General features: G+C 57.4%; 56 protein-coding genes and 4 tRNA genes (1 of these 60 cut by a window edge). 18 read left to right on the top strand and 42 right to left on the bottom strand.

The features are described from left to right. Nucleotides 1-76: 76 nt before the first annotated feature. The 17 genes from GH659_RS03600 to ndk form a co-directional block, all read right to left on the bottom strand. Entirely contained in the window at nt 77-1117 is a 1041-nt protein-coding gene (locus GH659_RS03600) for a hypothetical protein (protein WP_153109372.1), read from the bottom strand. Between the two features lie 175 nt (nt 1118-1292). After that, nucleotides 1293-2600, bottom strand: a complete 1308-nt coding sequence (locus GH659_RS03595) for an adenylosuccinate synthase (protein ID WP_153109371.1) — start codon at nt 2598-2600, stop codon at nt 1293-1295. A 5-nt stretch (nt 2601-2605) separates the two neighbouring features. Further along, on the bottom strand, nt 2606-3760 hold the full coding sequence (locus GH659_RS03590) for an ATP phosphoribosyltransferase regulatory subunit (protein WP_153109370.1): 1155 nt from the start codon (nt 3758-3760) through the stop codon (nt 2606-2608). Next, nucleotides 3757-3942 (bottom strand): DUF2065 domain-containing protein, encoded by a 186-nt coding sequence (locus tag GH659_RS03585; RefSeq protein ID WP_153109369.1) that lies wholly within the window; start codon nt 3940-3942, stop codon nt 3757-3759. The genes GH659_RS03590 and GH659_RS03585 overlap by 4 nt, the downstream gene beginning before the upstream one ends. After that, a complete protein-coding gene (gene hflC, locus GH659_RS03580; RefSeq protein ID WP_153109368.1) occupies nt 3939-4829 on the bottom strand; it encodes a protease modulator HflC in 891 nt (296 codons plus the stop codon). Before hflC ends, GH659_RS03585 begins: the two co-directional genes overlap by 4 nt. After that, on the bottom strand, nt 4829-6058 hold the full coding sequence (hflK, locus tag GH659_RS03575) for an FtsH protease activity modulator HflK (protein WP_153109367.1): 1230 nt from the start codon (nt 6056-6058) through the stop codon (nt 4829-4831). The genes hflC and hflK overlap by 1 nt, the downstream gene beginning before the upstream one ends. Before the next feature lie 68 nt (nt 6059-6126). Further along, the gene (gene hflX, locus GH659_RS03570) at nt 6127-7248 is read right to left on the bottom strand and encodes a GTPase HflX (RefSeq protein WP_153109366.1); all 1122 of its coding nucleotides are present in this window, start codon (nt 7246-7248) and stop codon (nt 6127-6129) included. Between the two features lie 112 nt (nt 7249-7360). Further along, nucleotides 7361-7603 carry an RNA chaperone Hfq gene (gene hfq, locus GH659_RS03565; protein ID WP_153109365.1) on the bottom strand — a complete coding sequence of 81 codons (243 nt, stop codon included), beginning with the start codon at nt 7601-7603 and terminating at the stop codon, nt 7361-7363. Between the two features lie 136 nt (nt 7604-7739). Then, nucleotides 7740-9245, bottom strand: a complete 1506-nt coding sequence (gene der / locus GH659_RS03560; protein WP_153109364.1) for a ribosome biogenesis GTPase Der — start codon at nt 9243-9245, stop codon at nt 7740-7742. Continuing rightward, a complete protein-coding gene (gene bamB / locus GH659_RS03555) occupies nt 9242-10384 on the bottom strand; it encodes an outer membrane protein assembly factor BamB (protein ID WP_153109363.1) in 1143 nt (380 codons plus the stop codon). The genes der and bamB overlap by 4 nt, the downstream gene beginning before the upstream one ends. Further along, the gene (locus GH659_RS03550; RefSeq protein ID WP_153109362.1) at nt 10381-11073 is read right to left on the bottom strand and encodes a YfgM family protein; all 693 of its coding nucleotides are present in this window, start codon (nt 11071-11073) and stop codon (nt 10381-10383) included. The genes bamB and GH659_RS03550 overlap by 4 nt, the downstream gene beginning before the upstream one ends. Further along, nucleotides 11073-12359, bottom strand: coding sequence for a histidine--tRNA ligase (gene hisS / locus GH659_RS03545; RefSeq protein ID WP_153109361.1), 1287 nt, complete (start codon nt 12357-12359; stop codon nt 11073-11075). Before hisS ends, GH659_RS03550 begins: the two co-directional genes overlap by 1 nt. 2 nt (nt 12360-12361) lie before the next feature. Further along, nucleotides 12362-13597 carry a flavodoxin-dependent (E)-4-hydroxy-3-methylbut-2-enyl-diphosphate synthase gene (gene ispG, locus GH659_RS03540; RefSeq protein WP_425499975.1) on the bottom strand — a complete coding sequence of 412 codons (1236 nt, stop codon included), beginning with the start codon at nt 13595-13597 and terminating at the stop codon, nt 12362-12364. Nucleotides 13598-13599: 2 nt separating this feature from the next. Further along, nucleotides 13600-14568 carry a helix-turn-helix domain-containing protein gene (locus GH659_RS03535; protein WP_153109359.1) on the bottom strand — a complete coding sequence of 323 codons (969 nt, stop codon included), beginning with the start codon at nt 14566-14568 and terminating at the stop codon, nt 13600-13602. Next, entirely contained in the window at nt 14565-15362 is a 798-nt protein-coding gene (gene pilW / locus GH659_RS03530; protein ID WP_153109358.1) for a type IV pilus biogenesis/stability protein PilW, read from the bottom strand. The genes GH659_RS03535 and pilW overlap by 4 nt, the downstream gene beginning before the upstream one ends. Beyond that, on the bottom strand, nt 15359-16456 hold the full coding sequence (gene rlmN / locus GH659_RS03525) for a dual-specificity RNA methyltransferase RlmN (protein WP_153109357.1): 1098 nt from the start codon (nt 16454-16456) through the stop codon (nt 15359-15361). The genes pilW and rlmN overlap by 4 nt, the downstream gene beginning before the upstream one ends. A gap of 32 nt (nt 16457-16488) precedes the next feature. Continuing rightward, entirely contained in the window at nt 16489-16932 is a 444-nt protein-coding gene (ndk, locus tag GH659_RS03520; RefSeq protein WP_153109356.1) for a nucleoside-diphosphate kinase, read from the bottom strand. Between the two features lie 264 nt (nt 16933-17196). Here ndk and GH659_RS03515 point away from each other — a divergent pair, with 264 nt between their 5' ends. The 4 genes from GH659_RS03515 to GH659_RS03500 all read left to right on the top strand — a co-directional run bounded on the left by GH659_RS03515 (nt 17197) and on the right by GH659_RS03500 (nt 20583). Beyond that, nucleotides 17197-18057, top strand: a complete 861-nt coding sequence (locus tag GH659_RS03515) for an HDOD domain-containing protein (protein ID WP_153109355.1) — start codon at nt 17197-17199, stop codon at nt 18055-18057. 70 nt (nt 18058-18127) lie between these two features. Next, on the top strand, nt 18128-18700 hold the full coding sequence (locus GH659_RS03510) for a LemA family protein (protein ID WP_153109354.1): 573 nt from the start codon (nt 18128-18130) through the stop codon (nt 18698-18700). A 9-nt stretch (nt 18701-18709) separates the two neighbouring features. Further along, nucleotides 18710-19612: a hypothetical protein gene (locus GH659_RS03505; protein ID WP_153109353.1), complete on the top strand. Its 903-nt coding sequence runs from the start codon at nt 18710-18712 to the stop codon at nt 19610-19612. Nucleotides 19613-19650: 38 nt separating this feature from the next. Next, nucleotides 19651-20583 carry a patatin-like phospholipase family protein gene (locus tag GH659_RS03500; RefSeq protein ID WP_153109352.1) on the top strand — a complete coding sequence of 311 codons (933 nt, stop codon included), beginning with the start codon at nt 19651-19653 and terminating at the stop codon, nt 20581-20583. Between the two features lie 40 nt (nt 20584-20623). Here GH659_RS03500 and GH659_RS03495 read toward each other — a convergent pair whose 3' ends face one another. After that, nucleotides 20624-22534, bottom strand: a complete 1911-nt coding sequence (locus GH659_RS03495) for an ATP-binding cassette domain-containing protein (protein ID WP_153109351.1) — start codon at nt 22532-22534, stop codon at nt 20624-20626. A 142-nt stretch (nt 22535-22676) separates the two neighbouring features. Between GH659_RS03495 and GH659_RS03490 the strand changes: the two genes are divergently transcribed. Continuing rightward, nucleotides 22677-22751 (top strand) — tRNA-Arg (locus GH659_RS03490). Between the two features lie 325 nt (nt 22752-23076). Here the strand turns inward: GH659_RS03490 and GH659_RS03485 are convergent. The 6 genes from GH659_RS03485 to GH659_RS03460 all read right to left on the bottom strand — a co-directional run bounded on the left by GH659_RS03485 (nt 23077) and on the right by GH659_RS03460 (nt 28219). Further along, the gene (locus tag GH659_RS03485; RefSeq protein WP_153109350.1) at nt 23077-23790 is read right to left on the bottom strand and encodes a hypothetical protein; all 714 of its coding nucleotides are present in this window, start codon (nt 23788-23790) and stop codon (nt 23077-23079) included. Between the two features lie 8 nt (nt 23791-23798). Then, nucleotides 23799-25070, bottom strand: coding sequence for a hypothetical protein (locus GH659_RS03480; RefSeq protein ID WP_153109349.1), 1272 nt, complete (start codon nt 25068-25070; stop codon nt 23799-23801). Then, on the bottom strand, nt 25067-25522 hold the full coding sequence (locus GH659_RS03475) for a hypothetical protein (RefSeq protein WP_153109348.1): 456 nt from the start codon (nt 25520-25522) through the stop codon (nt 25067-25069). The genes GH659_RS03480 and GH659_RS03475 overlap by 4 nt, the downstream gene beginning before the upstream one ends. Further along, nucleotides 25519-25845 carry a hypothetical protein gene (locus tag GH659_RS03470; RefSeq protein WP_153109347.1) on the bottom strand — a complete coding sequence of 109 codons (327 nt, stop codon included), beginning with the start codon at nt 25843-25845 and terminating at the stop codon, nt 25519-25521. Before GH659_RS03470 ends, GH659_RS03475 begins: the two co-directional genes overlap by 4 nt. After that, nucleotides 25842-26141 (bottom strand): hypothetical protein, encoded by a 300-nt coding sequence (locus tag GH659_RS03465; RefSeq protein WP_153109346.1) that lies wholly within the window; start codon nt 26139-26141, stop codon nt 25842-25844. The genes GH659_RS03470 and GH659_RS03465 overlap by 4 nt, the downstream gene beginning before the upstream one ends. Nucleotides 26142-26236: 95 nt before the next feature. Continuing rightward, the gene (locus GH659_RS03460) at nt 26237-28219 is read right to left on the bottom strand and encodes an AAA family ATPase (RefSeq protein WP_153109345.1); all 1983 of its coding nucleotides are present in this window, start codon (nt 28217-28219) and stop codon (nt 26237-26239) included. Between GH659_RS03460 and GH659_RS03455 the strand changes: the two genes are divergently transcribed. The 3 genes from GH659_RS03455 (at nt 28194) to GH659_RS03445 (ending at nt 30462) form a co-directional block, all read left to right on the top strand. After that, nucleotides 28194-28940 carry an AAA family ATPase gene (locus GH659_RS03455; protein WP_170285813.1) on the top strand — a complete coding sequence of 249 codons (747 nt, stop codon included), beginning with the start codon at nt 28194-28196 and terminating at the stop codon, nt 28938-28940. The two genes, GH659_RS03460 and GH659_RS03455, sit on opposite strands and share 26 nt — an antisense overlap. Before the next feature lie 142 nt (nt 28941-29082). Beyond that, entirely contained in the window at nt 29083-29547 is a 465-nt protein-coding gene (locus GH659_RS03450; protein WP_153109343.1) for a hypothetical protein, read from the top strand. 204 nt (nt 29548-29751) lie between these two features. Beyond that, nucleotides 29752-30462: a hypothetical protein gene (locus GH659_RS03445; RefSeq protein WP_153109342.1), complete on the top strand. Its 711-nt coding sequence runs from the start codon at nt 29752-29754 to the stop codon at nt 30460-30462. On the opposite strand, the gene GH659_RS03440 is transcribed toward GH659_RS03445, so the two are convergent. The 7 genes from GH659_RS03440 to GH659_RS03415 all read right to left on the bottom strand — a co-directional run bounded on the left by GH659_RS03440 (nt 30448) and on the right by GH659_RS03415 (nt 34465). Further along, complete coding sequence (locus GH659_RS03440) at nt 30448-31362, bottom strand: hypothetical protein (protein ID WP_153109341.1); 915 nt, start codon at nt 31360-31362, stop codon at nt 30448-30450. The two genes, GH659_RS03445 and GH659_RS03440, sit on opposite strands and share 15 nt — an antisense overlap. A 77-nt stretch (nt 31363-31439) precedes the next feature. Beyond that, on the bottom strand, nt 31440-31913 hold the full coding sequence (locus GH659_RS03435) for a sigma-70 family RNA polymerase sigma factor (protein WP_153109340.1): 474 nt from the start codon (nt 31911-31913) through the stop codon (nt 31440-31442). Next, complete coding sequence (locus GH659_RS14770; protein ID WP_170285812.1) at nt 31910-32233, bottom strand: hypothetical protein; 324 nt, start codon at nt 32231-32233, stop codon at nt 31910-31912. Before GH659_RS14770 ends, GH659_RS03435 begins: the two co-directional genes overlap by 4 nt. A 68-nt stretch (nt 32234-32301) precedes the next feature. Continuing rightward, nucleotides 32302-32745 (bottom strand): hypothetical protein, encoded by a 444-nt coding sequence (locus GH659_RS03430; protein WP_153109339.1) that lies wholly within the window; start codon nt 32743-32745, stop codon nt 32302-32304. A gap of 96 nt (nt 32746-32841) precedes the next feature. Next, nucleotides 32842-33126: a HigA family addiction module antitoxin gene (locus GH659_RS03425; protein WP_153109338.1), complete on the bottom strand. Its 285-nt coding sequence runs from the start codon at nt 33124-33126 to the stop codon at nt 32842-32844. Nucleotides 33127-33136: 10 nt separating this feature from the next. After that, nucleotides 33137-33415, bottom strand: a complete 279-nt coding sequence (locus tag GH659_RS03420; RefSeq protein ID WP_153109337.1) for a type II toxin-antitoxin system RelE/ParE family toxin — start codon at nt 33413-33415, stop codon at nt 33137-33139. 30 nt (nt 33416-33445) lie between these two features. Continuing rightward, on the bottom strand, nt 33446-34465 hold the full coding sequence (locus tag GH659_RS03415) for a site-specific integrase (protein ID WP_153109336.1): 1020 nt from the start codon (nt 34463-34465) through the stop codon (nt 33446-33448). Between the two features lie 267 nt (nt 34466-34732). Here GH659_RS03415 and GH659_RS03410 point away from each other — a divergent pair. The 4 genes from GH659_RS03410 (at nt 34733) to GH659_RS03395 (ending at nt 37702) form a co-directional block, all read left to right on the top strand. After that, nucleotides 34733-34809: transfer RNA gene (locus GH659_RS03410), tRNA-Arg, on the top strand. A 57-nt stretch (nt 34810-34866) separates the two neighbouring features. Further along, nucleotides 34867-34943, top strand: a tRNA-Arg gene (locus tag GH659_RS03405). A 523-nt stretch (nt 34944-35466) separates the two neighbouring features. Further along, entirely contained in the window at nt 35467-36729 is a 1263-nt protein-coding gene (locus GH659_RS03400) for a DUF3300 domain-containing protein (protein WP_170285811.1), read from the top strand. A gap of 34 nt (nt 36730-36763) precedes the next feature. Then, nucleotides 36764-37702, top strand: coding sequence for a DUF2950 domain-containing protein (locus tag GH659_RS03395; protein ID WP_153109334.1), 939 nt, complete (start codon nt 36764-36766; stop codon nt 37700-37702). Here the strand turns inward: GH659_RS03395 and GH659_RS03390 are convergent. The 9 genes from GH659_RS03390 to GH659_RS03350 all read right to left on the bottom strand — a co-directional run bounded on the left by GH659_RS03390 (nt 37674) and on the right by GH659_RS03350 (nt 49225). Further along, nucleotides 37674-41348, bottom strand: a complete 3675-nt coding sequence (locus GH659_RS03390) for a translocation/assembly module TamB domain-containing protein (RefSeq protein ID WP_153109333.1) — start codon at nt 41346-41348, stop codon at nt 37674-37676. The genes GH659_RS03395 and GH659_RS03390 overlap by 29 nt on opposite strands. Nucleotides 41349-41350: 2 nt before the next feature. Then, entirely contained in the window at nt 41351-42979 is a 1629-nt protein-coding gene (locus tag GH659_RS03385) for an autotransporter assembly complex protein TamA (RefSeq protein ID WP_246167684.1), read from the bottom strand. A 187-nt stretch (nt 42980-43166) separates the two neighbouring features. Further along, on the bottom strand, nt 43167-45227 hold the full coding sequence (locus GH659_RS03380; protein WP_153109331.1) for a sodium-translocating pyrophosphatase: 2061 nt from the start codon (nt 45225-45227) through the stop codon (nt 43167-43169). Between the two features lie 196 nt (nt 45228-45423). Further along, complete coding sequence (gene adk / locus GH659_RS03375) at nt 45424-46083, bottom strand: adenylate kinase (RefSeq protein WP_153109330.1); 660 nt, start codon at nt 46081-46083, stop codon at nt 45424-45426. 84 nt (nt 46084-46167) lie between these two features. After that, on the bottom strand, nt 46168-46944 hold the full coding sequence (gene kdsB / locus GH659_RS03370; RefSeq protein ID WP_246167678.1) for a 3-deoxy-manno-octulosonate cytidylyltransferase: 777 nt from the start codon (nt 46942-46944) through the stop codon (nt 46168-46170). A gap of 14 nt (nt 46945-46958) precedes the next feature. Further along, nucleotides 46959-47135 (bottom strand): Trm112 family protein, encoded by a 177-nt coding sequence (locus GH659_RS03365; RefSeq protein ID WP_153109328.1) that lies wholly within the window; start codon nt 47133-47135, stop codon nt 46959-46961. Further along, nucleotides 47116-48108, bottom strand: a complete 993-nt coding sequence (gene lpxK / locus GH659_RS03360; RefSeq protein WP_246167675.1) for a tetraacyldisaccharide 4'-kinase — start codon at nt 48106-48108, stop codon at nt 47116-47118. The genes GH659_RS03365 and lpxK overlap by 20 nt, the downstream gene beginning before the upstream one ends. Nucleotides 48109-48184: 76 nt before the next feature. Continuing rightward, entirely contained in the window at nt 48185-48601 is a 417-nt protein-coding gene (locus GH659_RS03355) for an ExbD/TolR family protein (protein WP_153109452.1), read from the bottom strand. Nucleotides 48602-48616: 15 nt separating this feature from the next. Further along, a complete protein-coding gene (locus GH659_RS03350; RefSeq protein WP_153109326.1) occupies nt 48617-49225 on the bottom strand; it encodes a MotA/TolQ/ExbB proton channel family protein in 609 nt (202 codons plus the stop codon). Nucleotides 49226-49599: 374 nt separating this feature from the next. On the opposite strand from GH659_RS03350, the gene xseA reads away from it, so the two are divergent. Next, nucleotides 49600-50910, top strand: a complete 1311-nt coding sequence (xseA, locus tag GH659_RS03345; RefSeq protein WP_246167674.1) for an exodeoxyribonuclease VII large subunit — start codon at nt 49600-49602, stop codon at nt 50908-50910. A 56-nt stretch (nt 50911-50966) separates the two neighbouring features. Then, on the top strand, nt 50967-51554 hold the full coding sequence (locus GH659_RS03340) for a superoxide dismutase (protein ID WP_153109324.1): 588 nt from the start codon (nt 50967-50969) through the stop codon (nt 51552-51554). An 88-nt stretch (nt 51555-51642) separates the two neighbouring features. Here the strand turns inward: GH659_RS03340 and GH659_RS03335 are convergent, their stop codons facing one another. Together GH659_RS03335 and GH659_RS03330 are read right to left on the bottom strand one after the other, a co-directional pair. Beyond that, nucleotides 51643-52083 (bottom strand): hypothetical protein, encoded by a 441-nt coding sequence (locus GH659_RS03335; protein WP_153109323.1) that lies wholly within the window; start codon nt 52081-52083, stop codon nt 51643-51645. 203 nt (nt 52084-52286) lie between these two features. After that, nucleotides 52287-52371: transfer RNA gene (locus GH659_RS03330), tRNA-Leu, on the bottom strand. Nucleotides 52372-52459: 88 nt separating this feature from the next. On the opposite strand from GH659_RS03330, the gene queA reads away from it, so the two are divergent. From queA to secD, 4 genes are all read left to right on the top strand, one after another. After that, the gene (gene queA / locus GH659_RS03325) at nt 52460-53521 is read left to right on the top strand and encodes a tRNA preQ1(34) S-adenosylmethionine ribosyltransferase-isomerase QueA (RefSeq protein WP_153109322.1); all 1062 of its coding nucleotides are present in this window, start codon (nt 52460-52462) and stop codon (nt 53519-53521) included. After that, nucleotides 53511-54635 carry a tRNA guanosine(34) transglycosylase Tgt gene (tgt, locus tag GH659_RS03320; RefSeq protein ID WP_153109321.1) on the top strand — a complete coding sequence of 375 codons (1125 nt, stop codon included), beginning with the start codon at nt 53511-53513 and terminating at the stop codon, nt 54633-54635. Before queA ends, tgt begins: the two co-directional genes overlap by 11 nt. Nucleotides 54636-54696: 61 nt before the next feature. Further along, nucleotides 54697-55026, top strand: coding sequence for a preprotein translocase subunit YajC (gene yajC, locus GH659_RS03315; protein ID WP_153109320.1), 330 nt, complete (start codon nt 54697-54699; stop codon nt 55024-55026). 106 nt (nt 55027-55132) lie between these two features. After that, a protein-coding gene (gene secD, locus GH659_RS03310; protein ID WP_153109319.1) for a protein translocase subunit SecD crosses the window boundary here: on the top strand, nt 55133-56145 show its 5' portion. It continues 859 nt past the right edge of the window; 1013 of the gene's 1872 nt are visible here — the first part of the coding sequence; it begins with the start codon at nt 55133-55135; the stop codon falls past the right edge of the window.

Here is a 56145-nt window from a genome sequence, read left to right as displayed (position 1 = left end):
CGTCCAGCGAAATGGCCTCTATTACGATTTTTCATACAGAGGCCAACACTCCCTGCTTCCAGCACTCTTGCCAGCCTCACAAGTAGCGCACCGCATTCTCGAAATTCATCTTCGTAACCGGCACGTCGGAGCGAGCTACGCGCCCAACAATGAACGCCCGTTGCAAAACCGGCACGCCCATCAGCCGGGCTTCAGAAAAAGCGATTCGTGAAGCACCGCCCCCCAATCCGGCTGTTTTCTCATCAAGGACAATATTCATCGAGTCGACGAGAAACTGGCGCCGCTCAACTTGGAAATACTTTTCCGGATGCTCTAGCACGCCGCGCAACATTTCGAGTTCGGTTTCCAGAACATCCTTTGGGCTTCCCAACTCTTCGAGTTGCCGTTCATTTTCCAGAAGAGCCGCCTCAAGCTTTGACTGCTCTCCCACGCTCGAAGGAGGACTACCCAACACGCTACCCAATCCAGGCCCCTGCTGGCGAAGAAGACGCAGACGCGCTCGAATCAGCGACCGGTTGTCCTCCAACTCACGTCGCTCGGTACGCTCCTCAGCAATTTCAGACATCGCCTGTGCAACGAGGTATTCAAACACCTGCGTCCCGAGAATGTGCCGAACCTCCGCTTCGGATTGCCCGCAAATACGCACCCGATGATCGGAAAAGCTAACAACCGTTTTGGTCGAGTCGAGTACACCACCCGCGTCTTGCAAAGAAATGGCATTTGCTTGCTGCTCGGCAAACGCCATGCCCAGGATGAAATACACTTCCCCCAAACCGGGATACTTGTCAAAAAGCGTACGCAGGTTGGTCGACCTCGCCAAGACTACAGGCACATCTGAAGCGGATACAAAAAAAGCCTTGAGCTCGGGCAGAGAAGCCCACTGAGCAGCAGACACCTCGATTGCTCCGGGCAACTCACTGTTCGCCTCGCGCAAATAGGCAACCGTTGTTTTTACTGCGGGCAGAAGACTCTCTTCCGCGAGGGGAAGCAACTTCAAGCGCGGATTCGTCAAAGAGATGGCCTTATCGACGATCTTCCTCAACTCACTATCCGGGTCCGCCTCGCGATGGTGATCCAATTGCGACGGCCGACTCTTGAACCAGTCAAGAATTCCCATACCAACAATACCTTCGCGCATTTAAAACACACAAACAAAATACCTACGCGCCAGAGCTAACGCAAGCACCCGAGAAGACAGCCATCCCCACTCCATTGCAACGCGCGAGAAAAACACAGCCGATAAACAAGAAAAGCCGGAAAATTCCGGCTTTTCACAACGGCCAAACGGAAGCTCATTCAAACGGATGGCGTCGAAGAATCGTCTCGCTACGCTCGGGGCCGGTGGAAATAATATCGATCGGCACGCTACACAATGCCTCGATACGCTCCAGATAGGCACGGGCAGCTACAGGGAGGCCGGCATACGATTTCACTCCAACCGTCGATTCGCTCCAACCGGACAATGTCTCGAAAACCGGCTCACAGCCGGCAACCTCATCAGCCCCCATCGGGAGCAGATCAACGACCTTACCATTCAACTTGTAGCCCGTGCAGATCTTCATTTCCGACAAGCCGTCGAGAACATCGAGCTTGGTGATGCACAAACCGGTCATACCGTTGATCAGAATCGAACGCCGAAGAGCTGGGATATCAAACCATCCGCAGCGACGCTTGCGCCCGGTGACCGTACCGAACTCCCGGCCGACCTGCGACATTTGAAAGCCCGGCATCCCGGCTGTCTCGATATCGAGCTCGCTTGGGAAAGGGCCTCCGCCGACACGGGTGCAATAAGCCTTCGTAATCCCGAGAACGTAATGCAACATACCCGGCCCGATCCCCGACCCCGCAGCCGCCTGCCCAGATACGCAATTGGACGACGTTACGAACGGGTAGGTGCCGTGGTCAATATCAAGCAACGCACCCTGTGCCCCCTCGAACAGGAGGCTCTGGCCGTTCTTGTTGGCCTCGTACAGAGCGGCCGACACATCGACGACCATTGGCTTGATAACTTCAGAGTCAGCCAGCGCTTGCGCCAGCACCTGCTCATAATCAACCGCCTCGGCCCCGAGATATTTGGTCAGCACGAAGTTGTGATAATCGAGATTTTCCTTGAGCTTCTCTGCAAAACGCTCTGGATAGAACAAGTCGTAAACCCGCAAGGCGCGTCGCGCCACCTTGTCTTCATAGGCCGGTCCAATCCCCTTGCCTGTTGTTCCGATCCGCGAATCGGGGCTACGTGCCGCCTCGCGCGCCCGATCGAGCGCCGAATGATACCCAAGGATCAGAGGACAGCCCGGACTGATTTTGAGCCGGGACCGCACCTCAATGCCCCCAGTCTCCAGTTCGCCGATTTCCTTGATCAGGTGATGAATGTCGAGTACAACCCCGTTCCCGATAAAACAATTTACTCCGTCGCGCACGATACCCGACGGAACCAGATTAAGTTTGTATGTCTTATCGCCGACGACCAGCGTATGACCGGCGTTGTGCCCCCCCTGAAAGCGGACAACGCCACGGGCATGATCAGTCAACCAGTCAACGATCTTGCCCTTCCCTTCATCGCCCCATTGCGCGCCCACCACCAAGACATTTTTTGCCATTTCGCTCAATTCCTGTTAATTGCCTGAATAATCCAATCACCACTGTGCCGGACCAGGCAACGGTCGCACAGCGGGCCTTCATTTGCGGATTCACCAGGCAGGAGTTCGACGACAATCTCACCCGCGGCACGCAAGGCGTTGATTTCGGATTGTAGCGACACATCCCCCCCGGAGAACGGGGCCAAGACAGCCCCGGCCGCCTCGCCCTTCGGCGCCAAGCGAGCGACCTCCCGCAAATCAAAGGAGAAACCAGTAGCCGGACGAGCACGGCCAAACGCCTTGCCAACACCGTCGTAGCGCCCCCCAAGAGCTATCGGACTCGGGAACCCCGGGTAATAAGCAGCGAAGACGATACCATTGTGATAGTGATAGCCGCGCAAATCGGCAAAATCGAAGGAGAGTGGCAACTCGGGCAACGCATTGCGAAGGCGCCGCATCGTTTCGAGCGCCGAGACAATCTCCGGCAAAGCGGGAAGAACCTGAGCAGCCAATTCGAGCACGTCGTCACCCCCGTAGAGCTCTGGCAAACGCATTAGTGCCGACCGGCAAAACTCGGGCAATGAAGAGCACGCTTCCGCCAGCCCGGGAACATCCTTGACCTGAAGCAGAAGTAGAATCTGCTCTTCTGTTTCGGCGTCCAGCCCGGCTGCGCGTACCAAAGCCCGAAACACGCCAACGTGGCCGATATCTATCCGCGTTGCGGGTGTCCCAACCGCCGCCAACGACGACGCCATCAGCCTGATAACTTCAACATCGGCCTCCAGGCCGGAGTAGCCATAAAGCTCCGCGCCTATCTGCACCGGTTCCCGGCTCGCTGCTTGCGAAGCGGGAAGCGTATGCAAAACGCTATCGCAATAACAGAGACGCGCCACGCCTTGCCGGTTAAGAAGATGAGCATCAATTCTCGCGACCTGGGGTGTCATGTCGGCACGCACACCAAGAGTCCGGCCTGAAAGCTGATCAACCAATTTGAAGGTACGCAACTTGAGATCAGAACCCGACCCAGTCAGCAGGGAATCCAGATATTCCAGCAACGGGGGCATAACGAGTTCATAACCATGCCCCCGAAAAATGTCCAATATTTTCCGGCGCAAACGTTCAATGCACGCTGCCTCTTGCGGCAGTGCATCAGCAATGTATTCGGGCAACAACCAGTTCATCTAAAAACCATGATTAGAATAATTCCTGCCAAGATCGAGGCCAAACCCACGAAACGTAGCTGACCATCTTTGAGCTGAATCAAGCGACGAAACGTATCGCGCCATGCCGCTGGAGCTGCAAGCGGCATGATGCCTTCTATCACGAGCATCAACGCCAGTGCGAGAACTAGGGAATCGGTCATTTAACCGATCTATCCCCGCCTTTGCTGACGTTCTTCATGTATTTGAAGAAGTCAGAACTCGGTTCGACGACTACGACATCCGACTTATTCCTGAAGGCACCTCGGTACGCTTCAAGACTACGGTAGAAAGCGTAAAACTCTGGATTCTGGTTGAATGCCTGAGCGTAAATGGCAGCGGCTTTCGCATCTCCGTCCCCTTTGACTTTTTGCGCATCGCGGTAAGCTTCGGCGACGATCACTTCGCGTTGTCGATCTGCATCAGCCCTAATCTTTTCCGCCTCAGCAGACCCTTCCGAACGAAGTTCATTGGCGACCCGCTTGCGCTCGGCTTCCATCCTGCGATAGACCGACTCGCTGACCTCCGTCGGCAAATCGACGCGCTTGACCCGAACATCAACGATCTGAACACCGATCTTCCTGGCATCGAGATCGGCCTTTTGGCGCATTTGCTCCATGATTTTGTCCCGCTCGCCGGACACGACATCATGAACGGTGCGCTTCCCGAACTCCTCGCGCAAGCCGGCGTTAACAGTCTGTGATAAACGGGTCTTGGCCCGGGATTCATCCCCCGCGACAGAAACGTAGTAGAGCTTCGGGTCGACAATCCGCCATTTCACGTACGAATCAACCAGAACGTTTTTCTTCTCGGAGGTAATAAAACGCTCCGGCTCGGCACTGTCAAGCGTCAAGATCCGCTTGTCGAAATAGCGGACGTTCTGGATCAAGGGCCACTTGAAATACAGACCGGGCTCGGCAATGACTTCGCGCACCTCCCCCAACTGGAAAACAACCGCATGTTGGCGCTGGTCAACCGTGAACATGGACATACTGAGAACGACCAAGACCGCTGCGGCAATCGCAGAAACAAAATTCAGACTTGCTTTCATTATCGAGCCTCCCGGTCACGCGACCGCAAAGCGTCTCGAGAGCGCAAATCCGAGCGATCCGACGACGGTTGCGACTGAGAGACATTCGGCAAAACAGGAGCACCGTTCGATGCAGAGGAATCCGGACCACTGACCGTGACTCCCTGCATCAGTTTGTCCAGCGGAAGGTAAAGCAGATTCCCCTGCCCCTTGGCATCAATCATCACCTTGCTCACGTTCGAATAAACCTGCTGCATCGTTTCGAGATAAAGGCGGTTACGCGTCACCTCGGGTGCTTTTGCATACTCGGCCTGAAGTTGCTTGAATCGGCTCGCATCACCCTCGGCCGTGGCAACCAGGCGTTGCTTATAGGCTTCGGCTTCTTGCATCAAGCGGGCGGCCGTACCTCTAGCCTTCGGGATAACGTCATTCGCGTACGCTTGGCCCTCATTCTTCTGGCGCTCCCGATCCTGCCCGGCTTTGACGGCGTCATCAAACGCCGCTTGAACCTGCTCCGGAGGTTGCGCATTCTGCATTGTCACTTTTGAAATCAGGATACCGGTCTTGTAACGGTCAAGGATCTGCTGCATGAGTTCGGACGCCTTTACAGCAATCTGTTCGCGCCCTTCGTAAAGGACAAAGTCCATCTTGCTTTTGCCGACTATCTCCCGAATAGCGGTTTCGGCCGCTTGCATCACCGCCTCGTCGGGGGTCCGATTCTCGAAAATATATTCAACAGGATCCTTGAGGATATACTGCACTGCAAACTGGATGTTAATGATATTTTCATCATCCGTCAGCATCAGCGCCTCTTTCAACACTTTGTTTCTCTCGCTACCGCGATAGCCGACTTCAACGGTCCGAACACCGGAAATATTAACCAGTTCGTGCGACTCGATCGGATAAGGCAAGCGCCAGCGCAGCCCCGACTCGGTGCTCTCCTTGTATTCGCCAAACCGGAGAACAAGCCCACGTTGCGAGGCATCAACAATATAAAACCCGCTGGCCAGCCAGAGGACAACGACAAGTCCAACGACCATCCCGATACCGCCCCCCAAAAACTTGGGATCGATATTACGCGAAATGCGACCACCGCCGTCATTGCCCCCGCCCGACCGCCCCAGCTTGCCGAACAGACGGCGATTTAGATCGCGCCACATCTCCTCAAGATCGGGCGGCCCCTGGTTTGGGCGTTTACCGCCACCATTTTCACTGCCTCGATTCCCCCACTGCGGATCGTTGAGCGACATAAGAACTCCAATGGTTGAGATCATAGCGAGAACTTGAACCCGGAAAATTGACAGGGTATAAAGACAGATCAGCGGCCTTCGGCCGAACGCGAAGACTGGATCTTTTCGAGTGCGATTTCGGTCAGTGCATCACGCAACAATGACAAGCCATCACCACATTTAGCACTCAAGCGAACGCGTGTAATTCTACCATACTCGTCCCGCTCGACAGCCGGCGGCAGCCCGGTCAAATCCTGCTTATTGAGGACCATCAACTGGCGAACCCCACTCGCGCCAATCTCCTCAAGCACCTTATTAACCTCGGCAACCTGATCATCCCGTGCCGGACTCGCCGAGTCGACAACGTGCAGCAATAAATCAGCCTGCGACGTCGCTTCAAGAGTAGCGTGGAACGCGGCGACGAGAGAATGCGGCAAGTCACGAATGAAACCGACCGTATCCGAGATGACAATGTTACCAGCCTCACCCAGCCAGAGTTTGCGGGAAGTTGTGTCGAGCGTCGCGAAAAGCTGGTTGGCCGCATACGCTCCGGCATGAGTCAATGCGTTGAAAAGTGTAGACTTCCCGGCATTTGTATAGCCGACCAACGAAACAGACAACATTTCATTTCGAGAACGCGCCTTACGCTGAACGCCTCGCTGCCTTTCCAGCTTCTGCAAACGCTCGCGCAGGACCTTGACTCGCTTGCCGAGAAGACGACGGTCGGTTTCCAACTGCGTTTCGCCCGGACCGCGCAGACCAATACCACCCTTCTGACGTTCCAAGTGCGTCCAGCCCCGCACCAGCCGCGTGGCCAAATGATCGAGCTGAGCGAGTTCAACCTGTAATTTACCCTCGGAGCTTTGCGCACGCTGCGCGAAAATGTCCAGGATCAAGCTTGTCCGATCGATAACCCGGCATTTCAATGCACGCTCAAGATTTCGCTCCTGCGCCGGCGACAGTTCGTGATTAAAGATGACGAGATTGGCTTCGTGAGCCGCAACCTCCGCTGCCACCTCTTCGACCTTGCCTTTGCCGGCGTAGGTCGCCGAATCAGGGCTTTGACGGCGACCGAAAACCTCAGCGCATACTTGAGCACCAGCGGATTCGGTCAGCAGGCGAACCTCTTCCAACTGCTCAGCGATATCGTCGGTGCCAAAATCGAGCTGAACAATCACCGCACGCTCGCCCGCGGCGGGACGTTCAAACATGGGATTCTTTTTCTGGAAAAAGCAAAAGAGTCCCGCTTAAGCCAGCGCCAAGCGGGGACTCTGTAACCAAGAGACAAGAACGCAGAAACAAAGCAAACATGCACTGCAAAAATCAGGACTCGCCACTACCGTCCTGCTGGAAGTTCACCGGACGCGAGGGAACAACCGTGGAAATAGCATGCTTGTATACCATCTGGGTTACGGTATTCTTGAGCAGAATGACGTACTGATCAAACGACTCGACCTGCCCCTGCAACTTGATGCCATTGACCAAGTAGATTGAGACCGGCACGTGTTCGCGACGCAGGACGTTGAGAAACGGGTCTTGTAACATCAGTTGCCCTTTAGTGCTCATGGTTCGAACTCCATGTTGTTGGTGTTGGATAGCGACTGGTAGAGCTTAATTGATTTTCATCGCGATTACCACAACGGCTATCGCCCTCTTTAAGGGCAAAAGCCTCGCAAAGCAGAAAAACAAACCAAGTTGGAAACTACTTGCCCCGTCCGGCCTTGGGCTTCACCGTCGTTGATGCCCCTTTCAATGTCGTCCTCACTGTCCGTTGCCCCGCCTTATTTGGCGATGACTTGCCCGCAGCAAGCGACCGCCCCCGGTTCAATGACGGTGCATCTCCCTGCGATTTCGGTTTCGGCTTCCGGCGCGTCGTTTCCGGCGGCTTGCGTTCGGCAAAGGGGTTATCCGAAATATTGAACTGGATACGCAAAGGCGTTCCTTGCAAACTGAACACTTCGCGGAATACATGCTCAAGATAACGGCGATAGGAGTCCGGTACTTTGTCCAGCGCATTTCCATGAATGACGATCACTGGCGGATTGCGTCCACCTTGATGCGCATAACGTAACTTCGGACGGAAAATACCGCCTCGTGGCGGCGATTGCTTGGCGACGGCATCGATAAGGGTACGTGTAAGCTTCGGTGTCGCAAGATCTGCCGTTGCCGCCTTATAGGCCGCATCGACCGAGCGGAACACGGCTTCGAGCCCCTGCCCATTGAGCGCCGAGACATAGTGAAAATTGGCAAAACTGAGAAATTTCAGTTTAGCTTCGAGATCAGCCTTGATCTGGTCGCGATCATAGGGGTCAAGACCATCCCACTTATTGACGGCCACAACCAGCGCGCGGCCGGACTCGACGATAAAGCCGGCGATATGGGCGTCCTGGTCCGAGATATCCTGCCGGGCATCGAGAACGAGTACAACCACGTTCGCATCTTCGATCGACTGCAACGTCTTGATAACCGAAAACTTTTCAATGGTTTCAAAAACCTTGCCCTTGCGCCGCAAACCGGCCGTATCGATCAACGTATATTTCTTTCCGCCCCGTTCAAAATCGACGTAGATCGAGTCGCGGGTCGTTCCCGGCATGTCGAAAGCAATCACCCTCTCCTCGCCAAGCAGAGCGTTGATCATCGTGCTCTTGCCAACGTTCGGGCGTCCAACGATGGCCACTTTAAGCACATCGCTTTCTGCCTCGTTTTCGTCAGGTTCGGGGAAAGGCTCAAGCGCCAGTTCAATCAGGCCGCGCACCCCTTCGCCGTGCGACGCAGAAATAGCCAGAGGCTCTCCCAAGCCAAGTTCATGAAAATCGGCGATAACAACGCCATGATTCATGCCTTCAGACTTATTAACCGCCAGGAAAACGGGCCGATCGACCTTGCGCAGTTTGTTCGCAATTTCCTTGTCGAGTGCGGTGACACCAACCCGGCCGTCGACGACAAAGACGATGGCGTCCGCTTCAGCGATCGCCTGCTCCGCCTGGCGTGCCATTTCGTGCATGATGCCGTCTTTGGCGAGAGGTTCGAACCCCCCTGTATCGACGACTAGATAAGGCTTGCTACCCACCTTGCCATGGCCGTAGTGGCGATCACGCGTCAAGCCGGGCATGTCGGCAACAAGTGCGTCACGCGTTTTGGTCAGACGGTTAAAAAGGGTCGACTTACCAACATTCGGACGACCAACGATTACGATGGTGGGTTTCATTGAGCCTCAATGGCGTAAACACCGCCTTTGCTGGTTTGTACAAGTAACGTGCCGTCAGCCGTCTGCAGATTGCCAACAACCGGACTACCGTCGGTGGCCAAACGGACAGCGAACGAGCCGTCCTCACGATTCAGAAAATGAACAACCCCTTGGACATCGGCAACGGCAACCAGTCCTCGATGATCAACCGGCGCCGTAACGCGACGCAGTGACAACGCGTCCTGCTTCCACAGGCTTGCACCACTGGCCATATCGAGCGCGTGGACGGCCCCCTTGTCGTCCGTCACATAGAGGTGGCGCTTGGCGATTGTCAGCCCGGCCGCGCTCGACATATCGCGCGCCCAGACGAGATTGCCATTGCCGAGATCGAAACAGGCCACCCGGCCCTGATAGGCAACCGCGCAAACCGCACGCCCCGCAATAACGGGAGCACTGGTAATGTCCGCCACGCGCTCAAGCTCTGTCGCTCCCTTTGGCAACGCAACCGTCCCTTCCCAGACAGCAGCGCCGTTGGCGACACTCACTGCGATCAGCTTACCGCCGGGAAACCCGGCAAACACGTATTTGCCTTCAATGACAGGACTGGCGGTCACCCGCAACGAGAGCGCAGGCGTTGGTCGCTGGAAAATCCACTTACGCCTGCCGTCGACGACGTCATAGGCAGCCAACCGGTTATCGCCGGTGCGAATCACAACCAGCCCCTCTCCCAGCGCAGGCGGAGCCAGAATCTCGCTCGTCGCTTTCGCTTGCCAGACGAGCTTGCCGTCATCGGTAGAAAACGCCAGCAGAAGCCCCTTCGGCGAACCCACGACGACGAGATTCCTGTCAGCACCAACGCCACCGGAGAGCGGCTGCCCGGCATTGATTTTCCAAACCTGCTTGCCGTCGTCTATGCGCGCCAAACTGCCATCACTGCCAGCCGCATAAACAGTTGAGCCCACCACGGCCGGTGTAAAAGCATAAACATCGGCCTTGCCGATACTGTCTCGCCAAACGACCCGTGCTTCCGCCGTCGCCTTGAACGGTTTGAGTTCAGCCATTTTCGGCCCCGAACTGGCAAACGGATTGATCGCGTCAAGCGCTGAACATCCAGCGAGCAATGCGCCCAGAAGAGCGACAACAATACCTCTTTTCGTCATTGCTTGCTCTCGCCTAGCGAATCGATCTTCTGCTGCAAAAGCTCGCGCTGAACCGCGTTCGACTGCAACTGCCAACCCTGCTCGACTTTCTGAGCGCCGTTGTTTTCCGAAGCAGAGGACAAAGCCGACATCGCTTTCTGATAAGCGGTTTCGGCTTCGCCCTTCTTACCCTGCGCGAGCAGAATATCGCCGCGCAACTCCGCAAACCGCGCGGCGAATCCCGGCGTCGATTCGCCTTCCAGTTGCTTGAGCGCCTGCTCGAACTCCTTCTCGTCGCTCAACAGGGAGGCCGCGCGTAGCCTGCCGAGGTCGCGCAATTCATCCTTGCCATTTTCCGCCACCCAGATGAGTTGAAGCTTCGCCGTCTTGGCATCACCCGCCTCGACCATTGCCTTGGCCGCCGACAAAGCCCCGAGCGGCGCGTAAGCCGTGCCACCGAATTTCTCCAGCAACTCACCGCTTGCCGCCTTGACGCGCTGGGAATCACCGACCTGCACCGCCTGCTGCAGAGCGTTAAAGACCACTCCGGCCTGAGCCGCCTGATTGCGCTGGTACCAGTTCCACCCCTGCCAGGCCAGAATGACCAGAGCAGCCGCCGTGAGGAGATTGGTGATCAACCCGCCATACTGTTTCCACCAGGCCTTGATCTCGGCCAGTTGTTCCTGCTCTTCAAGATCGTAAGTAGCCATCAAGCTTCATCCTCATCAAAAAAAGAGTTCATGATCTCGTCGGCCACCTGATCGACGCCGACACGTTTTTGCTCGCCACCTTCGGCACGCAGGGATTTCAATGTCACTTCCCCCGCACTCGCCTCATCATCGCCGATGATGATCGCGAATGTCGCCCCCGAAGCGTCGGCTTTCTTCATTTGCGACTTGAAGCTCCCGCCGCCACAGTTGAACAGCACATCGATTCCCTGGTCCCGCAGCGACTCAGCCACGCGGGGCGCCAGACGCGAGGCGGCTTCCCCTTGATGCACGAGGAAAACATCAGTCCCCTCAAGCTCCGGCTCGCCGCCCGATTCGCGAATCAAGGTCACCAGACGCTCGACGCCCATGGCAAAACCGCACGCCGGCGTCGCTTTGCCTCCCAACTGCTCGACCAAACCATCATAGCGACCACCCGCACACACCGTCCCCTGTGCACCAAGGCGGTCGGTCACCCACTCAAAAACGGTCAGGTTATAGTAGTCGAGGCCACGCACGAGGCGGGTATTGATTTCGTAGGGGATACCGACATCGCGCAGCACCTGTTGCACCCCCTCGAAGTGCGCCATCGACTCAGCGCCAAGGTGTTGCATCAGACGTGGCGCGCCAGCAATCATCTCTTGCATCGCTGGGTTCTTGCTGTCGAGAATACGCAACGGGTTGGTGTAGAGACGCCGCTTGGCATCCTCATCAAGCAAATCGACGTATTTCTCGAAATAGCCAACCAGCTCGGCGCGGTACTTTGCGCGCTCCTCAAGCTGGCCCAGCGTGTTGAGCTGCAGCTTGATGCCATCGAGGCCGAGATCATCCCACAGACGCGCGCCCATCAGGATGTGTTCCGCGTCGATATCCGGGCCGTTGAAACCAAATGCTTCGATACCGACCTGATTGAACTGGCGGTAACGCCCCTTTTGCGGCCGCTCGTGACGGAACATCTGGCCCATGTAGTACAAGCGCTGCGGACGCTGCACGGCGAGATTGTGCTGAATGACCGCCCGCACGCAACCGGCCGTACCTTCGGGCCGCAAGGTCAACTGTTCGCCGTTCAGGCTGTCCTCGAAGGAATACATTTCCTTCTCGACGATATCGGTCACTTCGCCGATTGCCCGCTTGAACAGCGGCGTCGGCTCAACGATCGGCAGACGGATCGGGCGGTAGCCGTAGCTCTTCAACCAGCCACGGACGGTTTCTTCGAAAAGCTCCCAGAATTCGGCTTCGTCCGGCAGGATATCGTTCATCCCGCGCACGGACTGAATGTTTTGACTCATAACTAGATTACGCTCTTTCTTCTATAGGTTCGTGCCACGTAGCGATCCACGATGGCGATAAATTCCTGGGCGATATTGTCGCCGCGCAAGGTAACGGTTTTGACGCCGTCCTCGAAAACCGGTGCCGCCGGCATTTCCCCGGTCCCCGGCAGACTGATGCCGATATTGGCGTGCTTGCTTTCCCCGGGTCCGTTCACGATGCACCCCATCACCGCCAGCGTCATGTTCTCGACACCGTCAAACTCGGCCCGCCACGCGGGCATCTTGTCGCGCACATGATTCTGGATCGTCTGCGCCAGCTCCTGGAAGAACGTGCTTGTCGTCCGTCCGCAACCGGGGCAGGCCGTCACCATCGGCGTGAAAGCACGCAACCCCATGGTCTGCAGGATTTCCTGCGCGACGACCACCTCCTGTGTACGTCTTCCGCCCGGCTCAGGTGTCAGCGAAACACGGATGGTGTCACCAATACCTTCCTGCAACAAAACGGCCAATGCCGCTGTCGAGGCCACAATCCCTTTCGAGCCCATACCGGCTTCGGTCAGCCCCAGATGCAATGCGTAATTCGACTGACGCGACAACTCGCGATAAATGGCGATCAGATCCTGCACGCCGGAAACCTTGCACGAAAGAATGATGCGATCGGCCGACAGGCCCAATTCCTCGGCCTTGGCCGCCGACTCCAGCGCCGACGTAACCATGGCTTCGCGCATGACGCCAACCGCGTCGAGCGGCTGGACGCGCTGTGCGTTCGCATCCATGATGCGCGCCAGCAATTCCTGGTCGAGGCTGCCCCAGTTCACGCCGATACGCACCGCCTTGTCGTACTTGCCGGCAATTTCAATCATCTGCGCGAACTGTTCATCGCGCTTCTTGCCATGACCGACGTTGCCGGGATTGATGCGGTATTTGGCCAGCACCTGCGCGCACTCTGGATGATCCGCCAGCAGCCGATGCCCGTTGTAGTGAAAATCGCCAATCAATGGCACATCGACGCCCAGGCGATCGAGCTGCTCGCGAATCGCCGGCACAGCGGCGGCCGCCTCCGGTGTATTCACCGTGATGCGAACGAGCTCGGAACCGGCACGTGCCAATTCGGCGCACTGAAGAGCCGTCTTTACGGCATCGGCCGTATCGGTATTGGTCATTGACTGGACGACCACCGGTGCGCCCCCCCCGACAACAACTTTTCCCACTTTGACGGCCCGCGTCGGCCGTCGTTGAACGATCTGGTTATTCATGGTCATTCAAGCGTCAGGCGCGCAACGTTATCCTTGCTGCGCTGCGAAAAATCGACATCCTTACCGTTGTAGTTCAAAGACACGTAACCGGCATTTCCGATGGTCAGCGCGAAAGGCGGCTGCCCCTCAACCACCCGCTGCGAACCCGCCGCGTTGAGCTGGGAGAAAATTACCTCGCCCTTGCCGTTACGGATCTCGACCCAGGAAGACTGCGCGAATCTGAATTTCAATTGCCCGACAACAGCGCCGTCGGCGCGCCCAGCCGCTTCTAATGGACCGGCCGGGGCCACCGCCGCGGGCACAGGCGCATCAGCCTGCGGTGGTTGAACGGGGGCCGCAGGGGCCTCGATCGCCGGTTCTGTCGACGACTCCGCCGGAGCCACTTCCTGGCCGGAAACCGCAGCGCCGGCGGCCTCTCCGACATCACTCGCCTCAGGTTCTACCTGGCTTGATGACGGCTCTGCCGACGGCAAGAACGAAAACGACGTCCGGAAAAAATCCGCCGGGACAAAAATATAAGCAGCAATCGCCAATGCCAGTACGACCAAGCCCAGAACCACCTTGATCCAGTCGCATCGCTCGATGCGAGCCCGCAAACCGAGCTTGACGGGCGTTCCGGCTGCAATTTCAAGCGCCGCGTTCTGCGGCAACGAAGCAGACGCCAGCGCACTCATCAACGGCAACGCATCAAGGCCCAGTTGACGCGCATAGTTGCGCACGAAGCCGCGCGTGATCGTCTCGCAGGGCAGATCGGCCCAGTTTTCGCTCTCGATCGCTTCGACCTGATGGGGCGTGATCTTGAGCATTCGCGACATCTCGGCAACGGACCAGCCAGCCGCCTCCCTGGCCATCCGCAATTGCGGCCCGACAATGCCTTTGGCTTGCGCCGATTCGGCATCGCTGCTTGACGGATCACCACCCTGCCCCGGGATATCACTTATCGGTTGCGCAGGTGTCACCTCACCGTTCATTCGAAATTCCCTTTCAAAAATGCCTGATACTCGGGCGACTCGGGGAAACTGCGCCGCAACCTTGCGGCGATTGCACTTTCAGCGGCCTTGTCACCGAGTTGCCGTTCAATCCGGAGCGCCAACCACAAGACCTCGGCCGGAACGCGCTCCGATCGAATGACGCCGGACAAATATTTTCTCGCCGCATCGTAATTGCCGCGCTTATAGCTGATCACGGCTTGGTGGTACAAACCCTGGAGGTTGCCCGGCACGAGCCGCATTCCCTTACGGAGCGACTCCTCGGCCTGATCAAGTTCGCCCAGCTTGATGTAGCACTCACCTTCATTCAGATAGGCCAGTCCCGGCGTGCGATACAGCGGGTTCTTGATAGCACGCTGAAAATGCCCGAGCGCCTCTTTAGGCTTGCCGGTCCGGCAAAGGAACCAGCCATAGTTGTTGCTGATTTCCGGATCTTTCTCGTCGAGGTTGAGTGCCGTCCTGAAGTCCTGGTCGGCCGAATCGAACTCCTTGACGTGGTAAAGAACGACGCCCCGCGTCGCGAAGGCTTTGGCATAGGTCGGGTCGATCGCCGCAGCGAGGGTCAGCTCCTCGAGCGCCACGATCAAATCGCCGTCCTGGAAATACAGCGATCCCAGTTCGGTGTGCAACTTGGCGCGCGTTCGTGCGTCCTTGGCAACAGGGCGTTGAGAAAATGACTCCGGCGACGGCTCGGTCGTGTTCTGCGCACATACGCTTGCAACAGCCCCCAACCCGATCAAGCCAACCAGAATCGTCAGCTTACGAAAGAACTTCACGACATCTTCTCCCTGTGAATACTGATCACACGACCTTCGGTGCGCCGCGTTTTATCCTTGACCTGGCCGGCCAGCTGCCCACATGCCGCATCGATATCGTCGCCGCGCGTCTTGCGCGTTGTCGTCACAATGCCCGCATTCATCAGAATCTCGGCAAAACGGCGAATTGCCGGTGCCGACGACCTCTCGAACGGCGAGCCGGGATACGGATTGAACGGAATGAGGTTGAACTTGCACGAGACGCCACGCGTCAGCGCCAGCAACTCGCGGGCATGCGCTTCGGAATCATTGACGCCGGCCAGCATCACATATTCGAAGGTTACAAAATCGCGCGGCGCCTTTTCCAGATAACGCACACACGCAGCCATCAATTCGCGCAACGGATATTTCTGGTTGATCGGCACCAGCTTGTCGCGCAACGCATCATTGGGCGCATGCAGCGAAACGGCCAAAGCCACCGGGCATTCGTCACGCAGACGATCCATTGCCGGCACCAGGCCCGAGGTGGAGACCGTCACGCGCCGGCGCGAAAGACCGTAGGCATTATCGTCGAGCATCAACCGTAACGCTGTCACGGTGTTCTCGAAATTGGCCAGCGGCTCGCCCATACCCATCAGCACCACGTTGCTGATGATGCGATCACCGGCCGGATCGGCGCCGAGCGCCCGGTTGGCCTGCCACAACTGGCCAATGATTTCGGAGACAGCCAGATTGCGGTTGAAACCCTGCTTGCCGGTCGAGCAAAACGCGCAATCGAGCGCGCAACCGGCCTGCGTCGAAACGCACAACGTGCCGCGATCGTCTTCCGGGATGAACACGGTTTCGATCGCATTTCCCGCGCCGACATCGAACAGAAACTTCCGCGTACCGTCGTCGGAAAGCTTGTCCGAGACAATTGCCGGCGGCGCAACGACCGCCAGCGTCTTGAGCTTTTCGCGCAGACTTTTGGCGATATCGGTCATCGCCTCGAAATCGCTTTGCCCGAAGCGGTGTATCCAGCGCAGCACTTGCTTGGCCCGAAAGGGCTTTTCTCCTTGGCTGGCAAAAAAAGCGGTCAGTCCGGCCGCGTCAAAATCGAGCAAATTGATCGTCATTGAAGAAAACTGCCAATACTTGTTGCTAACAACTAAAGAACCTTTTCCGGACGAGCCGCATAAACGTCCATTTCCGGGAAGAAGAAAGCGACCTCGGTCTTCGCCGTCTCCGGCCCATCCGAGCCATGTACGGCATTTGCCTCGATCGATTCGGCGAAATCGGCACGCAACGTTCCGGGAGCGGCCTTTTTCGGATCCGTCGCCCCCATCAGGGCACGGTTTCTGGCGATGGCATCATCGCCTTCGAGCACCTGCACCATCACCGGCCCGGCGCTCATGAAGACAACGAGGTCGTTGAAGAAGGGACGTTCCTTATGCACCGCATAAAACTCGCCCGCCTCGCGCGCGGAGAGCCAGACCATCCGCGCTGCCACGATCCGCAATCCATTCTCTTCGAACCGGCTGCAAATCTTGCCGACCAGATTCCTGGCCACCGCATCGGGCTTGATAATCGACAAGGTTCGTTCAATCGCCATCCATGCCCCTCCAGTTTAAACACCAAGAAACCGTCCGCCGGTTCGGTAGACGTACAAAAATAGCCTGACATTGTACCAACATCGACGGGTTATCACATGTTTCCCAAGGCTTCTTTTCCAAACATCTCAAGAGCTTATTCCTGCCCCCGGGGCAGGCGCGGCTTGCCGCCGCGCATGACGGCGGGTACCATGCGACGCTGCTTGGTGCGAGATTTAAAAGCACCGACCCACATCCCCACGGAGCAATCAAAGAAGCGGCAAACTATGGTGGAAAAACCATTGCACGATCTGAACGCTTGGGTCACGTATTTCACCCAGAATGAAATACCGATCCTGCGCAAAACGGTTCGCCAGCTTGAAGAAGCACGCCAGAACATCGACCGGATCAACGGGCGGGACATCGCCACCATCGTCCTGCAGGATCCGCTGCTGGCGGTCCGGGTCCTGGCCTACATCCAGCCGTTCCGCGGCAAACATCTGCGCACTGACATTACGACCATCGGCAGCGCGATCATGATGCTTGGCGTAGAGCCATTCTTTCAGCGCTTCGAATCCCCCTTGACGATCGAAACGGTACTCAGCAACGAACCGCAAGCGTTGCTCGGCGTCCTGCAAGTGATCCGCCGCGCGCAACGAGCCTCGAACTATGCGCACGACTGGGCCTTTGAACGCCACGATCTGAACATCGAGGAAGTGGCGCTGGCGGCACTGCTCCACGACTTGGCCGAAATTCTGCTGTGGTGCTTTGCGCCCCGGCTGGCGATTGAAATCCGCGACAAGCAACTCGCCGACAGCACGTTGCGCAGCACAACGGCGCAACTTCAGACGCTGGGCATCCGGCTGTTCGATCTCCAACTAGCCCTCTGCAACACCTGGCAACTACCCGAGTTGCTCAAAACCTTGATGGACGACGCCAACGCCAGCCTGCCCCGCGTTCAGAACGTCGTACTGGCCGTCAATCTGGCCCGGCATTCAGCAGTCGACTGGACCAATGCCGCGCTGCCCGACGACTTTCACGCCATCGAGAAACTTCTGCATATCAAGCGGGAAGCGCTGCTCTCGCGACTGAACCTTCCAGAAGAGTTAATGGCTCGCTACCTTTCATCGCCGCCAGCCACTCTATAGCGGACTGGACGCGCCAACCTTTTCCCTTCGAACATCACCACTCATTGATTGCCTCACTCGGAGACCTCAAATGACCCTTGGCAGCATCCTCTTTTTCGGCGCGATCATTGTCATCGCCATTTACGGAATCACCCTCTACAACGGCCTTGTCGCCCTCAAGCACGCCGTGGCCAAGGCTTGGGCCAACATTGACGTACTGCTCAAGCAGCGCCACGACGAACTCCCGAAACTGGTCGAAGTCTGCAAGCAATACAAGCAATTTGAGCAGGAAACGCTGCAACGCGTGATCGAAGCCCGCTCGCAGGTGCAGTCGGCCCGTGAAACACAAAACATCGGCGCTCTGGGCGAAGCAGAAGGGGCCTTGCGCATGGGGCTTGGCCGGCTTTTCGCGGTGGCCGAGGCTTACCCGGAACTCAAGTCCAACGAGCACTTCATGCAATTGCAACAACGCATTTCAAGCCTTGAGAACGCCATTGCCGATCGCCGTGAGTTGTACAACGACGCCGTCAATATCAACAATGTGCGCGTCGAGCAATTCCCGGACGCCATCATGGCCCGCATGTTCAATTTCGAGAGCAAACCGCTGCTCGAATTCTCGATTGCGGAAAAAGCGGATGTCGACCTGAAGCAATTATTCAGCTAACCCCCGCGCATGCTCGTCAATCTCCGCCGGGGATACGGCCAGTTCATCACCTCCGGCGCCCAACTCATCCTGCTTTTCATCGGACTGAAAGCCGAGTCCCGCGCCGGCTGGCTGGTCAGCCTGGCGCTGATGACCGCAATCAGCCTGATTGCCTGGATGTCCACGCTGAAACGGCGACGCGCCATCACCGACACACCGACGTCGCGCATCGCATCAGCCGCGCAGGGTTATGTCGAACTGATCGGCACTGGCAAACCGCTCGACCACCCGCCCCTCCTTTCACACCTGACGCACCTGCCCTGCCTCTGGTACCGTTATCAGGTCGAGGAAAAAAGCAGCGACAACAAATGGCATACGGTCAGCCAGGGAGAAAGTGACACCTCCTTCATCATCGACGACGCGACGGGCCGCTGTGTTGTCGATATCGAGGGCGCGGAGATCCTGACCCGGCACAAGGAGACCTGGACCGCAGGGCGCTACCGGAACACCGAGTGGAAGCTGCTGATCAACGACGAAATCTACGCCCTAGGCGAATTCAAGACGCTGGGCGGCGCCTCGATCGAACTCGATGCCAACCATGACCTTAACGCGTTGTTAACCGAGTGGAAGAAAGACCAGCGCGACCTGCTGCGCCGCTTCGATCTCAACGGCGACGGCACCATCGACATGCAGGAATGGGCGCTGGCACGACAAGCTGCACGGCGGGAAGTCAGCAAAATGCACAGGGAAACGCGCAATGAATCCGACGTGCACACGCTGCGCTGCCCGGGCAATGGGCGTCATTACCTGCTCTCGAACCTCAACCCCAACAAACTCGCACGCCGCTATCTGGGGTGGAGCGCGTTTCACCTCGCTGTTTTCTTCGGCGCACTCGCCGCTGTCCCCTACGTCCTGCAGCAGCAGACATTCTGACGCCCCGCGGGCTTCGCGTTTTTTTCGACTGGAACACCATGCAATACCGCGTATCGCGCAGCTTCCGCCTTTTCTCGGCAGCCATCAGCCTCGCCAGCCTCTTGGTTGGCGGTTGCGGCAGCCTTCCGCTTATACCTTTCGAGACACCGCCTGCGGCCGCCACCGCTGCCTCTCCCACCGCCTCCGTGACGCGGCCGCCCAAAATCGGCCTCGCGCTCGGCGGCGGTGCCGCGCGCGGATTCGCGCACATTGGCGTCATCAAGGTTCTTGAAGCGCACGGAATCACCCCGGACATTGTCACCGGCACCAGCGCCGGAGCCGTTGTCGGCGCCCTGTATGCGGGCGGCGCGAACGGCTTCGAGCTTCAGAAGCTCGCGCACAAGCTGGATGAATCGAAAATCAGCGACTGGTCGCTACCCGACCGGGGCGTACTTAAAGGCGAATCGCTCCAGCAGTTCGTTAACGACGCCGTCTCCCGCCGACCCATCGAACATCTGAAAAAACCCTTCGGCGCCGTCGCCACCAATCTGACCAACGGCGAAAGCATCCTCTTCCGCACGGGCAACACCGGCATGGCCGTGCGTGCCTCGGCCGCCGTGCCCGGCGTCTTCAAGCCAGTACGCATCAACGGGCAGGATTATGTTGATGGTGGGCTTTCCAGCTTAATCCCGGTGCATAGTGCCCGCCAACTGGGTGCCGATGTCGTCATCGCTGTCGATATTGCCGCCCGCCCCGGCAACCAGCCGGTACGCAGCACAATCGACATCCTGCTGCAAACCTTCACCATCATGGGCCAGAATCTGGCCCGGCACGAACTCAAGGAAGCCGACGTCGTCATCCGACCACTGGTCGGCAATGTCGGATCAACCGACTTTCAGGCACGGCACGATTCGATTCTCGAAGGCGAGAAGGCAGCACAGGCCGCCCTGCCGCACATTCGAGAGGCCATCCGGAAAGCCTCCGGCGGCTAAATCGCCAGCCGGCCGACGCGCTCCATCAGCCGCCGGTCAATCAAGACTCCAGCGCCGCCCAGCGCTCAAGCAGCGCCATCAACTCGTCGTCGATTTGCGCCATCCTTTCGGAAAGCGCATGCGCCTCCTGCGGTGCCGATTGATACAGCGCGGGATCCTCAAGCCGTACGGCAACCTCTTTTTGCTCGGCCTCAAGGGCCGCAATGCGGTCGGGCAATTCGGCCAGTTCACGCGTTTCCTTGTAGCTCAGCTTGCGAGGAGCATCGGCTTTGACCGGCCGGTCCGACTTGGCTGGCGCCTCCCGCTTTGCCGGCGCGGCGGACGCAGCGGCCGCCAACTCGGCACGACGCTTCGCCTGATAATCCGCCCAATCCTGATAGCCGCCCGCGTACTCGCGCCACACGCCGTCACCTTCCGCTGCGATCGTCTGTGTCACCACGTTGTCGAGAAAGGCACGGTCATGGCTGACGAGGAACAAAGTCCCGCTGTAGTCCTGCAACAACTGCTCCAACAATTCCAGCGTCTCGATATCGAGGTCATTGGTCGGCTCGTCCAGCACCAGCACGTTGGCCGGACGCGCAAACAGTCGAGCCAGAAGCAAGCGATTGCGCTCGCCACCGGACAACGACTTGACCGGCGAACGCGCCCGCTCCGGCGCAAACAGAAAGTCCCCAAGATAGCCGATCACGTGCTTGCGCTCATTGCCGATCTCGACGAAATCAGAACCCGGCGAGATCACATCGACCAACGCCGCCTCTTCGTCGAGCTGCGCCCTGAACTGATCGAAGTACGCCACCTGCAATTTCGTGCCAAGCCGCACGGTTCCCTCATCCGGCGCCAGTTCTCCAAGAATCAGGCGCAACAACGTCGTCTTACCGGCTCCGTTCGGGCCGATCAGACCAATCTTGTCGCCCCGCTGCAAACGGCAGGAAAAATCGCGCACCACCGTCTTGTCGCCGAAGCGCTTGGTGACGCCAAGCAACTCCGCCACCAACTTGCCGCTCTTATCACCCGCATCAAGCATCAGCTCGACCTTGCCCTGCCGATCACGCCGGGCCACACGCTCACGCCGCAGCTGCTCCAGCCGCAGCACACGCCCCTCGTTACGAGTACGCCGCGCCTCGACCCCCTTGCGAATCCAAACCTCTTCCTGCGCCAGGAATTTGTCGAAACGAGCATTCTGCACCGCCTCATCGTGCAGCATCTGCTCCTTGCGCCCCTGATACTCGGCAAAGCGCCCCGGAAAAGACGCAAGGTGCCCACGGTCCAATTCCACAATGCGTGTTGCCACGCGATCAAGGAAACGCCGGTCATGGGTAATGAAGATGAGCGACACGCCGGATGAACGCAAAAGATCCTCAAGCCACTCGATAGCACCGATATCCAGATGGTTGGTCGGTTCATCAAGCAACAGCAGATCGGGCGCCACCGCCAGCGCCTGCGCCAGCGCAAGGCGTTTCTTTTGTCCGCCAGACAGAGTGCCGACAACGGCATCGGGATCCAGCATGAAACGCTGGATGACGCGCTCGGCTTGCGCCTCGAACGACCACGCATCGCGCGCCTCCAACTCTCCCTGCAGCCGATGCATCTGTTCAAGTAACGCGTCCTGATCCCCGTGCGCCCCGGCCAATGCGTGCGATACCGCATGGTATTCGGCCAACAAACGCGACACATCGCCCATCCCGGCCACTACTGCCTCAAACACAGAAATGTCGGGATCAAACGGCGGCTCCTGCGACACGTAGCCCACCCGAATTCCCGGCTGGCGCCAAACCGTCCCATCATCAAGCGCTCCCTGCCCAGCCAGCGCCCGCAGCAACGACGACTTCCCACAACCGTTCCGACCGATCAACGCCACCCGCTCGCCGGGATCAAGCTGAAGCTCCGCATGATCGAGCAAAGGCACATGACCAAAAGCGAGCGAAGCGTTAGACAAAATCAAATGCGGCATGAAATCGGGCATCCATTGAAAAAACAGGGATCCGAATCATAAGACAGGATGACCGACGAAGATACCGAACTGAGCAACCAAATTCCCCGCCCAACCGCCACGCTGGTAGTTACACACGCCCTCGCGTAGAATACCGGCCGACCTCCCCGTAGCACAATGGATAGTGCACACGCCTCCTAAGCGTGAGATACAGGTTCGATTCCTGTCGGGGAGGCCAGAAAAATATCTGGCAAAAAACAAAAAAACATCAACAAAAACAAGAAGATAAACTTACTTTTAGATTGTTCTAAAAGAATTCCACCTCTAGCGAATTAGTCGAAAAATGGCACACCGTCACACTCGAGTGTGACGGATTTGTGCCCGTTTTGTGCCCGTCACGTACCCCAGTGGTTTGTGCCCGTATTGTGACGGCGGAAACAATTCGCGAATAGCCGAGTGATCACGAACGACGCGACGAGGCCACTTTCACCCTGACGGCCGCCCTGCGCTAGGCGAAAAAAAGCCCGGCGTAGCACCGGGCGGCCCTTGCTTCTGTTCCAACGCTAAAGCTGATTGAGATAATCAAAGATCGCCTGGGCTTCGCGTTGTGCATCCCCCTTCAAGGCTGGCATAAGCGCTCTGATCTCGGCGAGAGCCAGCCGTTTTATCTGCTGCTCATCCTGGGCCGACAAAAACTTCGGATAGAGACTCGTCGTGCTCGGCGAGAATTTCCAGTTGTCGCTCCTGAAAAAACCTTGTACGAGAGTAACCTTAAGGGCTGATTTGATGAAGTCAAACCGGTCCTCCACTTTCGAAACAGATCTCAGACCATCATTTACCGTCGCCATAAAACGCTTGGCGTTGCCCATGTTCCAAACCTGACAGGGCGGTAGCCCCACCTGAGAATCGACATTGGGCGAAAACGCAGTCAGCTTGACACGCCACGCGGGCAGATATGCCGGCTCAATCGCAAGGGCGTGATTCGCAAACGATACGGCGTCGCGAAGCATTTGCGTGCGCTTTTTCCGCTCCCCCGGATCAGCGTCCACACACACCCTGGGCGCCCCCGGCATATAGAACATCAAGGGATGCACGGCATTTACAAGCGCAAACCCAGCCATCATGGCCGGCTTTGCGCACTCAGGCCGGCTAACGGCCGCTTCGCGCCACTTCGCGAAGTCCTTCATATCCGCGTCTCCAAGTTCAATATCGTCGCAGACTGCCGCCTTAACCGGAAAGATCGCCACCAAAAGAGTGGCCGCAAGAAATCTCTTCATCTTTTCTCCTATTGCCCTGACCGTGGATTGACCGAAACCGTCGACTGACTACCGCGCTGAGTGCGATTATTCATCCCCGAATCAGATTGCCGATTTCGACTCATGTGAACATCACGTTTCGTCTCCACAAAGGACTCCGTTGAAGACGTTGACTTGGTTGACGCACTTGTGCGATCCGAACGATCCGTTGCACGTTCGATGATCGAAGTCGTCGAAGTACCTGCCGAAACGTTGATCGCGTAGCGTTTCCCGTTGATAGAATCGCGCGAAAGCGACGGCATACCCAAGACGATCACCTGGTCGCCCATGACCTGCAAAACTCCACACTGCATATCAAGCCGACCATCGTAGGTGTTAGCCTGTTTTACCCATGCTCCACAGCTAGCCGCACCCCACACTTGGTTTACCTTGGCGCTAATTTCGTCTTGCAGTTCAGGATCAGCCTCCATTTTTTCAAAAGCCGCGACAATTTTTGCATCAACCTCGGCTTCCGTTCCGACTGGCGAGGAAGCTGCCAGTTCAGCCGCCTCGGAAATCCAGAAATGTGCAGCTAAACGGCATTTTCCATACCGACTGATGGTGGGGTCACTGGGATCGGCAAGAACTGGTCGCGGCTGAGCAGCCCAAACTTGCCGCTGGGCGCTTTCCTGAACGGTAAGAATATCCCAGCTACTGTCGAAGCCCCTGCCGGGAGCTGCGACAGGGTAATCTAACTGCTGCCGCGAAAATGGCTTGCACGCCCCGAGAAACTCAACAATTCCAAGATTTTGTTGGATAACCGCTTCCAATTTCCCGAAAGTCATCTTAGGAGTCACGTCCACTCCGAGAGCACGCAACTCAGATATGGCATATCGCCGCATACCTGGATCTGGATCTCGCATCATATCGCGCAATCCTGAAATCAGCTTTCCGCGCGAGAGCACTCCCATTTCGGTTGTAGCGACAACTGGCGGTTTATTGACTTCATACCGCATAGTGAAGTGCTGGATAAGTCGGCTATTTATATCGACCTGAACAGACATATCACGACTGCCTTTTCGCTCATTTGATCGACGCGCTGAAAATTTATTTTCGACAGATTTTTCCCTCGACGACTCTCGCGATATCCCGGTCGTCGCCTTTGAGCCATTTGACTTATCAATTGACATTTTCTTTTCGCGGGTAACCTTATCCGAGTTATTTACCTCTTGCTGACGACTCGCGTCTAGTGAGACAGAAGGATCAGCCTGAACAGCCGCACAAAGCAAGCCGACAGCCACGGATAAAATTGTCTTTTTCATTTTCCGCCCCTATTAACGAACTCAATTGCATTATCGAGAGCAGCCTCAAAGATATTTTTAACGCACTCCGATCTTTCCACACCATTTGTCGTGTTTTTGCAGGCATTTATGGCCATATCGACATATTTCTTTTTTGACAACTCGCTAGGCAGGCCCGACGGGACTCGGCCACCACTACGGTTAAATGACAGGCACATACCATGATTCATCGGTGCGATAAACTCATATCCGATGGACTGTTCAATTGCATTGCCAGCAATAGCAACAAGTGTTCCACGCACTTGTTTATCCATGTTCGGATAGAGTTTATCCACGGCTTTCTCGGCCCCACCATACTCGCCGGACTTTTGCGCGACTTTTGCCGCAGCCTGAGAAAACTCAGCGCAATCCATCGCCGCAAACACCGGCACGGAGAAGGACAAGGCAAGTATCATAGCCATAAACTTTCTCATTTTTTTCCTCCAATCTCTTTCAACGCATCACGGAGGTCTGCCATATCTTCCTCCCCCTCTTTTTCTGTCTTTGTTTGTTTGGCAACCAATCGATCGCGCTCCGCTTCGAGCCTTTTAATATCACCATCGACAGGTGCCGATACTTTCTCGTTACTATTCCACGCCGAAGAAAAATCTTTGTCGAACTTAGCCGCCTCTATCTGTTGCTCGATTCGTTCAACGGCCTGCTCCTGCTTGATCTCTTCCTTACCCTGCAAGGCGAAGAAAAGAAGTATCCCGACTATCGGCGCACCAATCAGCGCCGTCACAAAAAAACTCTTCATTTCGGCTTCCTCATAAAGTTTCCTGTAAATTCCACGACTTTTCGCCTAATCCCCTCATAAAATCCGATATGCCCATAAAGCACTGAATCAGGACAGATAGGTTTGAGTAGATCGTTTGCCCGCCCCAGCGAGGCGACAGCAATGGCTATTTCATTTGCCACGCGTCGGGCTACGATGTCATTCTCTCGAATGGATCGTCGGACCATAAGTGCTGACTGGTGACTTAACGCTGCAATTGCAACTTCCAGCGCCTGGCGATTTTGGAAAGCCGTTTCTCTTGAAACGGTACTTCGCATTTTCTCCTCCGTTTTTTGTGGTAACACACAACTATCTGAGGAGGCGAAATTCGAAAAGAACCGCTCAAAAAAACTGCTTGCTGCCCTTCCCTCCTTCAGCGCCCATGCCCAGCCGATGGAGAAAGAGAAATTTCCTGCCGTCGCGAAGGCATTTTTCCACCCCCCTCGATGCGACTGCTTGTTTTGTTTTCGCCGCTATTTGATTCATTGGATTTTCCGCTATTGCGACTTTGTACTTTTTCCGATTTATCAGAAGAAGCAGGTCGCAACATTTCATTTTCGCGACTAGCGGACGTAGCGCGACTCTCTCCGCAACCTTGATTGATCGCCCTTGCTGCATCGATACCAAGCTCACGAACCGCGCTAGTTTTGTCTTGCTGCCGCAGGATCGCTTTTACGGCTTCACTTGCTTGACTCTTTGCGCTCCCTTGTAATTCTCGCCTCTGCTGGATTTGTGATGGATGGGTGTATACCTTGGGGGCATCCTCTCCGCGTGTTGCCGCAACAAGGAAAGAGCGTTGTCCCATGGACTGATTCTTATTGTCCGGGTTGATATAAACCGCTGAGATGTTTTCTTGTGATACGGTTTTCCCCTGCGAACTATGCACGGTCATCCCGTACCCGTAATCCATATGGCGAACCTGACTCAAATTCACTGTGTCGGTATAGGTACTTTTGCCATCGGCGCCGCGAAACTCAACAGTGGCTCCCATTCCCTTTAAATCCCGGACATGTCCTATTTCCCCGTTTGTTCGGCCAGTAGCCTGATCGTTCTTTGTAAATCGAACTTTGTCTCCTTGGGCAATTTCGATCTGACGGCGCTCGAAGGCCTCCATTCCGCGTATTTCCTTTGGATTAACAAGGACCTCCCGCCCCCCATCCATCCTCACGGTCAGTTTGTTATCAGCCGAGTTTTTACCTATTACTTGCCCTCTCTCGCCAGCCGCAATACCCTGGCTTTTGTTTGCAATGGCGAAAGAAATACCATCACCATGGTTATACTGCCCGACCTGCTTTGATTGAGCTTCGGTTAGCCCACGACTACGCCACGTCTCGACCGTAACCCCTTCTTTGGATATGTCACCAATTTGCTTATAGGCTTCGCGTACCGTTTGATTGATCGCGTCCCTATCTGCGCGGCTCGCCGTCATGACTAAGGACTGTTCACGTTGATCGCGCGCCCCGCTGGCAAGATCGCTGGCAAGTTTTTTCAGCGAATCCTCCCGGGTGCTCGAAACATCCACTTTCCCTCCGGCTTCGAGCGTCTTAAAGGCTCCCACCAAGTCCCCTCGATAAATATCCGAAACAACTTCCTTTCCAAGCTCGGTTTTTTGGCGCTGAATCTCAGTCAACTGCGCCTTGGAGAAGTCTTTGCTGAATTGCTGAGCCGTCTCAAAAGCCTTCCCGGCACTCACGGGCTGCAACTGCCGGACATCCCCCTGGAAGGCCACGCGCATTCCTTCTTTTTGGGCAACCTCAACGATCCGATTCGCATCCTTGCTGGACAACAATGAGGCTTCGTCGACAACGAGAATCTTGTGACTATTCGCCCCATCCAACTCCTTGTTGAGTTCGCCAACTCGGCCTTTCATCTGGCAGGAATGACTCATCAGCCGATCATGCGCGGCCTTCATCGCATTCCGCATGGATTCGTTTGGACTGCCGTTCCACGCTTTCTCTTTGACGCGTTCAGCGGCTTTCTCGAGCCTCCCCGATTGATATTTCAAATAATCACGTTCAACGCTCAAGCGTTCCTGGCGGGTTGACGCATTCACAGCCCGATCGCGAAAATCTTCAAGCTTTCCCTTCTCATGCGACTGTCTGAATTCCAGCGCTGCACGGCTAATTTCGGTTTTGGCCGCCTCATAGACGGTTGTCGCTAGTTCCTTGCCGGCCTGAGCAAGTTGCTCAACAGCTTTGACGCTAGCGGCGACAAAAACGTCCCCGATATCTGCTTGGCGCCATCCTCCTGCGGTGCTGACGAACAAATCCCCGTTCTTGCCCTGTCCGATGCTGCCCCCGATGAAATCCGGCCGCTCCGCTCCTTTTCCCATGCGAAAGACAATGGTTGTTGTCATTTCGTCGCTGCTTTCCAGCGGTGCGCTTGCGCTTGATGCCGGTGGATCGATAATCACCAATGTGTCGGACGGCTTTGCCTACTCTGATGCTGCCACCGTCGGCCAGCTTAACAATGTCGGCGTGGTCGCCGCTTCCGCCGACGCGCTTGCGTCCGGCGCTCTATCGCTGGCCGGCGACGCAATGACTGTGGCCGCTGCTGCAGTCGCCTCTGCGGAAGCGGCGCAGAGCGGGGTAAATACGCTTGATGCTCGTATGACTGCTGTCGAATCTGCGATTGTCGTTGATGATGTTGCCCGCAGTTCGGCTAGCGTGGCAGACCAGAAGTCGGTTGTTGCTCAAACAACTGCCAATTCCGCCCAGTCGGCGGCCGAGCTAGCTGCATCAAAAGCAGACGCATCTCAGATAGTTGCCACCACAGCTGCCAAAAAGGCTGAAGCAGCTCAGGCGGCGGCCCGTTCTCAAGGTATTGGCATAATCGGCATTGCGCCAACCACTGAGGCTGCAAAAGTCATGGGCGCCGAACTGGGCATTCAGGCCAGTACAGTGGCCAAATTCCTTGCCGACCATAACCCGGAACGTGCCGCAGCTGAACAGCAACGCTTGGTCTCGGGCATTGAGCGCAGCATGGGGTTAGTGGCGTCTCATCACGCAAAAGAATGGGATCGTTTTGCTAAAAACGAGCAACGCACAGCGGAGCGTTTGAGCAACCTCTTCAGTTGAGTTAGAGACAATCAACTATCGGAGGTAGCGAAACGCGAACTTCCGCAAACGAAAGAAGATGAAGGGCTGGCAACGTTCAAATACAATATGCCCCAGAAATACCCTATTTGCTCCGCCACCAATTCAGATGCCGCGACTTTCCATGAACAAGCTCGTCATTTTCTGCATCACATCCTGCCTCATGGCGGGATGTGCCTCTCGCCCTGCGACGCCAGCACCGCCCATGAAGCCATTGAGCACCGTTCCAGCAACGGTAGTCGCTGTATATGACCTACCCGATCTCACCCCGCCACCCAAGCAAAGAGCATTTCCGGCCGAAGCCATGGGGAATATCGTAGTCGGCGCCTCCGTCGGCCACACCATAGATAATGGAGGCATCGGCGGAACGCTTGCAGGTGCCGCCTGGGGGGCTTTAGGAGGTATCGGCGAGATCATCGGCGCCGCACACGATGAAGCGCCTGTGGTACAGACCCAAATCGAATACGAGGTCGTGACGGAGCGGGGTGAAAAATACCGCGTCGTCCAAGAAGCAACGCCCCGCCTCGAAATCGGCCAAGCGGTGCTGATGCAGGACTATGGCAAGTGGAAACTTGCTCCAGCGAGGTAGCAACGCCGCCCTGCTCAATGGATAGAACCGCCCGTTGGACGATCCTATCAAGCAAATCCACTTGTTGAGTGCAGAATCGCAATAAGTTGAGGATCAAGGCCCCGCAAAACAACGCAAAACAACGCAAAACAACGCAAAACAACGCAAAACATTCGCTATAGTGTGCCCTTGGCATACCCTAACCAACCCGGAATTTGGAAAATAATGTCGAGAACGTTCAAGAGCATTTTCTCAGTAGCCGCGATCATGATCGCCGTTTCTTCATCATCGGTTGCGACGGAAGTCGAGGACCCATCAGTAGCTAGTGTGGCCGAGCAAGCATCCGCGCCAGACGCCTCTTCTCACCTTGTCAAACTTTTTCGAACGGTCGATAAAGACAAAGTGGAGGTTGTTTCCATTGATGACGACCTCGACGTGCCTTCGCATTTCAAAGATGTTATCAAGGATGTTTACAGGCGAGCACAAAAGGACTTGCCAGAGGTCGTTGGTCGACAGTTCACGAGAATCGATCTGGTTGCGGTCCCTCATCCTGAAATTGACTTGCCTGACAATCCCCGCTTCGCCTTCATAAAGAAGGATATCCCCGCGACTGTTCTTATCCCCCTCGTTGGAAGGACTGTCGAACGACAAATTACGGCGTATGCCGCGCTTGAGGTCGAGGTAACTCTGAGCAGCGGCGAAACAAAGCGTGTTCGGGGCTTAGGGGAAAGCACGGAGAAATTTTCGCGGGGATTTGGCCTCTTTTCGAGGAGTAATAAAGCCGAGGCAAAGACCACCGGGGATGCAGTGACGATGGCATACGGAAATCTGATTTCAGGGCTCCAGGCCGCTTCAAGGGATTGGGTTGATAGTTCAAGCGCTCGTCAGTCAGATAGCACCGGCAAAGCCGGTGGCTTACCTCTATGGATCAATTAGTCGCATTTTCCCGGCGCGGATCTCGTCGGCAATCACGGACAGCGGGACGATTTTTTTGCCGATGATCGCGCCGGCTACACTTATCGGCCCGGCTCCGGCCGGGGTGGACAAAAATCTGCCGACAAGACTTTTACCGGCTTCGTCGCCGCCCGCGACGAAGCCGGGCGGGGGTACGGCGAGCGCCTCTGCGTAGCGCCGATCGGCGCCTGCCCGGACTTTGCGGGCCGCTTCCATTTTTTCGGCGGCAGCGATTGCCGCAGGGCGGCTCATCCTCCCCTCGGCGGCGTGCTTGCAAAGCGCGACCGCGAGGGCTTCGGCGTCTTTAGCAGCGCCCGCCCCCACGGTCGCGCGCCACGCTGCTCCGGCCCAGCGGGCCTGCTCCTCGCCTGCAGCAGCGAGTACCTTGCCCAGATCCTTAGCCCTGGCGACCAGACAGTCTGGTCGCCCTGCTGACTCGTAAAAAATGCCAAAGACACCACCACCTGCGGTGCAGGTGGTGGTTGGAGTTGGGGTTAACGTTGGTGTTGGCGTTGGTGACTTACCTCGTTGTTTCTTTTGGATTTTGGTTAAGTTATACACAGGACACTCTGTTTTGTATCCGGCCAGGCGGAAACGCTCCTCGATGATGACGCGGATTTTTTTGCTGTGAATCATTCTCAATCCTTTGGCGTAAGCGGCTTGGCCAACGGCCGAATTGAATTTGTGGAATCGGAACCAGTCGAGCACAAAAACTTCGCTGGTCGTTTTGTCGCACACGACAAAATCCGCCTGCTCAAGGAATGATAAACAGTTGTTCACCGACGCACTAATTTCGCCTAAGCGCGCCTGAAAAACGCCGAGTTCGATGACGGTGACGCCCGCACCACTGACGTCCGGCCCGGTCCAGAGGTATTCCAACATCCTGCGCTGGGAGATTGGGAGCGCCTGGACATCCGGCGATGTCCAAAGATGGGTGGGGTGGGGGCGAGATTCGGCTCTCATCGCCCCCACCCCACCGCGAAAAGATCTCCGCCGCAGGCAATCGACGCAATCTGCCTCGCGACGCACTGTTGCACACGCCGCCGCGTCACGCCGCGACGCTGCGCGATGTAGGCAGTGTCGGCCTCGCGCAGCGCTGCGCAGAGCCGCTCCGTCTCGTCGTCCAATTCGGCGACCCGCCAGCGCTCAACGTCCCGTGGGTCCTGCGCAGACAACTCATTCTCGACGTCCGGCGCATCCAGCTCTACCCCATACCGCCCACCAGCTACCTGCCGCCGCAAATCAAAGCGCAGCAAACTCAGCCAGCGCGTCGCAAAGCTCGCGCCCCGGTCCGAATCAAATTTACCTTTGCATTCAAGCAGCTGCAAAAATGCCGACTGCATCAAATCGTCATCGCCATCCAAAAAACTTTCCTCGCGCGCGATCTTTTTTATCATTCCTGCATATTTTTTGATCAGGGCAAAGTCGTTCATTTTTTTGCCCCCCGCGCGGCGGACTCAAGTTTCCGCGGCCGCCCCCGGCGGCGCGGAGGGGGCGTTTCAGCGGCCTGCTGCGCCGGCGCGCCAGGGCAAGCAGACACCTGATCAGCGGCGCTGCTGAGCGAATCAAGCCAACGCTCGAGGTCGTGCCTGAGATAGCCGACCTTGCCGCCAACCCGCACCGGCGCAGGCCAGCCAGCCGGCGCCGGGCGCTGGTCGTATGTTATTTTTCTAATATGCGAGTAGGATAAACCGAGAAACTGCGCGCAGATGCGCAGGCCGGCGAAAGCCGGAAAATCGATAGGAAAATGCATTTTTGCCTCACTTTTTCAGCGAGGCCGCCGGGTAAAAAGTTCCGGCGCGGAGACGAGGCGGGCGGCCCCTAACGCAGCAGCGCTCCGCGCCGGGAGGCGCGGGGCGTGGGGAGTTGACGCGGGGCGAGAGCGACGTGAGCTAACAATACATCGCCATAAATCCGCTCTGCAGCGAGGAGCGAAGCAGCACAAAACGCGCGGAGTGCTGAGAATGAAAAAGAAATTGTGCAGAAAATAATGCCGCGCGACGCCGACCGGTCAGCCCTTTGCGCGCTGTCGACTGCTGCAATGCCGCGCCGCAAGACCGACGCGCCGCCTGCCGCGCAAGAGCGAACAACAAACGCGACTATGACAATCAGCGCAACTGCAATAGCAGCCACGCCAAACATGCAAAAAGCAAGCACCACACTGCCGACTGCAAGCGCCGCAAAAAAGCGCTCGGTCGCGACGCGCTCGGCGCCGAAGCCGCGCTGCTCAGAGAGGGAGAGGGAGAGACATTGCATCCAATTCATGCCCCTATCGTACCTCACTCGCGCCGCGCGTGGATCGTCGAAAATGACGATCTCAACGCGATTTTCAGACTTTTTTGGCCCTAACTGGCCCCAAAATCACGCAGCCATCCGCAACGGCTTAACGTCAGGCAATCCGCGCTGCTCTGCCTGCCACAGATCCCACGCAGCCTGCATGTCGATCCATACCTCCGGGGTAGTATCAAGCCAGACAGATAGTCGCAAAGCCATATCCGCCGTAACCCCGGCCTTGCCGTTCAATATCTTCGACAGCATAACGCGCGAGACGCCGAGTTGTGACGCCGCTTCCGTTACTGTCATTCCTTCCGGGATCCATTCCCTGAGCAATTCACCGGGATGCGCCGGATTGTGCATTCTGCTCATATCAACCTCCTCAGTGATAGTCCTGATAATCGACTAGCACGGCATCCCCGTTGTCAAACCGGAACGTCATTCGCCAGTTACCGTTCACCGTAATCGAGAAAAATCCTGCCAAATCACCGCTCAAGCCGTGCAGTCTCCACCCCGGAGCATTCATATCCTTGGGCTCCCGCGCTTTATCAAGCATGGTCAGTTGCAGGCGAAGCCGGTTAGCGTGATGCGGTTGAATGCCCGCTTTACTCCCCGTCCTGAAAAACGCTTCGAGCCCCTTGTGTTCGAACGACTTGATCATGACCTATTGTAAACCGTTAATTAACACTTATCAACCTAGTTTCTGAGCCAACTTCTCAGCCTGCAAATGCGTGTACCGTTTGAGCATCTGCAACGTCTTATGCCCGGAAACCGCAGCCAGTTCCAACACAGAGAAATCCCCGCGCTCAGCCAGACGGGAAAGCGCTTCGTGACGAAGATCGTGCCAGCGGTAGTCGCTGATCCCGGCACGCGCGCAAGCACGCGTCAAGGCCCGTGTAAGCGTCAAACGTTCGCACGGGAACACCCTCCCCTTCAGATCGCGCGGCAACCCTCCTAGGGCTTCCAGCGCACGACTGGAAAGAGGAACCGCGCGAGCCTCCCCATTCTTCGTCTCATTCAGCATCGCAAGGTGGCGCTGCTTGTCGACGTGCCGCCACTCAAGCGACAACATTTCGCCCTGGCGCATCGCTGTCTCAACGGCGAACGTCAGTGCGGAGGCCAGCCACGGATTACGACTCTTTCTGCATTCGCATTCAAGAGCGTCCCACTCGGCCGCTGTCAAACGACGATCCCGCGACCGGCTATCACGCGGCTTGCGGATCTTCGCGACCGGGTTCCCGCGCGGCAACGTGATGCCACACTCGGTTTCCGCAAACCCAAGGATCTTGGAGAGCATGTAAAGCTCTTTCCGGACCGTGCTCTCTCCCACCGCCCGGCGACTACCGTTGCCCGAAAGCCGCGCTTCGCGGAAACGGACAATCAGCTTCTGATCGATTGCCGAAAGCGCGTACTGACCAAAGAACCGGGACAGACACCTGCACTGGAAGCGCCAAGTTTCATTTCCGTCCTCACGCTCACGATAATGGAACGGGCCAAACTCGGTCTTGAAGCGCTCGAGCAAATCATCGAACGTCGTCCGCTCCGCGTCCGAGGTCGAAACAAAAACTCCCTTGTCGATTTTGCTTTCGACCTCGCGCGCCCATACCTCGGCCTCGCTCCGAATTCGAAAAGTCCTCGACTCCTCTGGATGCCCCTTTCGCCGAACAATAGCCTGCCAAAACCCGCTCTCGCGCTGTCGAAAAGATGCCATTTTTAGCCTCCGAGTGTGCCCAAAATGTGACGGAAATTCAGAAAACAATAACACAAACTCGGAAGTTGTACGTATATTCAACAACTTGCGATTTATAATTCTCCCGCCTCCTAAGCGTGAGATACAGGTTCGATTCCTGTCGGGGAGGCCACCTGTTTTCTTGGTCGCAAAAACTAAAAACTTAAGCCGCCCAATAAAGAAATAAAAACCACAAAAAACTTGCAAGAACCAAACAACCTGCAGTAGAATGCGCAGCTTCTGTGCAGCGCGCCCGTAGCTCAGTTGGATAGAGTACTTGGCTACGAACCAAGGGGTCGGGCGTTCGAATCGCTCCGGGCGCGCCATTCAGATCAAACATTCAAGCCAATCTTCGGATTGGCTTTTTTGGATTTCTGTGCAGCGCGCCCGTAGCTCAGTTGGATAGAGTACTTGGCTACGAACCAAGGGGTCGGGCGTTCGAATCGCTCCGGGCGCGCCAAATAGAACAAACAGCTAGGCCAATCTTCGGATTGGCCTTTTTGTTTTTCGGCCCCGAACTCAAAAGGTGCCCAACAGTTGCACAAGCCAACTCCGGACCGCCATTCTGAACCAGCGACTGCTGGAACCCATAAGGCACATTCCACCCATCGAGGAGGAAGAACGGCTGGTCGCAGGTGTTATCTGCGACTCGCTGAACAGACCGCATCAGCCTCTACGCCCCTTGGGCAATTCTTGGTGCTTGAATATCCAATTTCCAAATTTATACTGCAAGAGGCGGCCGTCGGTACGATGTTCTTTCCGCAAAGCATTTACTCAGTTGCATCGACGGCTTGGTGAATGGGGCAAAGCACACAAGCAGAACAGCCCCCTGCCGATAAATGACGGGAACTGGGGGCGTTGCTCAAAACTCCCGATCGAAATCCGGAACCAACCGTTCTCGGTTGGAGTGTCGGGCGGCTTTAATTTGGCCTTTACGGCGAGTTGAGACTTCCCGACATGATTATTGTGCTTGGGGGAACTTGATGAAATACAGACAACAAAGATCCGGCGCCCTGCTTGCCGCTTTATTGCTCGCAACCGCGCCAGCATTCACCCAGACGGCACCAAGTACCGGCGCCACACCCCCATCCACCGGCACGACTGCCCCCAGCAAGACATTTTCCCAGCAAGAGCTCGACCAATTGTTGGCGCCGATTGCTCTTTATCCGGATGCGTTGCTGGCGCAAGTGCTCATGGCTTCGACCTATCCGCTGGAAGTCGTACAGGCTGCGCGCTGGCAAAAAAACAATCCGAAAGTGACGGGCAAGCCATTAGAGGATGCCTTGGTCAAGCAGCCATGGGATCCGGCGGTCAAATCATTGACGTCAGTTCCCCAAGTTCTCCAGCAGATGAGCGAACGTCTGGAGTGGACGCAAAAATTGGGCGATGCCTTTCTGGCCCAGCAGAACGACGTCATGATGACAGTCCAGTCTCTGCGTGCCAAAGCCGATGCGGCCGGCAATCTGAAATCTACCGAACAAATGGCGGTTTCCAAGCAGTCGCAAGGCAGCGATACGATTTACGTGATTGAATCGCCAAAGCCGGAAGTCGTCTATGTGCCGGCCTACGACCCAACTGTGGTTTATGGTTCGTGGTGGTACCCGACGCCCCCTTATTACATGTATCCGCCAGGCTATGCCTATGCCCCAGGGCTGGCCTTTGCAACCGGTATTTTTGTCGGAGCAGCGATCTGGGGAAACTGCAACTGGGGATGGGGGCGCGGCGATGTTGATATCGACGTCAATCGGTACAACAATTTCAACCGCTCATCGATTTCCAATTCGAACTGGAATCATAACGTCGAGCATCGTAAAGGGGTCGCTTACCGTGACCAAAACGTCGCGCGGCAGTACGAACGCGGTGGCGACCGGCAGGCGGCACAGGCTCGCGACAACTTCCGTGGGCGGGCAGAAAGTGGCCGTACTGAATTAGGAGGCGTGGACCGTGGCGGACGAGGCGATGCCGGTCGCCCCGACGCGGGTGCAGGACGTTTCGAAGGTGGACGCGGAGACAGCGGGCGTGTAGATAGTGGTCGCTTCGACAGTGGCGCAGGAGGTGGAACGCGCGACGTCGGGCGAAACAACGGCTTGTCAGGCATCGGCAACGCGGCCGCGACGCGCGATGCAAGCCAAAGAGGCGCGGCCAGTACACGCGATTCCGGAAGACGAAGTGGCGGATCCGCCAGTTTCAGCGGCGGGGGAGGCAGCCGCGGTGGCGGCGGTGGACGCGGTGGTGGTCGCCGTTGATCATTCCCCTCCCATTTCCGCAGAAAGGAATACGATGAAACCCAAGCTCATGATTCCGATGCTGATGGCCGCTGCGGTGTTCGGTGCAGCGCCGATAGCCCAAAGTGCCACACCGGAAGCCGCTGTCGTGCAACAAAACTACTCAAGCCCGGAAGAAGTCGCCGCTGCGCTTGCCACCGCGGCACGGGCTGGCGACCGCCCAATGATCCTCAAGTTGATGGGGGCAGACTCAGCCAGCTGGTTGTCCAGTGGCGACGCTACCGCAGACCGCGAGGACTGGAAACGCTTTCTGGATGCCTATGAGCGCAAGCACACGATCACCCCTACGTCGGACGATCATGCCGTACTGCTCATTGGCGACGACGCCTGGCCTTTCCCAGCACCACTGGTGCGCCAAGGTAGTGCATGGCGCTTCGATGCCGTAGCCGGACGAGAAGAGGTGTTGCGACGCCGTATCGGACGAAATGAACTGGATGCCATGCAAACCCTGCTGGCCGTTGTCGACGCCCAACGGGAATACGCGAGCGGCGATCTGGACGGCAACGGTTTCTACGATTATGCGCGCCGTTTCATTTCCACAGCGGGCAAACGCGACGGACTTTACTGGCCGGTTTCGGCAAACGAGCCTCCAAGTCCGCTCGGGCCGTTGGTTGGCGCGGCATCGGTAGATGCACAGAAACAGGGCGCGGGAAACGCTGGCGCAGGGGTCTACCATGGCTATCGGTATCGTCTCCTTGAAGCGCAAGGCAAGGCCGCGCGCGGCGGGGCCTACGATTACCGGGTTGGCGGCAAACTCATCGGCGGCTTCGCCGTCGTCGCCTACCCGGCAAAGCACGGCAATTCCGGTGTATCGACGTTCATGGTCAGCCACGATGGCGTGCTGTACGAGAAGAACCTTGGATCAAACACTGAAAGCATCGTGCTTCGCATGCAACGTTTCAATCCTAATCCGACCTGGAAGAAGGTTCGCTGACCGTCGTCTCCCCCCGCCGTTTCCGACGGGGGGATTCACCCACGGTAAAGGTGTAGAAGATATCCAGCGCGTTGTCGCTGCCCGTCCGGCCGATGACCGAAATTTGCCGGGTCAGGTTTACGGTAAGTTTCACCACACTTTCGGCCTTGCCCAGCGATTGTTCATAAGAAAGTATGGCGTTTGACGACAAGCGCTTGCCGACGCTGAATATCTGACTGCCGGTCGTGGCAGAGGTATCGACACTGCTTCCGGCGATCCGGCTGCTCGGCTGACGCCCTCCGTTGCCGCTGATATCCCCCTGGCGGAAACCAAGTTCATCGATGCCGAACGTCTTCTTCAGCTGCTGAACGACGTTGGCTGAATTGTTGCCGAGCAGCCCGCCAGCCGCCGACAGAAGCACGGTCGCGTCGCCCGTACCCATTGATTCCGGGCCATGGCCGAGCACAAGCCACGCAAGCTTTTCGGCATCCGGCACATCGGGATCGGACACCAGCCGAACAACCGGGCGCTGCGCGGTGCCGGCAATCTGCACGCCCGGCTCGACCGCCATTCCCTTTCGGACGGCACGCACATCGAGCGCCGGATTGTCGAGCAGCCCCTGAAAAGTCAGGATGCCGCGTTCAATAGCGAGTTGCTGGCCATAAGCGTCGAAACGCCCATCGCGCGTACGAATGCTGCCGCTCGCACGCGGCACGTCACGCCCCCGTGCGGTCAGGCGGACGTCACCGACAAGACGTGTTTGCAGCCCCGCTCCGCTGAACAAAAATTGCCGACCGAGATCGGCCGTCACGTCGAGATCAAGATTCGGCCGGAAGGCGGGCCGCGACTGAACGCCCGGACGTTTAATCACCACGTCGTCGGAAAGGCGGGGCATTCCACCCGGCGCCAGTTGCCAGTATCCGGCATCGACGCCGACCTTCCCGTGAACACCGAGCGCGCCTTCCTGCCACGTCACCCGGCCAGAGCCTGAAACGGCCACCCATTGATCGGGAAGTTGCCATGCACCGAGCCGGTCAAGTTGAATATCAAGGAAGGCACTGTCGGCTCCGCTCGCCCGGTCGATCCGCATTTCACCCGAAACATCGAGGCTTCCAGGCTCGGCAAAGACGGAAGCCGCCTCGCCAATAGCCAATCGCAACGGGCGGGGCACGCTGGAAAGTATGCTGGCGAACCTGAGCCGCCGGATACGCAAGAGGTTGTTGTCAAGTTCGGCGGACAGTTGCCCTTGATCAAGATGCAACCCCTGATCGGGAAGACGCAAGACCAACTGATCTCCGTTGAAACGTCCGCTGGACAGAGGCCGGGAGGGCGTTCCCATGAGATCAAGTTCGCCAACGAAACAACCGCCCGTCTGCCAGCCCTCTCCCAGCAACTCGCCAAGCCACGCCAGATCCGCCGTATTGATCCGCAGCCGACCATGCCACGGTGCGTTGGCGGCAATTTTCCACGACCCTTCCATCGCCGCCTCCAAGCCGCCTTCAACCTGCCCGAGGCGCGCGCCGTGCCCGACCAGACCTACGGCAAGTCGCCGCGTATCGGCGCCGGCCCGGACGACGGCATTCCAGTCCGCCGCGTCGCCCGCAATTTCAGCCGGCCCGAACGACCACCCGTCACGGCTAACATTCACGAGTGCCGGGCGGCGCAGAAGCAGGCGACGGGATTTGTCCTCGCCGGCCAGTCGCAAGTCGTACATCTGCCCATGCCAACGCTGGCCGGGCGACAAACCGCCCTCCGCGCCGAGCCCGAATCGATACATGCCCGCAAGATCGGCGGCCAACTCCATTCGGTGGTTGTCGTTACGGCCAGCCAGGCGGAACACCATGTTCTTGGCCAACGCTGGATGCCCCGGCAGATCGAGTTGAGCAGCCGCCAGATCCACTTCCAACGGAGAATCGTTCGCTCCCGCCAGACTCGCCCTCACTGCAAGCCCACTGACTCGTCCCCATTGGCGATACCCCAGGTGTTCCGCATTCAGGCGCAGTGCGACGTGCGGCTCACGGCTGTTTCCGGACACAGCCACCTGCCCGAAAACACCGCCGTCTACGCCGAAGAGTGACAAATCGGGAGCATCGATCTGAACCGTCAATTTCCCCTGCGCATGTCCGAAACTTCCCGCGACCGTCAGCCGGCTCGGTCCCGCACTCAATGCGACGTCGGCGTGCGAAACGATCGGCCACGCGACATTGAGGCGCCCGCGCCCCGCCAGCGGCAAACCGGCATAACGGCTTTCGTCCAGCTCAAAGCGCCCGTCTACAACCAGTCCCGGAGCAAGACGCCCTTGCGCATCGAAACGAGCGTTGAGCTGCGCAGCCGGCAAGCGGAAAAAACGGCTCGGATCGAAGCGCCGCAACTCGCCCTTCATGGAAAAGGCCATACGCTCGTCCGTTTCCAGGACTCCGGACGCCAACAGCCGCGCTTCGGCCGATGAAAGTTCCAATCGCCTGGCGGTGATCGTACTTCCGGCGCGTTCGGCGTCGACTGCCACGGCAAAACGCTCGTCCTTCAGATTCAGAGCAACACGCTGCCGGTCGGCGCCTAGCACAATGCTCACCGGGCCATTCAGCCGGGTCTGACGCAGTGTTGAAATCAGACGCGCCGCGTCGACCCGGCGCGCACCGAGGCTGAGCGTCAGCAAATTTTCGGCCCATTTGCCTTCCCCGCTCAGACTCCCACCGTCGGGAAACACCAGCGACAATTCCGACAGCAGCACACCCGCAGATTGCCAGTTGAACTTGCCGTGCCCTTTTTCAAACGGCAAAAGATGCTGATCGAGAAGGCCCGGCCGGTGGTTGATCGCGCTGAATCGACCGGTCACGCCCTCACCTTGCGGCTCGACTTCCAGGGACATCGAAAGCAAAGCGTGCGGCGAACCGGCCAACCAGGCCGCCGGGTCCACATCTTTCACGGCCAATCTCGCCTGTGCATACGGCACCGCCGCAAACGGCGTCAGGCGGATCTGCCCCTCACCGGAAACCCCCTTTTGGCCGGTGGCCACCAATTCGATACGCTCAAGCGTTCCCTCCGCGCCCAGCGTGAGTTCGAGCGGCTTGTCGGCGATCAGTCCGCGAACCCGGCCGGTTCCGTGCAGCCGGAAAGGCGCCTTTCCGGACAAGCTGACCTCACTCGTTATCGCCGTATCAAGCACCCTGGCCGAGAATCCGGCCAGCCGATGCTGCTCTCCATCGCTTTCCAGACGGCCGGCCATATCGGTCACGGACAGGCTATCGCCCCACTCGAATGCCGCAACCGCGAATTTCCGAACCGCAACCGGCAACGGCAACGTCAAGTCGGCGGGAAGCGGAGCTGGCTCCGCCGACTCCGCGCTATCGATCCGAAGCCGCGCGATGCGCACAGCGTCGATCTGTATTCTCTTCTCGACAAGCGTCGCCGGCGCCCAAGCCACTTCGATCCCGCCAGCTTCAATCTGAAGCTCGGGTGCGGTCCAACGCAGCGTGCCAATCGAAAAATCCCCCAACAGGCGGCCCTGAACATCGGCCATGAACAAACGATCACGGGTTGCGGTCATCGCCAGTCGGGCCAGAACTTGCAAGCCACTCTCCGTTACCACCAGCCATCCCGCAACTGCCAGCGTGGCAGAGAGGACAAGCATCAGTGCTAACAGCATGCGTTTTGGCTTCAGCTTCATGGTTAAAACGGTATCGCCAGTGCAAAGTGAATTTGCCAACTACTGGTTCGCTGGCCATAGGCCAGATCAAGTCCGATCGGCCCGGCAGGACTCTTCCAACGCGCGCCAAGACCGTAGCCGACGGCCAGATTCAGATCTTCCACATTGTCTGCGGCCTCACCGGCATCGACGAACGCGGCAACTCCCCACGTCTCGTTGAACCAGTGCGTCGCTTCCGCGCTCAGCACACCCATGTAACGACCGCCCACCGTCGCAGAACCTTCGGTCACCCCGAGGCTCTGGTAGGAGTACCCGCGTACCGATCCGGTGCCTCCGGTTCGAAACAGATAGTCCTGCGGAATGTTTTTGCGCAAGTCAGCCAAAGTCACGCCGAGCTCGGCCCGCAACGCCACGGTATCCAACCGGCCAATTGGGAAATATTGCTGCCACCGCCCCTGCAAGCGAAGGAAATCCTGATCGGACGCAAGCGCTTTGCTGCCACCGCCCATCTGCGCCTGCCACACCACGCCGTCACGCGGATCGAGCGGGTTATCGACTTGTCGCCACGTCCACATGACATTGGGCACCAATGCGCTGTTTGTGGTCGCCATGGCCCCGTCCGGCTCGCGCCGCTCGCGTTCCCAGTTCAACGACAGGCGCTGCTCGAGGTTACCGCGTTGCAAGACGGTCTGAGCACCGAACGCATAGCGGTCAGTCTTCAAGCCTTCGATGTCGGTCGCCTCGACCATCAGGCCGACACCATGACGACGGCCCGTTTCATCGGGAGGCAAAAAAACATCGGAATATAGCGTCTGTTTCTTTTGCTCGATCCTTAGCCCGCCATCAAGCACCCAAGCTTTATTCAACAAATTGGGGGTGTGGTAGTTCGCCTCGACCCGGGCTCCGGTATTCGAGCTAACACCAACACCAACACCAAAACGATGCGCCGGCCGCTCGCGTACACTCACGCGGACCGGGGCCGTTGCAAAACCTTCGCCATCATCCTCGCTCTGCGCCAAATCCAGCGCGACCTCGGCCGAAGCAAAATACGGGGTTGTCAGCAGCGTGCTTTGGAATGCCCTCAAGAGATCTTCACGGTAAGAATCACCTTCCCGGAAACCACGGTTATAGCGACTGACGAGGTCCTCCGGATAGCGCTGCAATCCTTCGACCTGCAACTCGCCGAAGCGGTAGCGAGGGCCGGCGTCGTAATGGACGCGCACATCGGCGCGTTGCGTTTCCGTGTCAATCTCGGCGAGGCTATCGACAAGACGCGCCCCGGCGTGTTCAACCGCCAACAGGTCGGAAAGAATCTGGAGCTTCGCATCGTTCCAGGCGGCTTGCCGGAATGCGCTTCCTATCGGCAACGGCCAGCCATTACGAAGCATGGAACGCCTGGGCTCCTCAATCGGACCATCAATCCGCATATCGACGTTCGATACGGTAGTACGCGGCCCAGGCGCAACATACAACGCAGTCGTCCCGTCCTCGTTTGAAAACTCGAAAACCGGAGAGAAATACCCCTCGGTAGCCAACACCTCGCCGAGCATCGCCTGCACACGACGTTGACTCGCTCCATTTTCGGGGAGATACGGTTTGAGGAGTTCGACAATATTTTCTGATCCGCGCAGGACGATTCCTTCCGCCAACACGGGCGAAGCGGCGGCCGCCAGCCATAGCGCAAGGAATTTCCCGAAAAACTTCTCATGTCGGACAAGCATCGTTTCATTTTACTCGCCCAAGTTCATGCACGGCGCCCACTCTTTTTCGGCAGGAGAGCTTGCACAGAGCATAAAAAAGGGCAGCCGAAGCTACCCCGTTTTTTCCCAAAAATCGGGCTCAGGAAATTACCGGCAAGATCGGCACGATCATCAACGCCACGATATTGATGATCTTGATCAGGGGGTTAACTGCGGGACCCGCCGTATCCTTGTACGGGTCGCCAACGGTATCGCCGGTCACCGAGGCTTTGTGGGCTTCCGAACCCTTGCCACCAAAGTGGCCATCCTCAATGTATTTCTTCGCATTATCCCAGGCGCCGCCGCCTGTCGTCATCGAGATGGCAACGAACAAGCCGGTGATAATCGTCCCCATCAACAAGCCGCCCAGCGCCTTGGCACCGAGCAGGAGACCAACAACAACCGGAACCAGGACGGGCAAAAGCGAGGGGATGATCATTTCCTTGATCGCCGCTGATGTCAGCATGCCGACTGCGCGTGAATAATCGGGCTTCGTCTCTCCATCCATGATGCCCTTGATTTCACGGAACTGGCGTCGCACCTCGACAACGACAGCCCCCGCCGCCCGGCCAACGGCCTCCATGGCCATGGCGCTAAAGAGATAGGGAATCAGACCGCCGATGAACAACCCGATGATGACCATGTGGTCGGAAAGATCGAAGGCGGTTGCCATGCCAAAGCGCCCTTCCAGAGCATGGGTATAGTCGGCAAACAGAACGAGCGCCGCCAGACCGGCCGAGCCAATCGCATATCCCTTCGTTACCGCCTTGGTGGTGTTACCCACCGCGTCGAGCGGATCGGTCACATCACGCACTTCCTGCGGCAATTCGGACATCTCGGCAATACCACCGGCATTGTCGGTAATCGGGCCGTAGGCATCGAGCGCAACGATGATCCCGGTCATCGACAGCATCGAGGTGGCCGCAATCGATATCCCGTACAGGCCGGCCAGTGCATAGCTCAGATAGATCGCCAGACAGACTGCAAGCACGGGCAGTGCCGTCGCCTTCATCGACACGCCGAGACCGGCGATGATGTTGGTACCGTGCCCTGTCGTCGACGCTTCGGCCACCTTTCTGACCGGCGAGAACTCGGTACTGGTGTAATACTCGGTGATCCACACCATCAGCCCCGTCAGCACCAGACCGATCGTCGCCGCACCGAAGATGTTCAGCGAGCTGAGAACTTTACCGTCGGCCAGAGTGACACTGTCACCGAGAATCATGGTCGTCACGGGGTAGAACGCCGCCAGCGCCAATACGCCGGCCACGGCCAGGCCGCGATACAGCGCATTCATGATCTTGCCGCCTTCGCTCGATTTGACGAAGAAGCATCCAATGATTGAGGCAATGATCGAAATACCGCCCAAAACGAGGGGATAAATGACGAGGTTATCGGTTGCCCCTGCAACCCCTTTGAGCGACATCGCGCCGAGCACCATGGTAGCCACGACGGTCACGGCATAGGTTTCGAACAGGTCGGCCGCCATGCCGGCACAGTCACCGACATTGTCTCCAACATTATCGGCGATTACGGCCGGATTGCGGGGATCATCTTCCGGAATACCGGCTTCGACCTTGCCTACCAAATCGGCCCCCACGTCGGCGCCCTTGGTAAAAATGCCGCCACCCAGACGAGCGAAGATGGAGATCAGTGACCCACCGAATGCAAGGCCGACCAGCGGCTCGACCGCATGGTGCAAATCGGCGCCTGCGCTGCGCAGGAAGGCGTAGTAGCCCGCGACACCCAGCAAACCGAGGCCGACAACCAGCATGCCGGTGATCGCCCCTCCCTTGAAGGCCACATCCAGCGCTGCAGCAATCCCCCGCCGCGCCGCTTCGGTGGTACGGACGTTGGCACGCACTGATACGTTCATGCCGATAAAACCAGTCAGGCCGGAGAGAACGGCACCGATGACAAAACCGATGGCCATCAGTTTGCCAAGGAAGACTGCGATAAGAATGGCGAGGACAACACCGACAATGCCGATCGTCGAATACTGTTTACGCAGGTAAGCCGAGGCACCAACCTGAATAGCCTTGGCGATTTCCTGCATACGATCATTACCGGCCGGCAACGAGAGAATCCATTTGGTCATTGCTGCGCCGTAAAGCACTGCAATGATCGCGCACACGAGCGCAAATCCCAGACCTTCCAACATAAGCTCCCCTATTAGAAAAAAGTCCGGATCCCTTGGCAAGCCTCATAAATCCGGACAACAAATGACCAGAATGGCCCTCACCTTATTGGGCAGCAACGCCCTCCCTTGTTACAGCTGACGATTATCTACGATTTGTATTGTGTTTTGTCAGCCGCCATCCGGCCTCTTTATGGAGAGCGGCCCGCAGACAGTCTAATTACGCACTTTCCAGAGCTGCAAAAATTGCTCGGCTAATCTCATCCAGACCACCAACCCCGGCAACCTTTCGATACTTGGGCGCCTTGGCCTCGCCGGTCGCGAACCAGCCCGAGTAATAATCGACGAGCGGCTTGGTTTGCGCGTGATAAACGTTCAGACGGCTGATAACCGTTTCTTCCTTGTCGTCATCGCGCTGAACCAATGGGTCCCCCGTCAAATCGTCCACACCCTCGACCTTCGGGGGGTTGTATTTGACGTGATACGTTCTGCCTGAAGCCGGGTGAACACGGCGCCCGGCCATGCGCTCGACAATTTCTTCATCAGGAACATCGATCTCGACCACAAAATCCAGATCGACCCCATTCGCCCGCATCGCATCTGCCTGCGGAATCGTGCGCGGGAAGCCGTCGAACAGGCACCCTGCCTTGCAATCGTCCTGCTTAAGGCGATCGAGCACCAGGCCGATAATGATGTCGTCAGAAACCAGCCCGCCGGCGTCGATTACCTTCTTCGCCTCGATGCCAAGCGGTGTTCCCGCCTTGATCGCGGCACGGAGCATGTCACCGGTCGAAATTTGCGGAATTCCAAATTTCTCGCAAATAAACTTCGCCTGTGTTCCTTTACCGGCCCCAGGTGGTCCAAGCAGAACTAACCTCATTATTTTCTTCCTCGAAAGTTCGAACGTATGGTTTCAACAAACCGCTGGACACCCTTGCCTCCGCCTGATGCCCAAACGGCAAAATCAAATCGCTATATTTTTCCCTGTAAATACTGCCTGCATGAGGCGAGCGTCGTCGGGCGTATCCACCCCTTGTTTCGGGGCCATGTCGGAAATGAACACACTGATCCGGTAACCGTGCCAAAGGGCACGCAACTGCTCGAGCGCTTCAAAGATTTCGAGCGGCGACTGTGCCAATCCGGCATAGGCGCGCAGGAAACGAGCCCGGTAGGCATAAAGGCCAACGTGCCTGAACGCGGGTAGTCCGTTCGGCAGAACATCCTTGCCTCGCTCCCCGGCGAATTGATCGCGCGCATAAGGTATCGGAGCGCGGGAGAAATAGAGCGCATCGCCATCGGCCTTGCAAACAACCTTGACGACATTGGGATTGAAAAAATCGGCAACATCCTCAATCGGATGTGCGACGGTGGCGATATCGGCACCGCTCGCCGCAAGTTGCTTCGCCGTCTGGGCAATCAACGCCGGATCAATCAACGGCTCGTCGCCCTGGACGTTGACGACGATCACGTCATCGCCCCACCCGAGCTTTTCGACAACCTCTGCCAAGCGATCCGTGCCGCTGGCATGGTCGACGCGCGTTTCAAGGACCCGAATCCCATGAAGGCTGGCCGCCTCGATCACGTCGGTGTGATCAGCCGCCACCCACACCTCACTGGCACCGGAAAGCAGCGCCCGCTCGGCAACTCGAACCACCATCGGCTTCCCGCCGAGATCAAGCAGCGGCTTGGCCGGCAACCTTGACGACGCATGGCGTGCGGGAATAACGATCTTGAAATCCATCGGCACCTCCCGCATCATTTTTCGTCGAGAGTCAGTCTGCGCGCCTCGTCTTCAAGCAGGATGGGAATATCATCACGAACAGGATAAGCAAGTTTGCAGGGATTGCAGACCAACTCCTGTTCGGCCTTGCGATACTCAAGACTGGCTTTGCAAACCGGACAGACCAGAATATCAAGCAAGCGAGCGTCCATTAAGCTTCTCCAGAATTGTTTGCAACAAGGTCTTGCCGTCGCGACCAGCGTCGATCCGTGCCTCAACTGGCAGCACCCACGCTTCGCCCACGGCGAAAGAGGGGCATTTTACCGCATCTTTCTCCGTCATCAGAATCACACCCTGCTGTGCCCATGCAAAATCCTCGGCAACGTAGGCATGATGATCAGGAAAAGGATGCGCCTCGAAACAGATCTTGAGCGATTCCAACTGAGCAAAAAAACGGGACGGATCACCAATGCCGGCGACCGCATAGACCGGTCGCCCTTGAAAGGCATCCGGTGCGCAAAAACATGACGCATCGCGCAAGGATCTAAAACGGTCGCCAGTCAAATGCATCGCGAACTGGGGCACGACCTCTCCGAACAACGACCGGCCGGCGCTTAGCCCGCCGTTCCAGACAATCGCCGTCACGCCCCTGGCTCGCCGGAGCGGCTCACGCAACGGCCCGGCGGGCAATAACTGGGAATTGCCCGCGCCACGACCGTCGAAAAGGACAATCTCGACATCCCTGCGCAGGCGATAGTGCTGAAGCCCATCGTCGGAGATGACAACATTGCACTCGGGGTGAGCAGAAACCAATGCTTGACCAGCCGCCACGCGGTCACGCCCGACAAAAACCGGCACGCCACTCTTCTTGGCCAACAACAGCGGCTCATCGCCAACAACTCTGCTGTCGCTCTCGACCGTAACCTCGCAAACACCTTCAACCGCACCACCATACCCCCGGCTGATGATACCGGGCTTCCAACCGCATTCGCGAAGTTGCTCGACGAGCCAAAGCACAAATGGGGTTTTACCAGCGCCGCCCACGGTCAGATTGCCGACAACGACAACCGGAACCGACAGTGACTCGGAGGCAAGCACTCCCGCCGCAAACAACGCCCGTCGAATCGATACGACGAGACGGTACAGCCAGGAGAGAGGCAACAACGGGATAAGCTGCAGGGCCAATTCGCGCCTGAACCACAAGCGCGGCAGGCACCGGGCAAGGCCACGAGGACGCATTACGTTTCCTGGCGTCGAACGTTCATTTTGGCGCTTGCGTCGCGAAGGAAATATGGGGATACCCCGCCAACTGGGCGGCTTGCATGATATCGACGACGCTTTGGTGCGTCGCCTTGGCATCGGCGTTAATAACGATTATCGGCTCTTTGTTTTCGCCAGCAGCGCGACGAAGGGCGTCACTGATCGACTTAACATCCGCCGTGACAAGCGGCGCCTGATTAACAAGAACCTGACCAGAAGACGCCACGGCCACATTGATTTCGTTCGGTTGCTCATCCTGTTTGCTGGCATCGGCCGTTGGCAGATTGATTTCCAGCCCGGAAAATTTCGCATACGTCGTGGTCAACATCAGAAAGATGATGATTACGAGCAGAACATCGATCAATGGAATCAGGTTGATTTCCGGCTCGTCATTACTGCGGCCGCGCTGAAAATTCATCACTTCAACGACTCCTTAGGCCTTCCGCGCACCCTGCAAAACCTCGACGAGGTGGATGGCTTGCTGCTGCATCTCGACGACGAAGCTATTCACCAATGCACGGAAATGGCGCCAGAAAATCATGCTCGGGATTGCGATGATCAGACCGAACCCGGTGTTATAGAGAGCCACGGAAATACCATGGGCCAGCTGCAGCGGGTTGGCCCCACTCGGCGACTGCGAGCCAAAAATCTCGATCATCCCCACCACAGTACCGAGCAGCCCCATCAACGGGCTGATGGAGGCAATCGTGCCGAGCGTCGTCAAATAGCGCTCCAACCCGTGCGCGACCACGCCGCCAGTCTCCTCAATCGACTCTCGCATGATCTCGCGCGAACTGCCGACGTTCCGAAGCCCCGCTGCAAGAACCTGTCCCAGCGGGGACTGCTTTTCAAGATTCGCAAGCATTGACTCGTTCACGCCCTGCTGGCGATATTCGGCGATTACCCGCTGAAGAAGGCCATCAGGTAAAACCTTTGCGCGACGCAATGTCATCAGGCGCTCGATGATTAAAGCGACAGAAATAATCGACGCAAACAACAAAGGCCAAATGGGCCAGCCAGCCGCCAAAATGATCGAGAACACGCTCTTACCCCATAAAAATCCAGCCGCTAACTCTAGCCTGTCGATCAACTCACGACAAGCCCTAGACAAAAGTCATAAGAACGCCTTCTCCACAAAATCTGTGGATAACATTGTGAATTAACCTTTGAAGATCGTTCTAAACTCCATCCCTGCAAGGCTTTTTTACACTTTGCCAATTTAAAAGGCGAAACCGATTTTCCTTATAAATCAATCATCTAAAAAACCCGCCAATCAAACACCGCACCCGCGCCAACAAAGCTTCGAAAACCAAGAAAGATGTGCATGATTTGGCAAGACTGTAAAATCGCCGCATGACAACGAACACCTTCCCAGACGAGCGCCAAACACCTTTGATAGCGGTGATGCCGGTCTCGATGCTGAACAGGCTTGTGCGCGAACGGCTCGAATCTGCCTTCCCGCTTTGCTGGGTATCGGGCGAAATTTCCAACCTCGTCCTTGCAGCCTCCGGACACGCCTATTTCACGCTGAAAGACGCCAGTGCGCAGGTACGCTGCGTGATGTTTCGCAGCCGCGTCCAACTGTTGGGATGGCGGCTAGAAAACGGGCAAAAAATCGAGGCTCGCACGCTCGTTACGCTTTACGAAGCACGTGGAGATTTTCAACTGAACGTTGAGACGGCCCGCAAGGCGGGAATCGGCAATCTGTATGAACAATTTCTTCGCCGCAAGGAAAAACTCGAAAGGGAAGGACTTTTCGCCAACGAATCGAAACGCTCCTTGCCCCGGTTTCCACGCCGAATCGGCATCATTTCCTCGCCACAGGCGGCCGCCCTGCGCGACGTGCTGATCACGCTGACCCGTCGCGCACCGCAGGTAAGCGCCATCCTCTACCCCACGCCAGTTCAGGGCGAAGGCGCAGGCGACCAGATCGCAACAGCCCTGCAAACAGCCAGTCGGCGCGGCGAATGCGACGTAGTCATTGTCTGCCGTGGGGGAGGCAGCCTTGAAGACCTATGGGCATTCAATGAGGAAGTGGTGGCTCGCGCCATTCGCGCCAGCACCGTACCCGTCATTACCGGCATCGGCCACGAAACCGACTTCACCATCGCCGATTTTGCCGCCGACCAGCGTGCGCCCACGCCGACAGCCGGCGCAGAGATCGCCGCACCACAGCGCCGGCAACTTCTGGAAAACCTCACCGCCTACCGGGACGCGATGACGCGCCGCACCGAACAAGGCTTTGAACGCCGATATCAACAACTCGACTGGCTCAGCAGCCGGCTGAAGCACCCATCGGAACGCCTTGCGCTGCAACGCGGCAATCTGGACCATCTGCGGCGCCGCCTCGCAAGCTGCACAACGCAAGCGGTTATGCAGCAACACAACACACTTGTCGGCCTGAAACAGCGCCTACTGGCAGCACGCCCGGAGATCATCACGGCGGCACACCACCTTGAAGTTCTCGCAAGCCGCCTGCAGGGTGAATGGCAAAAGACGCTGAATACAAAATCCATCAGCGTTGGCCGCCTCGCCGACAGCCTTGAACACCTGAATCCCCGCTCCGTGCTGGCCAGAGGGTACAGCATCGTCAGCGATAAAGAAGGCGCCATCCTGAGAGATTGTCGTTCGCTGGAACCAAATGCCCCGATCACTGTCTTTTTTCACCGTGGCCGCGCCGATGCGCGTGTAACATCGGTGACCGACGATCCGGCCGACGTCATTTAGCCTGATTTGCAGCCCCCGCCAGAAACACCAACCAACACATTCGCCAAGGAGAAAAAATGGAACACACACTGCCGAAGCTTCCTTTTGCCATGGACGCCCTGGTTCCGCACATATCCCAGGAAACCTTCGAATACCATTACGCCAAGCACCATCAGGCCTACGTCACCAACCTGAACAATCTGATCAAGGGTACCGAGTACGAAAACCTTGATCTCGAAGCCATCGTCAAAAAGGCTCCGGCCGGCGGCGTATACAACAACGCAGCACAGGTCTGGAACCACACGTTCTTCTGGAACTGCCTAAAGCCGAACGGCGGTGGCGCGCCCACAGGAGCGCTTGCCGAGGCAATCAACAAGAAATGGGGCTCTTTCGACGAATTCAAGAAAGCCTTCGTGAATTCAGCGGTTGGCAATTTCGGCTCCGGCTGGACCTGGCTGGTGAAAAAGGCGGACGGATCGGTGGATATCGTCAACATGGGCCCGGCCGGCACCCCGCTCACAACGGGCGACAAGGCTCTGCTTACGGTCGACGTATGGGAACACGCTTACTACATCGACTACCGCAACCTGCGCCCGAAGTTTGTTGAAACTTTCCTCAACAATCTTGCCAACTGGGCCTTTGCAGAGCAGAACTACGCCGCCTGAAATCAACGTGCTTAAACAAAAACGGCAGCCAATCGCGGCTGCCGTTTTTGTTTCTTTTTATGCCTCAACAAAAAGGAGGAACATCAAGCTATCGCTGCAATAGCTTGATCCAGACAAACAAGGTCTGCCCCTGCGACTCTGCAAGCTGCGCCAAATCAGCCAGCGCCATCAGAAACGATAGAACCTCTTCCGGATCGCCTTCATCGTTCTCATAGACCTCGGCCGCTGACAATTCCTCGGCCACATTCTCCAGCGCCTCTTCGTCCATCTGTGCCAACGCTTCGAACAAAGCGTCATGGATTCGCAAAACGAGGATTTCCTCGTCATCACCCGCCACGAAAACCGGTTCGTAAAATTCAAGCGCCATCTGCAGCGAGTCCCCGGTCAACACGGCGTGCAACGTCGCCACTCTCGACGTATCCAGGCCGGGCGATTCGATGCCGCTCCATTCGTGCAACGGGGAATTGGAAACACCAATAGCAGGAAATTCATCCTCTTCCGCCGCAACGATACAGGTCAAAAATTCCATGCTGTCTCCGAATGTCTTGTAACGCCAATGTGCATGGCACGACGGATAGCCGCCAGGACGAGCAACGCTCCGGAGGGAAAAGACGCCCCTGGGCGAGCTCGAAAAGGCCAGACCTGCACTGACAGCCAAGCTTCTCTACAAAGCCAAAAGCGGCACATGTGTATAATTCGCCGCTTTCATGACTGCCTGACTTTTGGGGATTTTGGTGCCGAGAGAGGGACTCGAACCCTCACGTTTTTCAACGGCGGATTTTGAATCCGCTGCGTCTACCGATTCCGCCACCTCGGCCAAGGTTCGCAAGAAGCGAACCGAAGGAGGCCGAATTATCTCTGATTTAGACATAACCGACAAGCCCACTTGGCTGACTTTTTATCAAATGCTGACTCTCGACGATTTTGACTTTCACCTTCCCGACGAACTCATCGCCCAACACCCGGCCTCCGAGCGTACCGCCAGCCGGCTATTGCACGTCGAAAAGACAAGCTTGACCGACCGCACCTTTTCCGACCTGCCAAGGCTGATTCAACCGGGCGACCTGCTCGTCTTCAACGACACGAAAGTCATCAAGGCCCGCCTGTTTGGGCAAAAGGAAAGCGGCGGCCAGATCGAGGTGATGATCGAGCGCATCGTTGACCGACACCATGCCGTCGCCCAGATCCGCGCCAGCAAGTCACCCAAGCCGGGCAGCCGGATCGTTCTGGAAAATGCCTTCCAGCTCAAGATCACCGGCCGTACCGGTGAACACGCCGAATTCTTTGCCCTTGAACTCGAAGACGCGAGTGACGGCGATCTGTATGCCCTGACCGAAAAGCACGGCCGCCTGCCGCTGCCGCCCTATATCACCCATGCGGCCGAAATCGACGACGAATCCCGTTATCAAACGGTCTTTGCCCGCCAAAGCGGCGCCGTTGCCGCACCGACCGCCGGCCTGCACTTCGACGACTCCATGCTGGCCAAGCTCAGGGAGCGTGGCGCCGAACTCGCTTGGCTGACCCTGCACGTCGGCGCCGGCACCTTCCAGCCGGTGCGCGTGCATAACCTCGCCGAGCACCGCATGCATTCCGAACGCTTCGACATCCCGGCGGCGACCCTCGAAGCCATCCAACAAACGCGGGACCGCGGCGGCCGCGTGATCGCCGTCGGCACGACCAGTCTGCGCGCGCTTGAGGCAGCGGCCCAAAGCGGAGAACTGCGCGCCGGTCCCGCCGAGACCGACATTTTCATTACCCCCGGTTACGAATTCCGGGTTGTCGACCGGCTGATCACCAACTTCCACTTACCGAAGTCGACGTTGCTAATGCTCGTCTCTGCCTTTGCCGGATGCGATACCATACGCGCCGCCTATCGTCATGCCGTCGAACAGCGCTATCGTTTTTTCAGCTACGGCGACGCCATGCTGCTCGAAAAGAACACAGAAAGAACCTCCAATGCAGTTTGAACTTCTCACAACCGACGGCAGTGCACGCCGCGGCCGTCTAACCCTCGCCCATGGCGTTGTCGAAACGCCCGTATTCATGCCGGTCGGCACCTACGGCACGGTCAAGGCAATGACGCCGCGCGACCTCAATGAAATCGGCGCACAAATCTGTCTCGGCAACACGTTTCACCTCTGGCTCCGCCCCGGGCTGGAAGTCATCGCCGCGCATGGCGGACTGCACCGATTCATGGGCTGGGACAAGCCGATCCTGACCGATTCGGGCGGCTTTCAGGTCTTCTCGCTCGGCGCGCTGCGCAAGATCACCGAGGAAGGCGTCAAATTTTCCTCGCCGATCAACGGCGACAAATTGTTCCTGACACCCGAAGAGTCGATGCGCATCCAGCACACGCTGAATTCGGACATCGTGATGATCTTCGACGAATGCACGCCGTACCCGGCGAGCGTCGACGAGGCTGCAAAGTCAATGCGGCTTTCCTTGCGCTGGGCGAAGCGCTCGCGCGACGAGCACGACAAGCTCGGCAACGCCAATGCCCTGTTCGGTATCGTGCAAGGCGGCATGTACGAAGAGCTACGCGACGAATCGCTGGCCGGCCTCAATGACATCGGTTTCGACGGCATGGCCATCGGCGGCCTGTCGGTCGGCGAACCCAAGGAAGATATGGCGCGCATTCTTGCCCACACGGCACCGCGTCTGCCTACGCACAAGCCGCGCTATCTGATGGGAGTCGGCACGCCGGAAGACCTCGTTGCCGCCGTGCAGGCCGGCATCGACATGTTCGATTGCGTCATGCCTACCCGCAACGCACGCAACGGCCACCTCTTTACCCGTTACGGCGACATCCGCATCAAGAACACGCAATACAAGAACGACCTGCGTCCACTCGACGAATCGTGCGACTGCTATACCTGCCGCAACTTCACCCGCGCCTACCTGCACCATTTGTTCCGTGTCGGCGAAATCCTTGGGGCACAACTGAACACCATCCACAACCTGCACTACTACCAGACGCTGATGCGCGAACTGCGCGCTGCCATTGGCGCAGGCAAGCTGCCGGAACTAGTAGCCGACTTCCATGCCCGACGCCAGGAAACGGCGGGGCCAAAACTGCGGTGATACAATAGCCCGCTCTTTTTTCGCTGTTTTTATAACTATTCAATCCCCCAAGGAGACAAACGTGCTGATCAGCAATGCCTTTGCCCAAACCGCAGCCGCCGCAGCCAGCCCGACGGACAGCGTCATGCAGTTCCTGCCGATCATTCTGATGTTCATCGTGTTGTATTTCATCATGATCCGGCCGCAGCAAAAGAAAGCCAAAGAGCACAAGGCGATGATCGACGCAATCACCAAAGGCGATGAAGTAGTCACGCAAGGCGGCCTGGCTGGCCGTGTCGCCAAGGTCGGTGAGGAATATGTGACGATCGAGATCGCCCAGAACGTCGAAGTTCAGATCCAGAAGGGTGCGATCGGCCTCGTTCTCCCCAAGGGAACGCTCAAGAGCCTGTAACAAACACCCAGCGCGGGGCAATCGCCGGCAAACCGGCCCGCCCCCGCCCCATGCCGGCGCCCATTGTTGCCGACTTCGAATTTCTTAATCACCTCTCGCGACCTTCATGAACCGCTACCCGCTCTGGAAATACGTCATCGTCGCTTTCTCGCTGCTGGTCGGCTTGCTGTATACGTTGCCAAATTTCTTTGGTGAATCGCCCGCCGTCCAGGTTTCAAGCGCAAAAGCCACGCTCAAAACAGATACCAAGACCTTGGAGCGCGTCGAGAACACGCTCAAAACGGCCAACATCGAAAGCAACGGCATCTTCCTTGACACGAATGGCGTAAAAGTCCGCCTTAAGGATACCGACACCCAACTCAAGGTGAAGGACCTGCTCGAAAAGCAATTCAACCCTGACGCCAGCGATCCTCAATACGTCGTTGCGCTCAACCTGCTTTCCAGCTCGCCACAATGGCTCACCAGCATGGGCGCCCTGCCGATGTATCTTGGTCTCGACCTGCGCGGCGGCGTCCACTTCCTGCTCGAGGTGGACATGAAAGGCGCGCTGACCAAGCGCCTCGATTCGACTGCTGCTGATCTGCGCAGCCTGTTCCGCGACAAGAACGTTCGACACGGCGGCATCAACCGTGAAGGCGAACGCATTTCCATCCGTTTCCGCGACGAAGAAACACGGACCAAAGCACGCAATGCGTTGCAGGACAACCAGCCAGACCTGACGCTGATCGAGCAAGGCGAAGGCAGCGACCTCAAGCTGGTCGCCACACTCAAGCCGACGGCAGTCAAAAAGATCCAGGAATTTGCCATCAAGCAGAACATGGGCACCCTGCATAACCGGATCAACGAACTTGGCGTTGCCGAACCGGTCATTGCCCAACAGGGCGCCGACCGCATCGTCGTGCAACTGCCGGGGGTGCAGGACACCGCCAAGGCGAAAGACATTCTCGGCCGTACCGCCACCCTTGAAATCCGCATGGTCGACGACACGGCAGGAGCACTGGAAGCCGCAATGGCGGGCCAAGTGCCGTTTGGCACGGAACTTTACGTCGAACGCGGAGGGCGCCCGCTTCTCGTCAAGAAGCAGGTTCTGCTGACCGGCGACCGGTTGACCGACGCGCA

Source organism: Propionivibrio limicola, assembly GCF_009469695.1.
GTDB classification, from domain to species: Bacteria; Pseudomonadota; Gammaproteobacteria; order Burkholderiales; family Rhodocyclaceae; genus Propionivibrio; species Propionivibrio limicola.
The sequence above is the reverse complement of the archived record's forward strand: the minus strand, read 5'-3'. Positions and strand labels throughout refer to the sequence as shown.

What these genes read in the sequence shown, in the direction of transcription:
- hflK (WP_153109367.1), bottom strand. Translation starts at nt 6,058, where the DNA reads ATGTCGCTCAACGATCCGCAGTGGGGGAATCGAGGCAGTGAAAATGGT.
- GH659_RS03340 (WP_153109324.1), top strand. Translation starts at nt 50,967, where the DNA reads ATGGAACACACACTGCCGAAGCTTCCTTTTGCCATGGACGCCCTGGTT.
- GH659_RS03475 (WP_153109348.1), bottom strand. Translation starts at nt 25,522, where the DNA reads ATGAGAAAGTTTATGGCTATGATACTTGCCTTGTCCTTCTCCGTGCCG.
- GH659_RS03535 (WP_153109359.1), bottom strand. Translation starts at nt 14,568, where the DNA reads ATGAACGGTGAGGTGACACCTGCGCAACCGATAAGTGATATCCCGGGG.
- GH659_RS03480 (WP_153109349.1), bottom strand. Translation starts at nt 25,070, where the DNA reads ATGAAAAAGACAATTTTATCCGTGGCTGTCGGCTTGCTTTGTGCGGCT.
- GH659_RS03470 (WP_153109347.1), bottom strand. Translation starts at nt 25,845, where the DNA reads ATGAAGAGTTTTTTTGTGACGGCGCTGATTGGTGCGCCGATAGTCGGG.
- GH659_RS03365 (WP_153109328.1), bottom strand. Translation starts at nt 47,135, where the DNA reads ATGGACGCTCGCTTGCTTGATATTCTGGTCTGTCCGGTTTGCAAAGCC.
- GH659_RS03550 (WP_153109362.1), bottom strand. Translation starts at nt 11,073, where the DNA reads ATGGCTACTTACGATCTTGAAGAGCAGGAACAACTGGCCGAGATCAAG.
- GH659_RS03595 (WP_153109371.1), bottom strand. Translation starts at nt 2,600, where the DNA reads ATGGCAAAAAATGTCTTGGTGGTGGGCGCGCAATGGGGCGATGAAGGG.
- GH659_RS03445 (WP_153109342.1), top strand. Translation starts at nt 29,752, where the DNA reads ATGTCGAGAACGTTCAAGAGCATTTTCTCAGTAGCCGCGATCATGATC.
- GH659_RS03465 (WP_153109346.1), bottom strand. Translation starts at nt 26,141, where the DNA reads ATGCGAAGTACCGTTTCAAGAGAAACGGCTTTCCAAAATCGCCAGGCG.
- GH659_RS03500 (WP_153109352.1), top strand. Translation starts at nt 19,651, where the DNA reads ATGCAATACCGCGTATCGCGCAGCTTCCGCCTTTTCTCGGCAGCCATC.
- hflX (WP_153109366.1), bottom strand. Translation starts at nt 7,248, where the DNA reads ATGTTTGAACGTCCCGCCGCGGGCGAGCGTGCGGTGATTGTTCAGCTC.
- GH659_RS03400 (WP_170285811.1), top strand. Translation starts at nt 35,467, where the DNA reads ATGAAATACAGACAACAAAGATCCGGCGCCCTGCTTGCCGCTTTATTG.
- GH659_RS03430 (WP_153109339.1), bottom strand. Translation starts at nt 32,745, where the DNA reads ATGAATTGGATGCAATGTCTCTCCCTCTCCCTCTCTGAGCAGCGCGGC.
- GH659_RS03440 (WP_153109341.1), bottom strand. Translation starts at nt 31,362, where the DNA reads ATGTTGGAATACCTCTGGACCGGGCCGGACGTCAGTGGTGCGGGCGTC.
- hisS (WP_153109361.1), bottom strand. Translation starts at nt 12,359, where the DNA reads ATGAGTCAAAACATTCAGTCCGTGCGCGGGATGAACGATATCCTGCCG.
- ndk (WP_153109356.1), bottom strand. Translation starts at nt 16,932, where the DNA reads ATGGCGATTGAACGAACCTTGTCGATTATCAAGCCCGATGCGGTGGCC.
- GH659_RS03355 (WP_153109452.1), bottom strand. Translation starts at nt 48,601, where the DNA reads ATGAATTTTCAGCGCGGCCGCAGTAATGACGAGCCGGAAATCAACCTG.
- GH659_RS03485 (WP_153109350.1), bottom strand. Translation starts at nt 23,790, where the DNA reads ATGAAGAGATTTCTTGCGGCCACTCTTTTGGTGGCGATCTTTCCGGTT.
- queA (WP_153109322.1), top strand. Translation starts at nt 52,460, where the DNA reads ATGCTGACTCTCGACGATTTTGACTTTCACCTTCCCGACGAACTCATC.
- tgt (WP_153109321.1), top strand. Translation starts at nt 53,511, where the DNA reads ATGCAGTTTGAACTTCTCACAACCGACGGCAGTGCACGCCGCGGCCGT.
- rlmN (WP_153109357.1), bottom strand. Translation starts at nt 16,456, where the DNA reads ATGACGATCAATTTGCTCGATTTTGACGCGGCCGGACTGACCGCTTTT.
- adk (WP_153109330.1), bottom strand. Translation starts at nt 46,083, where the DNA reads ATGAGGTTAGTTCTGCTTGGACCACCTGGGGCCGGTAAAGGAACACAG.
- GH659_RS03380 (WP_153109331.1), bottom strand. Translation starts at nt 45,227, where the DNA reads ATGTTGGAAGGTCTGGGATTTGCGCTCGTGTGCGCGATCATTGCAGTG.
- hflC (WP_153109368.1), bottom strand. Translation starts at nt 4,829, where the DNA reads ATGAAAGCAAGTCTGAATTTTGTTTCTGCGATTGCCGCAGCGGTCTTG.
- hfq (WP_153109365.1), bottom strand. Translation starts at nt 7,603, where the DNA reads ATGAGCACTAAAGGGCAACTGATGTTACAAGACCCGTTTCTCAACGTC.
- GH659_RS03335 (WP_153109323.1), bottom strand. Translation starts at nt 52,083, where the DNA reads ATGGAATTTTTGACCTGTATCGTTGCGGCGGAAGAGGATGAATTTCCT.
- GH659_RS03450 (WP_153109343.1), top strand. Translation starts at nt 29,083, where the DNA reads ATGAACAAGCTCGTCATTTTCTGCATCACATCCTGCCTCATGGCGGGA.
- GH659_RS03415 (WP_153109336.1), bottom strand. Translation starts at nt 34,465, where the DNA reads ATGGCATCTTTTCGACAGCGCGAGAGCGGGTTTTGGCAGGCTATTGTT.
- GH659_RS03495 (WP_153109351.1), bottom strand. Translation starts at nt 22,534, where the DNA reads ATGCCGCATTTGATTTTGTCTAACGCTTCGCTCGCTTTTGGTCATGTG.
- ispG (WP_425499975.1), bottom strand. Translation starts at nt 13,597, where the DNA reads ATGAATAACCAGATCGTTCAACGACGGCCGACGCGGGCCGTCAAAGTG.
- GH659_RS03390 (WP_153109333.1), bottom strand. Translation starts at nt 41,348, where the DNA reads ATGAAGCTGAAGCCAAAACGCATGCTGTTAGCACTGATGCTTGTCCTC.
- xseA (WP_246167674.1), top strand. Translation starts at nt 49,600, where the DNA reads ATGCTGAACAGGCTTGTGCGCGAACGGCTCGAATCTGCCTTCCCGCTT.
- GH659_RS03585 (WP_153109369.1), bottom strand. Translation starts at nt 3,942, where the DNA reads ATGACCGATTCCCTAGTTCTCGCACTGGCGTTGATGCTCGTGATAGAA.
- GH659_RS03425 (WP_153109338.1), bottom strand. Translation starts at nt 33,126, where the DNA reads ATGAGCAGAATGCACAATCCGGCGCATCCCGGTGAATTGCTCAGGGAA.
- GH659_RS03395 (WP_153109334.1), top strand. Translation starts at nt 36,764, where the DNA reads ATGAAACCCAAGCTCATGATTCCGATGCTGATGGCCGCTGCGGTGTTC.
- GH659_RS03590 (WP_153109370.1), bottom strand. Translation starts at nt 3,760, where the DNA reads ATGAACTGGTTGTTGCCCGAATACATTGCTGATGCACTGCCGCAAGAG.
- kdsB (WP_246167678.1), bottom strand. Translation starts at nt 46,944, where the DNA reads ATGGATTTCAAGATCGTTATTCCCGCACGCCATGCGTCGTCAAGGTTG.
- der (WP_153109364.1), bottom strand. Translation starts at nt 9,245, where the DNA reads ATGAAACCCACCATCGTAATCGTTGGTCGTCCGAATGTTGGTAAGTCG.
- GH659_RS03510 (WP_153109354.1), top strand. Translation starts at nt 18,128, where the DNA reads ATGACCCTTGGCAGCATCCTCTTTTTCGGCGCGATCATTGTCATCGCC.
- GH659_RS14770 (WP_170285812.1), bottom strand. Translation starts at nt 32,233, where the DNA reads ATGCATTTTCCTATCGATTTTCCGGCTTTCGCCGGCCTGCGCATCTGC.
- GH659_RS03455 (WP_170285813.1), top strand. Translation starts at nt 28,194, where the DNA reads ATGCGAAAGACAATGGTTGTTGTCATTTCGTCGCTGCTTTCCAGCGGT.
- GH659_RS03600 (WP_153109372.1), bottom strand. Translation starts at nt 1,117, where the DNA reads ATGGGAATTCTTGACTGGTTCAAGAGTCGGCCGTCGCAATTGGATCAC.
- GH659_RS03505 (WP_153109353.1), top strand. Translation starts at nt 18,710, where the DNA reads ATGCTCGTCAATCTCCGCCGGGGATACGGCCAGTTCATCACCTCCGGC.
- GH659_RS03435 (WP_153109340.1), bottom strand. Translation starts at nt 31,913, where the DNA reads ATGAACGACTTTGCCCTGATCAAAAAATATGCAGGAATGATAAAAAAG.
- GH659_RS03420 (WP_153109337.1), bottom strand. Translation starts at nt 33,415, where the DNA reads ATGATCAAGTCGTTCGAACACAAGGGGCTCGAAGCGTTTTTCAGGACG.
- bamB (WP_153109363.1), bottom strand. Translation starts at nt 10,384, where the DNA reads ATGACGAAAAGAGGTATTGTTGTCGCTCTTCTGGGCGCATTGCTCGCT.
- GH659_RS03515 (WP_153109355.1), top strand. Translation starts at nt 17,197, where the DNA reads ATGGTGGAAAAACCATTGCACGATCTGAACGCTTGGGTCACGTATTTC.
- GH659_RS03460 (WP_153109345.1), bottom strand. Translation starts at nt 28,219, where the DNA reads ATGACAACAACCATTGTCTTTCGCATGGGAAAAGGAGCGGAGCGGCCG.